Source organism: Inhella sp., assembly GCF_027532025.1.
GTDB lineage: Bacteria > Pseudomonadota > Gammaproteobacteria > Burkholderiales > Burkholderiaceae_C > Inhella.
This window is the reverse complement of the sequence record NZ_JAPZSY010000126.1, coordinates 1-43,667: the sequence shown is the minus strand read 5'-3', so window position 1 is coordinate 43,667 and position 43,667 is coordinate 1. Positions and strand designations below refer to the sequence as shown.

Below are 43,667 nucleotides of genomic sequence, written 5' to 3'. Positions count from 1 at the left end.
GTGTGGTTCCAGATCTGCGCGGCGTTGTTGTAGATGCCGCCCGAGCTCTTCTGGACGATCTCTTCGAGCGTCATCGATTCGAACTCGGTGCCCTTTTGCAGGTTGTTCAGGTTGACCACGTAGGCGTTGTGGTGCTTGCCGTGGTGGAACTCCAGCGTTTCAACGCTGTAAAACGGGGCCAGGGCGTCTTTGGCGTAGGGCAGCGGGGGCAAAACGTGTTCCATGGAGGGCTCCAGTTGAGATTTCTTCATTTTAGGGAGCCCGCCTGCGCCCCCAACAGCGGCAGGGTCACCGCCTCGACCCGCAGGGCAGCTGCACCATCGGCCAAAGTGGCATGAACACGCTGGCTCACCTGCAATTGCTCGGCCCGTGTCAGCGCCTGGCCGTGTTCATCGCTCAGGTAAGCAAAGCCGCGACTCAGGGTGCGCTGAGGCGCCAAAGCCTCCAGGCGGTGCTGGGCCTGGGCCAAGCGCTGGCTCTGGCGCTCCGTTTGACGATGCAGGGCTTGGCGGGCTCGCTGCTCGAGCGCCTCCAAGGCCCGCGGCGCGCGGTCCAAGCGTTGCTCCATGGCCCGGTTGAGGCGCTGCGCCAGGGCCAACAAGCGCATGCGCTCGCGGGACAAGGCCTGCGTTGGCCTGGCCAGCCGCAACGCGGCACGGTCCAGCCGTTGCGCCTGCAAGTCCAGGCGCCGGTGCAGGCGGTCTTGCAGCAGTTGTTGCCAGCCGTCCAGGGCGCGTTGCAGCGTCTCGCGCTGCGGAGCTGCCAGTTCGGCCGCCGCCGTGGGGGTGGGCGCCCGCAAATCAGCCGCCAAGTCGCACAGGGTCAGATCGGTCTCGTGGCCCACCCCACACACCACGGGAAGGCGGGACGCCGCCACGGCCCGCACCAGCTCGGGGTCGTTGAAGGCCCACAGGTCCTCCATGGAGCCGCCCCCACGCACCAAGAGCAAGGCATCCACCTCGGCGCGCGCGTTGGCCACGGCCAAGGCCTGTCGCAACCGCGCCGGTGCCTCGGCCCCCTGCACCGGGCTGGGGTACAGCACCACCTCCACATGCGGCGCCCGGCGGGCCAAGGCCGTCAAGACGTCGTGCAGTGCCGCCCCAGCACGGGAAGTCACCACCCCCAGCCTTCGAGGGTGCGCGGGCAGCGCTCGCTGACGCGAGGGGTCAAAGCAGCCTTCGCGCTCCAACTGGGCCTTCAGTCGCAAGAACTGCTCGTACAGCGCTCCGGCGCCCGCCGGCGCCAGGGTCTCGGCAACGAACTGCAACTCACCACGCGGCTCGTACACGGCCAAGCGCCCGATGGCGCGAACACGCTGTCCGTCCTGGGGCGCAAAGCGCAACTCAGCGGCCGAACGCCGAAACAGCGCCGCGCGGATCAAGGCGGGCGCCCCGTCGGCGTCCTTCAAACTGAAATAGCAGTGCCCCGAGGCTGCACGGGTGAACCCACTGAGTTCTCCTTCCACGGTGACGCCCGCAAACTGCCGCGCCAAAGTGCCGCTCAAGGCGGCCAGCAAGTCGGCCACGCGCCAGGTGGGGGATGCGGTGTCGGTCATGGAAAGTGGGTGGATGAGCGCACATCGCCGGGGCATCGCCATAATGCCGCGCCGACGTGCCGCTGCTGGCGGCACCCCGTTCCCCGTTCACTGAGGAGCCAGAGTTGCTCTCCATCGTACAAGCCGCGGGCTGGCCCATTTGGCCGCTGTTGTTGTGTTCCGTGTTGGCCTTGGCCCTCATCTTCGAGCGGGCTTGGAGCCTTCGCAGCGCTCAGGTGGTGCCGGAGGCCTTGCTGAACGACCTCGATCGCTTCGACGCCAAGCAGTTGCCCGGCATCGACGTGGCCGACCGGCTGGCCCAAACGTCCCTGTTGGGGCAGTTGCTGTCGGCCGGTTTGCGCGCGGTCATCGAAGACCCCACCATCCCTGACGCACGTTTGCGCCAGGTGATGGAGATGACTGGCCGCCGCGTGGTGCACGCCCTGGAGCGATTCCTCACCGCGCTGGGCACCATCGCCACGGCCGCGCCGCTGCTGGGCCTGCTCGGCACGGTGGTGGGCATGATCGAAATCTTCGGCAGCCAAGCCCCCGGCACCGGCAACCCGGCCCAGTTGGCCCACGGCATCTCCATCGCGCTCTACAACACCGCCTTCGGCCTGATCGTCGCTATCCCTGCTCTGGTGGCGCACCGTCATTTCCGCGCCAAGGTGGAAGCCTATGAGCTGGAGCTCGAAGCCGCTGCCGAACGCCTCTACGGCCAATTGACGCATCACACCCACGCGGCCATGCGGCAGGCCCGCCAGCCCGGCGCGACTGGCCCAGCATGAAGTTCCGCCATCGCCACCGCGACGAGCCGGAGGTGAACCTCATCGCCTTCATCGACGTGCTTTTGGTCGTGCTCATCTTCCTGATGCTGAGCACCAGCTTCAGCCGCTACACCGCGCTGGAGCTCACGCTGCCCTCCGCGGGCTCGGCACCGCCGAAAACGCAGCCGCTGGAAATCATCGTCAGCGTCAGCGCCGACGGGCGCTACGCCGTGAACGGCAACGCCCTGGGGCCGGTGGAAGTGCCCGTCCTGGCGGCTGCCCTGCGCGAGGCGGCCCAGCAACGGACCGACGCCCAGATCGTCGTTGCCGCCGATGCCCTGGCCCCGCACCAGCGTGTGCTCAACGTGCTCGACGCGGCGCGCAGCGTGGGCCTGGCCCGCATCGCCTACGCCGCCCAGCACACGCCCACGCCGTGAGCCTGCCGGCCGCCTGGCTGCGCCGCGGCTGGGTGGCCCACCTGCTGTGGCCACTCAGCCAAATTCTGCGTGGCCTCACGGCCTTGCAACGCGTTTTTTACCGGCTGTCTCCACCCTACAGACCCAGCGTCCCCGTGGTGGTCGTGGGCAACTGGATCGTCGGCGGCGCTGGCAAGACGCCGACCTTGCTGCTGATCATCGGGCTGCTGCAGTCCTGGGGCGTGCGGGTGGGCGTGGTGTCACGGGGCTACGGTCGACGCAGCCGGGGGGTGCACCTGGCCCGCAGCGACAGCGACGCCGCCACCCTCGGCGACGAACCCCTGCTCATCCGGCGCCGCACGGGCGTGCCGCTGGCCGTCGGCGAACGCCGGGCCGACGCCACCGCCGCCCTGCTGACGGCTCACCCCGAGTTGCAAATCGTGCTGAGCGATGACGGCTTGCAGCACCACGCCCTGGCCCGCGACTTCACCGTGCTGGTCTTCGACCGACGCGGCTTGGGCAACGGCTGGCTGCTGCCGGCCGGGCCGCTGCGCCAAGACCGCCCCCACCGTCCATTGCCCGGCTGTCGTGCCGACGGCCTGGTGCTGTACGCCGACGGCATCGCCTCGACGCCCCTGCCGGGCTTCGTCGCCGAGCGGCAACTCGGGGCCGCGTGGCCGCTGGCCGACTGGTGGGCTGGCACCCCCTCGCGGCGGCAAGCGCTGACGCAATTCCAAGGTCGCAGGCTGTGGGCCGCCGCCGGCCTGGCGCAGCCGGAGCGCTTCTTCGAGATGCTGCGCGCTCAGGGCCTGAGCGTGAGTCCCCTGCCCTTGCCCGACCATGCCGATTGGCAGGTCCTGCCCTGGCCGCCTGAGGCCGAGGACGTGCTGGTGACGGAAAAAGACGCCATCAAGCTCGACCCGCATCGCCTGCCAAAACGTCCGCGCGTCTGGGTCGTGCCCCTAGACTTGAGCGCGCCGCCCGAATTCGAGCGCGCCTTGCGCGAGGCCTTGCGCCCCTGGCTTGACACACCACCCTCCAACGGCTCGCCCCATGGACCCACGACTGCTTGACCTCCTCGTTTGCCCGCTGTGCAAAGGCCCCTTGCAGTGGGTCTCGCCCACCGAGCGTCACGAGCTCGTTTGCCCCGCCGACCGCCTGGCCTTCCCGGTGCGCGATGGCATTCCCGTGATGCTGGAGAGCGAAGCCCGCAGCTTGGACCCAGCCCCATCGGCCCCAGCCGCCCCAGCCGCCCCAGCGCCGTGAGCTTCCACGTCATCGTTCCGGCCCGCATGGGCTCGAGCCGCCTGCCGGACAAGCCCCTGGCTGACTTGCACGGCAAGCCCATGGTGGTGCGCGTGGCCGAGCGCGCCGCGTTGAGCGGCGCCGAGCAAGTGGTCGTGGCCTGCGACGACCCACGCATTCAAGCCGCCTGCCAAGCCCATGGCGTGCACGCCCTGCTGACCCGGGTCGACCACCCCAGCGGCTCAGACCGTCTCGCCGAGGCCGCCACACGGCTCGGCCTGGCCGACGACGCGGTGGTGGTGAACGTGCAAGGCGACGAGCCCCTCATCGAACCCGACATGATCTCGGCCTGCGCCGCCACTTTGGTCGCCCACCCCGACTGCCCCATGGCCACGGTGGCCCATGCCATCGACGACGCCGACGAGTTCCGCAATCCCAACGTCGTCAAGCTGGTCACCGACGCCGCGGGGCGCGCCCTCTACTTCAGCCGAGCCCCCATCCCCTGGTGGCGCGATGGCCCCGAGGCCGCGGCACCAGCGCGGGGCGCGGTGTGGCGGCACGTTGGCCTGTATGCCTACCGCGCTGGCTTCCTGCGCGGCTTCCCCCAACTGCCCCCCAGCCCGCTGGAGCGGATCGAGTCCCTCGAACAGCTTCGCGTGCTTTGGCATGGGCACCGAATCGCGGTGCACACCAGCGCCCTGCGACCCGGCCCCGGCGTCGACACCCTCGAAGATTTGGCTCGCGTGCGCGCCCTGCTGGCTACGGGCTAGCCGCAAGCCAACCGCCAGGACCTGCGTGCTATCCTGCCCCGCCCCAAAACGGGGCCCGACTTCTCACAGGACACCATGCGACTGATCCTCTTGGGCGCCCCGGGCGCTGGCAAAGGCACCCAAGCCGCCTTCCTCTGCAAGCATTTCGGCATCCCGCAAATCTCCACCGGCGACATGCTGCGCGCGGCGGTCAAGGCCGGCACCCCGCTCGGCCTGGCGGCCAAGGCCGTGATGGACAGCGGCGGCTTGGTCAGCGACGACATCATCATCGGCCTCGTCAAGGAACGCATCGCCCAGCCCGACTGCGCGCAAGGCTTCCTGTTCGACGGCTTCCCCCGCACCATCCCTCAAGCCGACGCGATGAAGGCCGCCGGCGTCAAGCTCGACTTCGTGCTGGAGATCGACGTGCCCGACAGCGCCATCATCGACCGCATGAGCGGCCGCCGCGTGCACCCCGGCTCGGGTCGCACCTACCACGTCACCTTCAATCCACCCAAAGTGGCAGGCAAGGACGACGAGACCGGCGAAGACCTGATCCAACGCGACGACGACAAGGAAGAAACCGTGCGCAAGCGCTTGGACGTGTACCAGGCCCAAACCCGCCCCTTGGTCGACTACTACGCCCAATGGGCTGCAACCGGCGACGCCCAAGCCCCCCAGTACCGCCGCATTGCCGGCGTGGGCAGCGTGGACGACATCACCCAGGCTGCCTTGAAGGCCCTTCAAGCCTGACCGGCTGTCAGGCCCCCACCCCCGACTGGGTCGCCAAAAGCGACCCAGTTTTGTTTCCATCCCATCAGGAGTGAACCATGGACATCGCAGGCAAGGTTTTCGTCGTGACCGGCGGCGCCAGCGGACTGGGCGAAGGCACCGCCCGCATGCTGGCGCGTGAAGGCGCGCAAGTCGTCATCGCCGATCTTCAAACCGAACGCGGTGAAGCCGTGGCGCAATCCATCGGCGGTCGCTTCGTGCGTTGTGACGTGACCCAGGCCGACGACGCCCAGCGGGCCATCGACACTGCCGTGAGCCTCGGCAAGTTCGCCGGCTTGGTGAACTGTGCCGGCATCGCGCCAGCCGCACGCACCGTGGGGAAAGACGGACCGCATGCCCTGGACCTGTTCAGCAAGGTGATCAACATCAACCTGGTGGGCAGCTTCAACATGATCCGCGTCGCGGCCACCGCCATGGCCCGCAACGAACCGGAGCCCACCGGCGAGCGCGGGGTGCTCATCAGCACCGCCTCCATCGCCGCTTACGACGGCCAAATCGGACAGGCGGCCTACGCCGCCAGCAAAGGCGGCGTGGTGGGCATGACCTTGCCGATCGCCCGCGATCTGGCCCGACACGGCATCCGCAACATGACGATCGCCCCAGGCATCTTCGGCACCCCGATGCTGTTCGGCATGCCGCAAGAAGTGCAGGACGCCCTGGCCGCCAATGTGCCCTTCCCATCGCGCTTGGGTGCGCCAGACGACTACGCCAAACTCGTCCACGCCATCGTCACCAACGAGATGTTGAATGGCGAAGTGATCCGTTTGGATGGTGCCATTCGCTTGGCACCCAAATGACCTTCGGAAGCGCACCGGCGGCTTGCAAACAAAAAAGCCAACGGCCCCTCGAGGGGGCCGTTGGCTGAGGGGCTGAAGCGCCCGAAGCGGACTTACTTCTTCGATTGCCGCGCGTAAACGGACCACAGCCGAGCGATGTCGCCTGATCCATCGCTGCCTCTGACACCTCGCCACGTGGCCTGGGCCTTGGCCGTTTCGCCTGCCAAGAACTGCGCCATGCCCAGGTAGAGCTTGGCGTCGTCCTCCCGCTTGAGGTTGCCCTTGGCAATGCCGGCCTCGATCATCGCCACGCCTTTGGCGGCCTCGCCGCGCTGCGCCAACTGCAAGCCCAGCGGAATCAAACCGTTGCCGTCGCGCGTGTCGCGGGCGGCAGCCTCTGCCGCCGGGAAGGCCGACTTGGCGTCAGCCACCTTTTGGGCCATGAACTTCTTCAGGCGCTCGTGGCGGGCCGCATCGCCGCCCTGGCCCAGCACGCCCGCTGCAAAGCCGGCCTCGACAGCCTTCATGCCCTCGTCCGGGAAGCCATTGCCACCCGCCAGTTGGGCCAACTCCATGTAGTCGGCTTCACCGCGCATGTTGCCCGTGGCCAGCCGCAGTCGCAGCATGTCCAGTTGGAAACGCGAGGAAAAATTCTTGTTGCTCTGCACCCGCGAAATGACGTCTGCCCAACGCTCTTTGCTGGGGTAGTAGGTGAGCAGCTTTTCTGCGGCCTGGGTTTCCGTGGCGGAGTCCTTGGCGCGAGAAGCCGCCGACATCAAGAGTTCCAGCTTGTCACGGGCGGGCACACCGCCAGCCTTCTCGGTGGCAGCGATTTCGGCCGACGTGGCCTTGATGATGGCGCCCATGTCGCCGCTGTAGTACTGCGCGGCCGTTTGCACCTGCTTCATCGTCGCGCTGTTGCCGCCTTCGGCAAAGTAGCGGTTCGACCATTGCAGGGCTTTGGGATGCTGGTTGAGGCGGGAGTACGTGCCAGCAATGGCTTCCAGGTACTGCAAGTTTTGCGGACCGGACAGGCGACCTGCGCCCTTCAAGGCTTCAAAGGCGCGCACCATCGTGTCCGGCTCACCGGCACCCTGGGCGCCGGCGAAACGCATTTGCTCGATGACGGCGTTTTCGCCAGCGTTGCGGTTAGGCACCGCTTCAGCGTCTTTCAGCTTGGCCAAAGCCTCGCGGAATTTGCCGCCCTTGAGCAAGCCTTGCACAGCTTGCAGGTGCTTGCCCACCTCGGCGCTCACCTTTTCCTGGGCCGCCACCGCCGCCCAGCCCAGGCTGCCGTCCGGGGTCTGGCCCAACGTCAGGGCCAAAGCCCCAGCCATCACGGCCACCAAGGTCTTGAGTTTCATGTCCATCCTTCCGAAAAGAAAAACGCTGCCTCGGTTGGAGCCAACCACAGGCAGCGGTGTGTGCGGGGTCAGGCGCGCAAGCAGCTCAAAGGAACTGCTCGTTGCCCACCATGCCCAGTTTCTTCAAGCCCAAGCGCTGCGCCGTGGCCATGACGTGAGCGACGTGGCCGTAGTCCACCAGCTTGTGCGGCTTGATGTGGACTTCGGGCTGGTCTGCCTCGGTCGTGGCCACCTGCATGCGCTGTTCGAGCGTGGCTCGGTCGATGGGCTCGGCGTTCCAGGACAGTTGGCCGTCGAAGTCGATGAAGATCTCGACCACCTTCGGCTCGGTCTGCGGCTGGTTGGGGTTGGGCACCGGCATGTCCAGATTCACGGCATGCAGTTGGATCGGGATGGTGATGATCAGCATCACCAACAGCACCAACATCACGTCGATCAGCGGCGTCGTGTTGACGTCAAGGATCACTTCCGGCTCACTCGATCCCGAGCCTACGTTCATTCCCATGCTTTACTCCTTCACACCCGGCGTCAGCCGCCACGAGCCGGCGGCTCGGTGACGAAACTGACCTTCAGGATGCCGACCTGCTGTGCAGCCAGAATGACGCGGCCAACCGACTCGTAGCGCGTCTTCTCGTCGCCTCGGATGTGCACTTCGGGCTGGGGATTCATCGTGGCGATGCCACGAAGACGGTCCTTCAAGGCCTCGACGTTGGGCACGTTGGCCGTGTTCCAGTAGATCTCGCCGTCCTTGGTCACCGCCAGCTCGATGTTCTCGGGCTTGGTCTTGCGAGCCTGGTTCGTTTCCTTCGGCAGCGAGAGGTTGACCGACTGGGTCACCACCGGGATGGTGATCAAGAAGATGATCAACAGCACCAGCATCACGTCCACCAAAGGCGTGGTGTTGATGGCGGAGTTGAGCGACTCTTCGCCGTCGTCGGGACTTCCGACATTCATGCCCATGGCGGGACTCCTGACCTGTGACCGAGACTCAGCGCTTGACTTGACGGCTGCCCATCAGCACGCCGTGCAGGTCGCCCGCGAAGGCACGCACTTGGGCCAGCACGGCCTTGTTGCGGTTCAGCAGCCAGTTGTAGCCGATCACCGCCGGCACCGCGACGGCCAGACCGATGGCGGTCATGATCAGCGCAGCACCCACAGGGCCGGCCACCTTGTCGATCGACGCTTGGCCGGCCACACCGATGGCGGTCAGGGCGTTCAAGATGCCCCACACCGTGCCGAACAGGCCGATGAAGGGGCTGGTCGAACCCACGGTGGCCAGGAAGCCGAGACCCGAACCCATCTTGCTGCTGACGTCGCCCACCGCGCGGTCGATGTTCATCGTCACCCAGGTGTTGCGGTCGATGTTCTCGGTCAGGTTGCCTTCGTGATGCTCACCGGCTTCCACCGCGGTTTGCGCGATGTAGCGCGCGGCAGTGCCCTCGCGCAGCGCCTTCACGCCATCGGCAAGCGTCGGCTTCTTGAAGAAGGCGGCGCGGGCGTCAGAGATGTCTTTGCCAACCTTGTACTGGTCGTACAACTTGGTGAAGGTGATGAACCACGAACCGGCCGACATGATCAGCAGCAGCACCAGAACCGCCTGGTCCACCGCGTGACCGTTCTTGATGAGGTTCATCAAGCCGTAGGGGTTGTCGTTGGCTGCGGGGGCGGCAGCGGTCTGCTCGGCGACCGGGGCCGAAGCGGCGTCCTGGGCGTGAGCCGGGGCAACCACCAGCGAGGCAGCGACAACCAGGGTCGCGATCAGAGCAGAAAGACGAGAAAACATAGAAAAGCTCCTGAGAGGGAAGCAGGCCCGGGTGGGCTCATCAACGAAAACGGGTTCGGGGGCGGACCCCCGCGCTGGAAACTCGGCTTATTCGGCCTTGAACAAGAAGTCTTGCGTGGCCTGCCCTTCGAAGGTGCCGCACTTGTACTGTGCGGTGGCCGCTTCGATCGAGGCAATCAGCGAACGCTGCGCGCGACGGTCGCTCAAACCGCGCCTGACGGTCACTTGGCGAGCCACCACTTTGCCGTTGGCGATCGTCATCAGCACCGAGAACTCGGCATCACCCTCCAATTGGACGGAAATCTCGGGCTTCGGACGCTCGGTACACACGATACCGACTTGCACGGGACCGGCAGGACGCGGCGCTGCCACGGGCGCGGGCGCCGGGGCGGGAGCCTGGGCCTGCACCGTCCGCACGGGCGGCGGATCGTTGGACGTGGGCGACTGGATCGCGGCCGGGGGCGGAGGCGCCTGAACTTGAATCTCAGGCACCGGCACGAACGGCGGCGGTGGCGTCTTGAGATCGGGGGGGGGCGGAACGATCTTTTCCGGCGGCGGCGGCGGCGGCTTGACCTCTTCGATGACCTCCGTTTCGATCGGATCGGTCACGGCCTTGACGATCTTCTTCGCCAGACCCGAGGCCAAGGCCCAGATCAGCAAAACGTGCAACGCCACCACGACCACGAAGGCCATCGTGCGCGTGCTGGCTTTGTTCTCTTGCGCAAACTCCATGCGCACTCCTTCTCAACCGAAGTCCCGTCGTGAGCCGGCGTGCCAGCGCGCACCGACCCTCATGTTCACCGAGCCCAATGTGCCACGGCTTTTTCTTGCCGCCACCCTGAGAAGTCCTAGTCTGCAGCGCGCAAACCCATGTAACTCAGTTACGGCAAAGCTCAGCATCATACGAAGTCGACCACCCCATCTGGACTAGGGTTAGTCTCTAGGTCGACCGATCGGTCAGGAACGAAGTCATAAGGGCATGGCGGCGGCGGCGCCGGTGAATGCGTCGGTGGCCCTCGCCAGCGCACTGATCATGCGCCGCTCGGCCTCGTTCAGGTCCGGGTGCCACACGTCGAAGATCAACACAGCCCGCAGCTCGTCGCTGCGGTTCCAGGCCTCGTGCTCGATGGTGTCGTCGAACACGCAGACCTCGCCGGGTCGCCAGGCGTGGGTGGTACTCCCCACGCGGAGGGCGCAGTCGCGCGGCACCACCAAGGGCAGGTGCGCCACTAGGCGCGCGTTGCTGATGCCCACGTGGGGTGGGATGTGGGTGCGCGGCTTCAACAAGGAGTACATGGCCACTGGCGTGCGCCCCTGCTGCACCGGTTGGTCCACAGCCGCCAGGGCCGCCAAAGTGCGCGGACAGCGTGATGCGTTGGGCTGCAAGGGCAGCCCATCCTTGAGCAGGTGGTAGGCGCTCCAGCGCGGGTTGCGGTTCAGCTCCGCCCACTGCTGCAGGGGTTGGTCGGGGTCGTAATCCAGGTAGGGCGTGATGTGCGCCTCGTCGCCCAAGGCCGCCAAGCACTCCGCCCGGATGTCCGCGGTTTGGGCCTCCAAGCCCTCGATCCATGGGAAGCGACTGCGCTCGAAGAATTCGGTCGGGGCCAAGCGGGCGTAGAACAGGCCCATGGGCTGCGGGTCAAAGCGCTGCCGCCGGCCGAGGTGGATGTCCAGGGTCTGCCAAAAGCGAGCCAGCTCCTCGGGCGCCAGGCCCTCGGCCGCGGCGGCCATCTGTTGGTCAAGAAAGGCGCTGTAGTCGGCCTGGTACGTGGCCGCGAAACGCCGAGCCCGGTCCAGCAGGGGCTGCAGATCGGGCGACACCGCGGCCGGCGATTGCTCGGCCACGGTCAGGGCCCCGCGGTACACCTTCACCGCCGCGTGCGGCTGGCCGCCGCGCTCCAACCAGTTGCCCTTGAGCAACAAGGCCATCAGGTCGAACGGATGGGTCTCCAGCGCCTTGGTGAGCGCCAGGCCTTCTTCGTCGCGGCGCCCGAGGCCGCGCTCGGCCATGGCCAGGTGCAGCCACACCGGGGTGACGGAGGGGTCCAGTTGCAAGCTCTCGCGGAAGCACTCGGCCGCCGCGGCGAACTGCCGTTGGCGCAGCCATTGCACACCGTCAAGTGCTCGGCCTTGGGCTTCGTTGGAGGATTCGCTCATGGGCAGTAGAAGGTGATCGATGCCCTCGGGCGAGCATCCATGAAAAAGGGCCGCACGAGGCGGCCCTTGAGGGTCCCTGCCGCCCCCAGGGGCGACAGGTGCGTTCGGCAAGCTTAGAACTTGGCCGTGACGTTCAGCGAGATCTGGCGACCGTTGGCCTCGTACACCTGCGGGTAGGTGTTGCCGTTGGTGAAGCCAGCGCCGTTCGTGCGGATCGGGGGATCCTTGTCCAGCAGGTTGTTCACCGCGGCACGGATGGTCACGTTCTTCGTCAGCTTGTACGACGCGGCCAGGTCCAGGTAGTCACGCGCGGCCAGCGAAGCGACCTGAGCGGTCGACGCGGGGTTGTCGTGCTTAACCGAGTCGATGTGACGCAGCGTGGCAGCCAGGTTCATGCCCCAAGGCGTGCTCCAGCTGAAACGCAGCTTGTGGCGCCACTTCGGCAGCGGCGTGCCGCAGTTGCCGTCGCCGAACTTGCCAGCGCAATCGTCACCACCAGCGCCTTCAACGTACTTGTTGAGGTACGTGCCAACGATGCTGGTGTTCAGGCTGCCCCACTCGCCCAGCTTGAAGGTGCTGTCAGCGGCGATGTCAACGCCTTCCGTCTCGACTTGACCAATGTTGAAGTTGGTGTTGACGATGTAGGCGTTCGGCGTCAGCCAGAGCGACCCCACCGAGTCGCGCTTGATCAAGCTGCACGAACTCGAAGCGCCGGTGTCCAAGCACTCCTCCAGGATGTTCACGGCGCCGCGGGTGCCGATCGTGTCCTTCACCTTGATGTTGAAGTAATCCAACGACACGCTGGTGTTGCGCATCGGCTGGAGGATCACACCAAAGGTGGTGGACTTGGCAGTTTCAGGCGTCAGGTTGGGGTTGCCGCCACCGATCTGGTTGTACTGGCCGGCCGGGCTAATCGGGATCGTGCCGTACTGGGCCGCAGAAACCCCAGTGCGCGCGCACTCTGCCGCGGACCGCGTGGGCGCGGGCGTATCAGTGGCTGCATTGAAGTCGCCAGCACAAGGGTCCTGATCGTTATCGTACAGACCCAGACCTTGTGCCTCGAACAACTCGACCACGTTGGCAGCACGAGAGGCTTGCTGGAACGAACCGCGGAACTTGACTTCCTTGATCGGCGCGTACTCCAGACCCAGACCGTAGGTGTCGGTCTTCTTCTTGGTGCTGTAGTTCGATTTGCGGTACGAGGCCGTCAGGCTCAACTGCTCGACGAAGGGCAGCTTCTCGATCAGGGGCATGCGCAGTTCGGTGAACACGTCGTTCACGGCGTACTGGCCACCCACGCCGATGGTCGGGCCACCTTGGCCAGCCAGATCACCCGTGGTGAAGGCGGCGTCGGTGCTCAGTTCCATCTTCTCAACGCGACGCTCCAAGCCCACGGCAAAGCCCAGGCCGCTGCTGGCCATCGGGCTCTTGATGCCGTAGTCGGTCAGGTCACCGCTGATGGTGCCGCCGGTCACTGCCGTCGAGGTGTAGCCCTTCTGGAAGCCAGGGGTCTGCACGTAGGCCAGGGCCGCCGGCGTCACGCCGCCCAACTTCCAGATGTTCCAAGGCACGCAATTCGGGTCCGTGCCGTCCAGTGCCGAGCGGCAAACGGCGTTGCCGTTGGCGTCAGACACCACGTCCAGCGCGCGGGCCGTGCGGGCGATCGAGAAGTCGTTCTTGTAGGTCTCTTGGTAGACCACGCGACCGACCAAGGCATACGCGTCGTAGCTAAGGGCGGGATTGATCTCGCCCTTCACGCCGACCACACCGCGGTACGAGGTGTGACGGATGTCGTCTTGACGGCCACCGCCTTCGACGTTGCGACGACCGATGAAGGTCGTGTGGGTATCGCCAGGAGCCAAGAAATTGGTAGGCGCCGGGTTCCCGTTTGCATCCAGAGCCGCCTGGTTGGCGGCGTGGAAGGCGTTCTTGAAACCTTGCGACAGCAGCGGGTTCTCGTACGAGACCGTGACTTGGTTGAAGAACGAGCCCGAAGGCGCGATCTGGGCCACGGTGCTGTCGTCGTGGAAGTTCAGTTCGGCGTAAACGCGGGCGGCGTCCGAGATGTCGTAGTGGGCAAAAGCAGCCGCGGTGTAGCGGGTGCTCGGGCGCTGGAAGTAGTTCAGCGGGCCGAAGTTGTAGGCATCGGTGGCGCCCGAGTAGTTGCGGGGGGTCCCGTTGGCATCGGCCACGGTCAACGCGTAGTTCGCGAAGTCCGAGATCTGACCAGGGAAGCTGGTGCCCGAGCCGCCGCAGGTGAAGCCACCGAAGGCGTTGGCGGCGTTATTGCGGTTGTAGTTCAGCGCGCAAGCCGTGAAGTCACGCTCCGACTGCAGCAGGGCGTCGGTGGTCTTGCGGCCCACGAACAAGGTGGCGTTGCCCTTGTTGTCCGCAAAGTTGGAGCCCATGGTCAGGCTGAAGTCCTTGACCTTGCCGTCGGCGCTGATGTCGCCGGGCACCTTGTACTGGCTGGGGTTGGTCGCGGCACGCGAAGCCACCAGAGCCTGGATCTTGTTGTTTTGCTGGTTGTGGTTGAAGAACGAGTAGTTGGCTTCGACTTCGACGCCTTCGAACTTGTCGTTCATGACGAAGTTCACCACGCCGGCCACGGCGTCAGAGCCGTACACGGCCGAGGCGCCACCGGTCAGCACTTCCACGCGCTTGATCAGCGACACGGGGATCTGGTTCAAGTCGGTGGGCAGCGAGCGCGGGCTGCCGGCAGGCATGCGGCGGCCGTTGATCAGCACCAGGGTGCGGTCAGCGCCCAGGTTGCGCAGGTTGACGGTGGCGGTACCGTCCGAACCGTTGGAGACTTGGCCACCTTGGTCGGCGAAGACCTGGGGCAGGTTGTTCAGCAGGCTCTCAACGTCACGCTTGCCTTCGACCTTGATGGCTTCTGCGCCCAAGGTGATGATGGGCGAAGCGGTTTCGGTGTTCAGCGTCTTGATGCGCGAACCGGTGACTTCGACACGTTCCAGTTGCTGGGCCGGGGCCGGCGCAGCTTGCTGGGCGAACACGGGCGCGGCAACGCCGAGCGCGATGAGAGCGGCGACGTTGACGCTCTTGCGTTTGAACATGGAGAACTCCTTCATGGGGGAAATGACGCGCGCCCGGGTTGGGGCGCCTGGCGGGGCCGGTAGGCCCCACTGCAGCCGGAACGAGCCCGGCTGAAGGTGCGCGGAGTTTCAATGCGCCATGACGGGCGGCACCCCTGGGAAAGACCCCGGGACAGCAGGAACTACACGCTAATGCCTTGATTCAAAAGGCATCAATGCGCGTTTCTGGTGTGTAAACGCCGCCGCCTTGTTGCCGAACTGCAACATTTCAGGCCTTGCCTGGGCGAGGAGGCTGACTTTGCGGCGGCGGCAGGGCGGCGCCCTGTGCCACAAACCTCAGACGTGACCCCAAGCCAGCAGCACGTCGCGCCCCTGAACCACCATCTGCGCCTTGGCACCCACAGGCAGACACACCTTGGTGGCCTCGTGGCCGTGGGGCAAGCCCATCAGCAAGGGGGTGGCGGTGCGCGCCTGCACGGCGGCAACGGCGGTCTTCAAGGTGTAGCCGCGGTCATGGGGCGCGGGCTTGAAGCGGCTGACGTCGCCGATCAAGACGGCGCGCTGGGCGTCGAGAACGCCGGCCTGCTGGAGCTGCAACAACATGCGCTCGACGCGGTACGGGTGCTCGCCGACCTCCTCCAAAAAGAGGATGCCGCCCTTGATGCGGGGCCAGTGCGGGGTGCCAAGCAAGGAGCAAACCATGCTGAGGTTGCCGCCCCACAGTAAGCCTTCCGCCTCGAAGCCGTCGAGCGGCGAGGTGCCCCGTGGGGCGCCCGATTCCCTGAAGCCGATGGCTTCCAGTTCCTCGTGCATGGCTTCGACAAAGCAGGCCTCGGTGATGTCATCGACCCCGCCCTGCTCCGCCGTGCGGCCGAAGTCGTCGGCCGCCAACGGGCCCGCCCAAGTGGGGCCGCAGCCTTTGGCATGGGCCAGCAGGCCCAACTGAAGGGCCGTCAGGTCGCTTTGGCCCACCCACTGGGTGCCGTTGGCGATCGATTGCGCGATCAGGGCCCAGTCGAGGCGATCGAGCAGGCGGGTCATGCCATAGCCACCGCGGGCGGCCAAAGCCACGTCGACGCCGCTGGCGGCCACGCGGTGCAAGGTGGCAAGGCGGGTGTCGTCGTCGCCGGCAAAGCGTTGGTGCTTGGCCAGGGCCGAGGCGTCCAAGCTGGCGTCGAAGCCCAAGCGGGCCAGGTGCTTTTGGGCGCGCCGCAAGGCAGCGGCTTCGCGCACCACACCAGCCGGGCTAAAGATCGTGAGGGTTTGCGTCATGGGGGCTCAGTTCGGTGGCTTCGCCCACGGGGATGAGTCCGCGGCGCGCATCGCGCCGCTCGCGCGCCTGGGCGCGACGCTCGGCAAAAAAGTCGCGCAGCAGGCGGCTGGCGGGTTCGGCCAACACACCGCCTTGCAAGCGAGTGTGGTGGTTCAGCAGGGGTTGGGCAAACAGGTCCACCACGGAGCCAGCCGCGCCGGTTTTGGGGTCGGGCGCCGCAAACACGATGCGCGAAAAGCGCGCATGCAGCAGCGCCATCGCGCACATGGCGCAAGGCTCGAGTGTCACGAACAGCTCACACTCGGGCAGGCGGTAGTTGCCCGCCAGCGTAGCGGCGTGGCGCAGGGCCACGATCTCGGCGTGCGCCGTGGGGTCGTGCGTGGTGATGGGGCGGTTGTAGCCGGTGGCCAGCACCTGCCCATGGCGCACGATGACGGCGCCCACCGGCACCTCCCCAGCCAGCCAGGCGTTGTGCGCCTGGTCCAGCGCCAGGCGCATGAAGCCCTGGTCTCGAAGGACCTGATCGGGGTCGAGGCTCACGGTTGCGCGTCGCTGGCGCGCTGTGCCGCCGCATTGACCGCGTCTTGCACCTGCTGCCCCACGGCCTCAGGCCGGGTCGTGCGGGTGCCGCCGTCAACGCCAGAGGCGGAGACCGACGGCGGTGCGAGTTGGGCCGTGGACTGCTTTTTGGCCAGGGTCAGGACGATGCCCAGCACCACGACCAAGCTCAACAAACCGAAAGCGGCGCGCATGGGTCACTCCCATTCGATGGTGGCGGGGGGCTTGCTGCTCACGTCGTAGGTGACACGGTTGATGCCGCGCACCTCGTTGATGATGCGGCCGCTGACGCGCTTGAGCAAGGCGTAGGGCAACTCGGCCCAGTCGGCGGTCATGAAGTCGCTGGTTTGCACGGCACGCAGGGCCACGACGTAGTCGTAGGTGCGGCCGTCGCCCATCACGCCCACGCTCTTCACCGGCAGGAACACGGTGAAGGCTTGGCTGGTCAGGTCGTACCAGCTCTTGCCCGTGGCGGCGTCTTTGGTGGCGCGCAGTTCTTCGATGAAGATCGCGTCGGCGCGGCGCAGCAGGTCGGCGTACTCTTTCTTGACCTCGCCCAAGATGCGCACGCCCAGACCCGGCCCCGGGAAGGGGTGGCGGTAGACCATGTCGTGCGGCAAGCCCAGGGCCACGCCCAGTTCGCGCACCTCGTCTTTGAACAGCTCGCGCAGCGGCTCGAGCAGCTTCAGGCCCAGCTGCTCGGGCAGGCCACCCACGTTGTGGTGGCTCTTGATGGTGGTGGCCTTCTTGGTCTTGGTGCCGCCGCTTTCGACCACGTCGGGGTAGATGGTGCCCTGGGCCAAGAAGGTGGCACCCCGGTGGCCTTGGCCGCTGGCCTTGAGCTTGGCGGCTTCGGCCTTGAAGACGTCGACGAAGAGGCCGCCGATGATCTTGCGCTTCTTCTCGGGATCGGTCACGCCGGCCAATTGGCCCAGGAACAGCTCGCTCGCATCGACCCGGATGACCTTGGCGTGGAGCTTGCCCGCGAACATGTCCATCACCATGTCGCCTTCGTTCAGGCGCAGCAATCCGTGGTCGACGAACACGCAGGTGAGTTGGTCGCCGATGGCGCGGTGAATGAGCGCAGCGGCCACGCTGGAGTCCACGCCGCCCGACAGGCCGAGGATGACTTCCTCGTCGCCCACCTGCTCGCGGATCTTGGCCACGGCCTCGTCGATGTAGGAGCCCATTTGCCAGTCGCCCTTGCAGCCGGCGATGTCGCGCACGAAGCGACGCAGCATGGCCGCGCCTTGCACGGTGTGCGTCACCTCCGGGTGAAACTGCAGCGCATAGAAGCGACGCGCCTCGTCGGCCATGCCGGCGATGGGGCAACTGGGCGTGCTGGCCATGAGCTTGAAACCTGGAGGCAGTGCGGTGACTTTGTCGCCGTGACTCATCCAGACCTTGAGCATGCCGTGGCCCTCGGGCGTGGCGAAGTCCTCGATGCCGCTGAGCAGTTGCGTGTGTCCATGGGCACGCACCTCGGCATAGCCAAACTCGCGGGTGTCGCTCCAGCTCACCGTGCCGCCCAACTGCACGGCCATGGTTTGCATCCCGTAGCAGATGCCGAGCACCGGCACACCCTGTGCCCACACCTGGGCTGGTGCGCGCAGCTCGTGGTCTTCGTAGGTGCTGGCATGGCTGCCGCTGAGGACGATGGCCCGAGGGTTGAAGGCGCGGATGAAATCGTCGCTGACGTCGTTGGGGTGAATCTCGCAATACACCTGCGACTCGCGCACGCGGCGCGCGATGAGCTGGGTGACTTGGGAGCCGAAGTCGAGGATCAAGACCTTGTCATGCATGGGCATTCACCGGTTGGACGGGATGGGTGCGCTGGAAACGCAGGGCAAACACAAGCGCCAGCGCTTGCAGCGCCGCGCAAAACAAAAACGGAGCGCCAAGGCGCCAATCGTCGCGGGGCAGCTCGGCCACCAGGGTGAGCAGGCCAGGTCCGATGACCGGGCCCAACACGGCCATGAGGCTGTTGAGCGAAGCCACGGCCCCCATCGTGGCACCCTGGCGCGTGGCGTCCACGCTGTTGGACACGATGCTCTGGATGGCTGCTGAAGCGGCATAGCCGAACACATTGAGCCCGATGATGACGAACATCATCCAGGGCTGCGGCGCCATGGCCCAGCCCAAATAGGCCACGCTGCTGGACCCCAAAGCCAGCACGACCAGCCGCGGCGGGCTGAAGTGGCTGAGCATGCGGGACAGCAAAAAGCCCTGCACGACGACGGAGGTCAAGCCCACAGCGAACAGCGACCACCCGTTCTCCTGCGGGCCCCAGCCGAACTTGAAGGTGGTGAACAGCACCCAGCTGCTGTGCAAGATGAATTGCGACAGGGCGGACAAACCGATGACCACCACCAGCACGCCCACACCCTTCAGGTGCGCCAGCTTGTGGAGGCTGCTGATGGGGTTGGCGCTGCGCCAGTCCACCGCGCGACGGCGATCGCTGGGCAGGGACTCCGGCAACACGAAGTAGCCATAGGCCAGGTTCACCAAGGCCAAGCAGCCGGCGACGATGAAGGGCAAATGCACGTCGATGCTGCCCAACAGACCGCCCGTGGCAGGCCCGAGGATGAAACCCAGGCCGAACGCCGCGCCCAACTGGCCGAAGCGCTTGGCACGCTCCTGCGGCGGCGTGATGTCGGCCACGTAGGCGTTGGCCACCGAGATGTTGGCTTGCATGGCGCCGCTGACCAAGCGAATGGCCACCAGCACCCACAAGGCCGTGGCCGCCGCCGTCACGAAAAACGACAGCGCCAGGCCGCAGAAACCCAGCAACAGGACGGGCCGGCGGCCGTACTGGTCCGACAAGGCGCCCAGCACCGGCGCGCCGAAAAAGTTGGCCACACCAAAGGCGCCAGCCACCAACAGGTAGGCCAGCGCGTGGTCGGCCTGGGTGTGGCTGAAGCTGCCGGCGATGACGGGCAGCACTGGGATGATGAGCCCGATGCTGACCATGTCGATCAGCACCGTGGCGAAGATGAACCCCATCGAGGCTTTGGCGTCGCGCATCGCTCAAACAGCAAGCGGGGCCTTCGCCCCGCCTTCCTGTCCCTTTGGGTGGTTACTCGGCCCGGTAGTTGGGCGCTTCTTTGGTGATCTGCACGTCGTGGACATGGCTTTCGCGCATGCCGGCCGAGGTGATCTCGACGAATTCCGCCTGCTCCTGCATTTGGCGGATGCTGGCGCAGCCGCAGTAGTGCATGGAGGCACGCAGGCCGCCGGCCATCTGGAAGAGCACCTGCACCACCGAGCCCTTGTAGGGCACCTGCCCTTCGATGCCCTCGGGAACGAGCTTGCTGGTGTTGGGGTTGTTGCCGCCCTCTTGGAAGTAGCGGTCGGCGCTGCCCTTGGCCATGGCGCCCAAGCTGCCCATGCCGCGGTAGCTCTTGTAGCTGCGGCCTTGGTACAGGATGAGGTCGCCCGGCGCCTCTTCGGTGCCGGCGAAGGCGCCGCCCATCATCACGGCGTCGGCGCCGGCGGCGATGGCCTTGGCCAAATCGCCCGAAAAACGCACGCCACCGTCGGCGATGACGGGCACGCCCGAGCCACGCAGGGCGCTGGCGACGTTGTCGATGGCGGTGATCTGCGGCACGCCCACGCCAGCCACGATGCGGGTGGTGCAGATCGAGCCCGGGCCGATGCCGACCTTCACGCCGTCGGCGCCCGCGTCGGCCAGGGCCTTGGCCGCCGCACCGGTGGCGATGTTGCCGCCGATGACGTCGATGTGGGGGTAGGCCTGCTTGACCCAACGCACCTTGTCCACCACGCCGGCGCTGTGGCCGTGCGCGGTGTCGACGATCAGCACGTCCACGCCGGCCTTGACCAAGCGCTCCACGCGCTCTTCGGTGTCGTCCCCAAAACCCACCGCGGCGCCCACGCGCAACTTGCCCTGGGCGTCGCGGGCGGCGTTGGGGAAGCTGGTTTGCTTGGTGATGTCTTTGACGGTGACCAAGCCCTTGAGTTCGAAGGCGTCGTTGATGACGACCACGCGCTCCAGACGGTGCTTTTGCAGCAGGGCCTTGGCCTCGTCGAGGGTGCCGCCCTCGCGGATGGTGATCAGGCGCTCGGCCGGGGTCATGATCTCGCGCACCGGCAAGTCCATGCGCGTCTCGAAGCGCAGGTCGCGCCCCGTGACGATGCCCACCACCTTCTTGCCTTCCAGCACCGGGAAACCCGAGACCCCGTGCTGTCGGCTGAGCTCCAGCACCTCGCGGACCTTGAGGTCCGGGCCGATGGTGATGGGGTCGCGCAGCACGCCGCTTTCGTAGCGCTTCACGCGCGCCACCTCGGCGGCTTGCGCCGCGGCCGGCAGGTTCTTGTGCACGATGCCGATGCCGCCCTCTTGAGCGATGGCGATGGCCAAGCGGGCTTCGGTGACGGTGTCCATCGCTGCCGACACCAGCGGCAGGTTGATGCGGATGTTCCGCGTCAGTTGGGTGGACAGATCGGTGTCGCGGGGCAACACCGTGGAGAACGCAGGGACCAACAACACATCGTCGAAGGTCAACGCTTTGCCGAGTAGGCGCATGGGGAAAGCTCCAGACGCAAAGCGAGATTATGGCAAACCCCAGGCCGAGGCCTTCCCTCCTACACTCGGCACTCCTGTTGCAGCCCATCGGTTCACACCATGCGCATTCACGCTCTCACCGTGTTCACGAGCGCCTGCCTGCTGGGCTTGTCCCTGTCGGCATCGGCGGCCTCCGCCACTTGGCAGTGGAGAGACGCCCAGGGCAACATCCAATTCAGCGACCGCGCCCCGCCACCCAGCGTGCCCGATAAGGACATCTTGAAGCGCCCGCCGGGCGCCAAGCTGCCCATGCGCATCGTGTCCAACGACGCACCGCCCCCGGCGTCGGCGCCGACAGCGCCAGCCACACGGGCCTCGTCGCCCGAAGAACGCAAGTTCCATGAGGCCGAAACCAAACGCCTGAAGCAAGAGGAAGCTCAGCGCAAGGCCGTGGAAGCCAGCAACGCCAAGATCCGCGCCGAAAACTGCCGCGTCTCACAGGCCCAAGTGCGCGACCTGGAAGCAGGTACCCGCTTGGTTCGCTCCAACGAAAAGGGCGAGCGCGAGTTCTTGGACGACCAACAGCGCGCGGCCGAGCTGAACCGCGCGAGAGCCGTCGTCGCCAGCGACTGCCGCTGACCGCCGGTCAGCCCGGGCGGTGGCGCGACACGATGCGCCGCCCACCTTGCAGCGCGTGGCGGCGGTGTCGGGCCTGCATCGGGTCCACGGTGAGCGGTCGGTAGAGCTCGACCCGGTCGCCGTCCTGCAAGGGCTCGGCTTCGCTCACCTTGCGCCCCCACACGCCCAGCATCTCACCATCAACCGGGACCCAGCCCGCGCACCGCAGCGCGTCGGCCACGGTGGCGGGCGCGCGCAGGCGCAGCGTTTGGCGTTCGGTTTGGGCCGCAGACGGCGACCGCACCAAGGTCACCGTGAGCTCAGCGGGGGCCATAAACAGCCTCGGCTCTCTCGACGAAGCGATCGACGAAGGTTTGGGCCACCTTGTCGAACACGGGGCTCAGCACGGCCTCCAGCGCGCTGCTCGAGAAGGCATAGCGCATCTCGAACAGCACCTTGCAGGCATTGCTCTGGTCGGAGCCCGGCCGCATCAAAGGCTTGAAGTGCCAATCCCCGTCGAGGTGAGAAAACGGCCCATCCACCAGTTGCACCTGAACGCGCCGCCCAGGCTCGTGCAGGTTGCGGGTGGTGAAGTGGGTGCGAACGCCGGCGAAGGCGAGGTCGAGGCGGGCAGTGAGGCCATCGTCGCGCCGCTCCAGCACCTGCGCCCCTTCGCACCAGGGTAGGAACTGCGGGTAGGACTCCACGCCGGTGACCAGCTCGTACATCTCTTGCGCGCTGTACCAGAGCAGAACGGACTTGGTGACGGGCTTCATAGAATGGTGCTCATTCTAGGAACGCCCCCGGGGCGTTTTTTTGTTCGCCATGAGCATCGTTGAGAACCGCCGCGCCCGCTTTGAATACCACCTCGAGGAAGAGTACGAGGCGGGCATGGTGCTGGAGGGTTGGGAGGTCAAGGCCATCCGTGCCGGACAGGTTCAACTGACCGGCGCCTACGTGGTGGTGAAGGATGGCGAGTTGTTCTTGATCGGCTGTCAGATCAACCCGTTGCGCGCCGCCAGCACCCACGTGCGACCGGAGGCACAGCGCACCAAGAAGCTGCTGCTGGCCAAGCAGGAAATCCGTCGCCTGATCGGCAAGACCGAGCAAAAGGGCTACACCTTGGTGCCGCTCAACCTGCACTACAAGGGCGGCCGCGTGAAGTGCCAGTTCGCGCTGGGCAAGGGCAAGGCCCTGCACGACAAGCGCGAAGCCGAGAAGAAGCGGGATTGGGAGAGAGAGAAGGGACAGCTGATGCGACACAAGGTCTCATCGGCCGGCAAAGACTGAGGCCGCCGAGCGGGTCAGGTCGTCGATCAGGTCGTCGGCCGATTCCAGGCCGATCGCCAAGCGCACCATCCAACCCTTGGGGCTGCTGGGCAGGCTGCGCAGGGCGTCCAGGTGGTAGGGCACCGCCAAGCTGATGGGGCCGCCCCAGCTCCAGCCGATGCGAAACAGGCGCAGGCCATCCACCCACGCTTCCACCGTCTCGCGGGTCGTGTCCTCGGGCAGCCGAATGCCCACCAGGCCCGCGGCCTGGGTGCACAGCGCCGACCACGCCTTGTGGCTGGGCGATGTGGGCAGTGCCGGGTGCAACACCTCGACGGCCCAAGGCTGGGCTTGCGCCCATTGCGCGATGCGGCGGGCCGCCTGGTCCTGCGCGGCGTAGCGCAGGGGCAAGCTGGGCAGGTTGCGCAGCACCAACTCGCAGTCGTTCATGCCCACGCCAAGCCCCAAGCGGCTGTGGCACAGGGCCAGGCGCTCGTACAGCTTCGCGTCGCGGCAGGCCACCGAGCCCATCAGCACATCACCGCCCCCGCTGGGGTACTTGGTCAGGGCATGGATGGTGACGTCCACGCCGAGCGCGAAGGCGTCAAACGCCAGCCCCGCACCCCAGGTGTTGTCCAGGGCGATGAGGGCCTGCGGGGCTTGCGCGCGGATGCGCTGGATGAGCGCCGGTAGGTCGGGGAACTCGAGCGTGACGGAACCCGCCGCCTCCAACCACACCAGGGTCACGTCCGGCGTGAGCGCCAGTTGCTCGGGCGCCATGGGGTCGTAGAACGCATACCCGATGCCCCAGGCCTGCAACTCGTGCCGCGCCATCGCGCGGCTTGGGCCGTACACGTTGTCGGGCAGCAGCACCCGGTCGCCCTGGCGCAGCAAGGCCTGGTTGACCAAGGCGATGGCGGCCAAGCCGCTGGGCAGCAGCAAGGCGTGATTCGCGCCCTCCAGCGCGGCGATGCGCGCCTCCAGCTCGAAGCTGGTGGGCGTGCCGTGCAGGCCGTAGGTGTAGGCCTGCTTGTCGAGCCAGTCGCGCTCGCGCAGCTCGCGGCAGTTGCTGAAGAAGACCGTCGAGGCCTTGTGCACCGCGGGTGCGGGGGCGGCGAATCCAGCCGGGGCTTGGTAGCCGTGGTGGATGAGCTGGGTGCTTTTGTCTTTCACCGGGTCTCCATCACGGCCGCCGCGCTCACAGCGGTTGGGCGATGAGGTCGTGGCCTTCGGCCGCCACGACCCTGGCGCGTTTGAACTCGCCCACCTTCAAGGTGACGCTGGCCTTCTCCGGCGGCAGCAGGCGCACGGTGCCGTCGATCTCGGGCGCGTCGGCATAGCTGCGGCCCACGCCGCCTTTGCGGCCCAGGGCCGGGGCGCTGTCCACCAGCACCTGCAGGGTTTGGCCGACGCGGCGGGCCAGCTTACGGGCCGACACCTCTTCGGCCACGGCCATGAAGCGGGCGCGGCGCTCTTCGCGCACTTCATCGGGCAGCGCGCCCGGCAGTGCGTTGGCGCTGGCCCCCTCCACGGGCGAGTAGGCGAAGCAGCCGGCGCGGTCGATCTCGGCCTCGCGCAGGAAGTCGAGCAGGTACTCGAACTCGGCCTCGGTCTCGCCGGGAAAGCCGGCGATGAAGGTGGAGCGCACGACGATGTCCGGGCACACCGCGCGCCAAGCCTGCAAGCGCTCGAGGTTGCGTTCGCCGCTGGCGGGGCGCTTCATGCGCTTAAGCACGTCGGGGTGGGCGTGCTGCAGCGGCACGTCCAGGTAGGGCAGCACCAGGCCTTCGGCCATCAGGGGCAACAACTCGTCGACGTGCGGGTAGGGGTAGACGTAGTGCAGGCGCACCCAGGCGCCAAAGGGCTTGGCCAGTTCGCCCAGTTGCTGCACCAGGTCGAACATGCGGGTCTTGACCGGCTTGCCGTCGAAGAAGCCCGTGCGGTACTTGACGTCCACGCCATAGGCGCTGGTGTCTTGGCTGATGACGAGCAGTTCTTTGACGCCGCCTTCGAACAGCGCGCGGGCTTCCTTCAGCACGTCGCCGATGGGCCGCGACACCAAGTCGCCGCGCATGCTGGGGATGATGCAGAAAGAGCAACGGTGGTTGCAGCCCTCGCTGATCTTCAGGTAGGCGTAGTGCTTGGGCGTGAGCTTGATGCCCGCGACCGGCACCAGGTCGATGAAGGGGTCGTGCGGCTTGGGCAGGTGCGCGTGCACCGCGTCCATCACCTCTTGCGTCGCGTGGGGGCCGGTCACGGCCAGCACGCTGGGGTGCATCTGCTTGACGAGGTTGCCCCCGCCCTCCCCCGCCTTGGCCCCCAGGCAGCCGGTCACGATGACCTTGCCGTTCTCGGCCAGGGCCTCGCCGATGGTGTCCAGGCTTTCCTTCACCGCGTCGTCGATGAACCCGCAGGTGTTGACGATCACCAGGTCCGCCCCGGCAAAGGTCTTGCTGGTGGCATAGCCCTCGGCGCTGAGTTGCGTCAGGATCAATTCGCTGTCCGTCAGGGCCTTGGGGCAGCCCAGGGACACGAAGCCCACCTTCGGGGTGGGGGTCGTGGCAGTGGCGGTCTCGCTCATCACTTGGTCTTTCCAAAACCCGGCATGCCGGGGAACAGGGCGCCACTGGCCATCTGTTCTTGCATCTTGACGAACAGGCTCTTGCTCTGCTCCAGGTACGAGCCCATCAGGCCTTGCATGGCGGGCGCCTGGCCCTGCATGAACTGCTGCCACAACTCGGGCGAGAAGGCCATGCCGGGCGTTTGCTCGGCAAAGCGGGCTTGCATTTCGGTGAAGGTTTGCAGGTTTTGCGCCAGGTAGTCCTTCAGCACGCCCTGCATGGCCTGGCCGTAAAAGCGAATGATTTGCTCCAGCATGTTGGTGGAGAACAGCGGCACGCCGGCGGTTTCTTCTTCCAAGATGATCTGCAGCAGGATGGCGCGGGTGAGGTCTTCGCCGGTCTTGGTGTCGTGCACCTCGAACGACTCGCCGGCCAGGACCATGGCCTTGACATCGGACAACGTGACGTAGGTGCTGGTGCGCGTGTCGTAGAGACGGCGGTTGGGGTACTTCTTGAGGATGCGCACCCCGGGGCTTGCGGCTCCAGCGTCGGCAGATGAGGCATCGGAAGGCGGGGCGCGGCGCCGGGTGACCATGGCGGGTTCCTTGAAGGACAGCGGCGCCAGGGGCGCGGGGCCGCGATTTTAGGGACTCACCCGGGGGTGCCAAGTGCGCCAAACCGGCGTAGAACCCACAACTTCACCGACGCCCGGAGCCACTCCATGTCCAGCCTGTCCCTCAACGGCCGCCCCGTGGCCGTGGACGCCGACCCCAGCACCCCCTTGCTGTGGGTGCTGCGCGACCACCTGCAACTCACCGGCACCAAGTTTGGCTGTGGCGCGGCCCAGTGCGGCGCCTGCACGGTGCACGTCAACGGGCAACCCACCCGCAGTTGCGTGACGCCGCTGTCCGCCGTGGGCGACGCCCCGGTTCGGACCATCGAGGGCATCGGGGCCGACCGTGTCGGCGCTGCCGTGCAGGCGGCTTGGGTGGCGCACGACGTGGCGCAATGCGGCTACTGCCAAAGCGGCCAGGTGATGGCGGCCACAGCCCTGTTGCAAAGCACCCCGCGGCCGACCGACGCGCAGATCGACGCGGCCATGGCGGGCCAGCTGTGCCGCTGTGGCACCTACGTGCGCATCCGCGCCGCCATCCACGCCGCCGCGGCCAGCCTGTGAGGAGCACGCCATGCTGATCGACCGACTGGCCCAGCGCCACCCCGAACTCGCCCAGGCTGCTGGCCTGAACCGACGCCACTTCGTCTCCGCCACCGTGGGTGGCGCCCTGGGCTTGGCCTTGGTGCCCGCAGCCTGGGCCCAAGGCAGCGCCGCGGCGCCCGGCAGCAGCCCCACCGAACAGCCGCTGGCCTTCGTGAGCATCGCCAAAGACGGCACCACCACCGTCTTGTGCAACCGCATGGACATGGGCCAGGGCATCGAAACCGCCCTGGCGCAGATCTGCGCGGAAGAACTGGACGCCGATTGGTCGCGCGTGCGAACCGCCTTCGGCGACCAAAAACCGGCCTATGTGGACCCGCGCATGGGCATGCACCTGACGGGCGGTTCCAACTCGGTGAAGAACAGCTACCAGCAGTACCGCGAGTTGGGCGCGCGCACGCGGGCCATGCTGCTGGATGCAGCGGCCACGGCCTGGGGCGTGCCGATGGCGCAGTTGCGCACCGAGCCGGGTCGCGTGCTGGGGCCGAACGGCCAAGCCGCCGGCTACGGCGAACTGTTCGATGCGGCCATGGCGCGCCCGGTGCCCGCGAAGGTGCCATTGAAGGACCCGAAGGACTTCCGGCTCATCGGCCAGCCCACCGGCTTGACGGTGTCCAAGGCGAAGGCCACCGGAGCGCAGGGGTATGGCATGGACGTGCAGCTGCCTGGCCTGTTGACGGCCGTGGTGCAACGCCCCCCGGTGTTCCGGGGGCGCGTGCGCGGGCACGACGCCAGCGCGGCGCTGAAGGTGCCGGGCGTGCGCGCCGTGCTGCCCGTGCCGTTGGATCGCGGCGGGCAGGGCGTGGCCGTGGTGGGCACCGGCTACTGGCCGGCGCAGCAAGGCCGCTCGGCCCTGAAGGTGGACTGGGACCTGAGCGGGGTGGACGCGGTGGACACCGAGCGCCTGACCGCCGACTACCGGCAACGGGCGCGGCGCGCCGGCACGCCCGTCAAGGCCTTGCAGGCCGACCTGACACCCTTGGCCACGGCACCGCGCAAGCTGGTGGCCGAGTTCGTGTTCCCCTACCTGAACCACGCCCAGATGGAGCCCCTGGCGGTCACGGTGGACCTGCGCCCGGACGGCTGCGATTTGCACTACGCGTCGCAAATGCCCGGCGTCGACGCCGCGGCGGTGGCGGCGGTCACGGGGCTCCCACCCGGGCAGGTCCAAATCCACGTTCAGATGGCGGGTGGCGGCTTCGGTCGGCGGGCCGTGCCGAGCAGCGAGTACGTGATCGAGGCCGTGCAAGTGGCCAAGGCCTTGGCGCAGGCCGGGCAACGCGCCCCGGTGAAGGTGGTGTGGAGCCGCGAGGACGACATCGCCGCCGGGTACTACCGCCCGCTCACGGTGCACCGGGCCGAAATCGGCTTCGGGCCAGACGGGCGCGTGCTGGCCTGGGACCACCGCATCGTCAGCCAAAGCATTGCCAAGGGCACTCCGTTCGAGGGCTTCATGCTGCGCGATGGCGTGGATGGCACCGCCACCGAGGGCATGCGCGAGCCCTATGAGCTGCCGATGGCGCTCAGCGTGCACCACCCGGATGTGAACGTGCCCGTGCTGTGGTGGCGCTCGGTGGGCGCCACGCACACGGCCTACGTGATGGAAACGCTGGTGGATGAGATCGCCCAGGCCACGCGCCAAGACCCGGTGGCCTACCGGATGAAGCTGATGGGCCCCAAGGCCCAACGCCATCGCGCCGCACTGCAGTTGGCGGTGGACCGATCCGGCTACGGCAAACGCCGCCTGAAACCCGGCCAAGCCTGGGGCGTGGCCGTGCACGAAAGCTTCGAATCCGTGGTCGCCTACGTCGTGCTGGCCCGCCTGCAAGGCAAGGGCCAGGACCGCCGCCCGGTGCTGGACGAGGTGCACGCCGGCGTGCACTGCAACCGCTGCGTGAACCCGCGATCGGTCGAGGCGCAGGTGCAGGGCGCCGTCATCATGGCGCTGGGCACCACGATGCCCACGCACCGCATCACCCTCAAAGACGGCGTGGTGCAGCAGCGCAACTTCTACGACATGGCCATGCCGCGCATCGGCGACGCACCCAAGCGGGTGGCGGTGCACATCGTCCCCTCCGACGACCCGCCCACCGGGATGGGCGAGCCGGGCCTGCCCCCATTGGCCCCGGCGCTGGCCAACGCGGTGGCGCGGCTGACCGGACAGCGGCAGCGGGAGTTGCCGTTCCGCTTCGCCTGATGCGTCTGTCCTGGTCCATGGCCAGGTCCCAGGGAGCTGTCGCTTGACACCTGATGCTTGATGCCGCCCAGTTGAAAATGCCAAGCAGATGGCAGCCTGCCGCGCACCGCTGCCAAAGGCGCGACAGGAGATCTGTCAAGCTTGCCGGCCAGGCTCACTCGGCAGTTGGAGCGTCCAAGTGCATCTGCGGGGCGCGGGCGATCAGAAGCCGGCGCAGCAACCTCCGGACGGCAACCCATGCTGCCCATCACCTCGCCCCAACGATCCAACCCTCCAGCGGGTCCAAGTCTGGGGGCAGCCCCCAAGCCGGCTGCTGGGCCGCCCAGGCCGCTTGCAGCAGGCACAGCGCCGCATCCAGCGGGTCGCCGCTGGGGTCGTCCAGCATCAGCGCGTGCAGGTCGTCGGGCCAGTCCATCGCCAGCCCCAGGCCCGCGCCGTCGTGGCGCAGGGCGGCCAGCAAGTCGGCGCGGGCGCTGCGGCGCTCGGCGTCGTCGGTGTTCTTGTAGGAGCGCCGGCCCAGCGCTTGCAGCGCCAGCCAACCGGGGTAAGCCTCCACCGCCAACCGTCTGGGGTCGGCCTGGTGCTGGCCCACCAAGGTCCAGCCCGCAGCCAGCAAACGCGGCAGGCCCTCGTACAACATGTAACCCACCGGCACGTAGCGGGTTTGCAAGGGGCTGGTGGACCGGGCACCACCGGGCAAGGCGGTGTCGCAGCGGCGATGGATCAGGCGCTGCCCCACGGGTCGGGCGTTGCCCCAAGCGTCGATCAGGGCCTGCCACTCGCGGCGGCTGCGATGGCGCAGGGCGGTGGCCACATCGGGCAGCGTGGGCCCCCAACCTTGGGCATCCACGAACGCGCGCGGCAAGCCCAGCGGCAAGTCGAAGCCAGCCACGGCCGGCGCAGTACGCGCCAGCCAGGCCTCGAACACCGGCCAGTCGTGCAAGGGTTTCAACGCGTGCAAGCGCACACCGGAGAATGTGACTTCGCCTTCGGCCAGCCAAATGGGTTTTCGCCGGCTGGGCGAGCTGCTGAAATCAACCCCGAAGCAAGGGAAAGGTGGCATGGATGGATGCTAAAGACTCAACCCCCGAATCCACGTCGGCTCGCTCCATGCCGGTGTTTGAACGGGAACACAGCATCACCCTGAACGGTCAGCCGCTGCGCTACCGCGCCCGCGCCGGCTGGCACGAGATCCGCGAGCCCAAGCAAGGCAAGGATGGCGAGCACGAGGGCGAGCAAGTGCGCGCCAAGCTGTTCGCCATGAGCTACACGCGGCTGGACGTGGACGGCGCCCCACGTCCCTTGCTGTTCGTGGTCAATGGCGGTCCGGGCTCCAGCAGCGTGTGGCTGCACTTGGGCCTGGCGGGCCCGCAGCGCGTGGCCGTGGACGACTTCGGCCGCACCGGCGGCCCGCCCTACGGGCTTGAAGCCAATGACGCTTGCTTGCTGGCCGAGGCCGATCTGGTCTTCATCGACCCCATCGGCACGGGCTTGTCCACCATGCACGAGGGGCAAAAGACCACGGAGTTCCACAGCTACCAGCGCGACCTGGATTCGCTGGCCGAGTTCATCCGCGCCTACTTGACGCGCGAGGACCGCTGGGGCAGCCCCAAGTACTTGATGGGCGAAAGCTACGGCAGCACGCGCGGCGCCGCGCTGGCCCGGCAACTGCAGGAGCAGCACCAGATCTTCCTCAACGGCGTGGTGCTCATCTCGCTGGCGCTGGACTTCCAACTCTTCAGCTTCGACCCGGTCAACGACCTGCCCTACACGCTGTACTTGCCCACCTACGCGGCCACGGCCTGGTTCCACCAGCGTTTGAGCCCCGCCTTGCAGGCCCTGCCGCTGCGCACGCTGTTGGACGAGGTGGAGGCCTTTGCCTTGGGGACGTACGCCAGCGCCTTGCTGCAGGGCGATCGGCTGCCGGCGGGTCAGTTTGACGGCATCGCTCAGCAAGTGGCCGCCTACACGGGCTTGGGCGTGGACGACGTGAAGCGCAGCCGCCTGCGCATCAAGGACGAGCGCTTCTTCAAGGCGCTGCTGCGCGATCAGGGCCTGACCACCGCCCGGCTCGACAGCCGCTTCGTGGGCTGGGACGCCGACGATGCCGGCGAAACCACCGAGGACGACGCCAGCTACACCGCGATGGCGGGCGCCTTCAAGGCCGGCATCCAACAGGTGCTGGCGCAGCAGTTCGGCTGGTCGGGGGAGGCGCCCTACCACCTGCTGGCGCCGCTTTACAAGACCTGGCGTTTCAACGACCACGAGAACAAGTACCTGTCCACCGGCCCGCTGCTGCGCGACGCCCTGCACCGCGACCCCCACCTGCGCGTGTACGTGGCCAGCGGCTACTACGACCTGGCCACGCCCCACGCCGCGGGCGACCACAGCTTGGCGCACTTGGGCCTGAGACCTGGCGTGCGCGAGCGGCTTCAGGTGCGCTATTTCGAGGCTGGACACATGATGTACCTGCATGCACCGTCCCGCCAACAAATGATCGAGGACCTGCGCCGCTTCCTGGCGCCGGTGGAGGCCTCGCTTTGAGCGCCTTGGCGCGGGCGCTGGCCCACCAATCGCGCGGCGAGCACCGGCAGGCGGTGGACGCGCTGCAGGCGCAACTGCCCAGCCTGACGGACGAACAAGACCGCATCGAAGCCCTGCTGGCCCTGACGCGCAGCCTGCCGCGCTTGGGTCGCCTGCCCGAAGCCATGCGGACGGGCACCGAAGCGCTCCACTTGGCCGAGCTGATGGACGACCTGCCTCGGCTGTGCGATGTGCGCGCCGCGATGGCGGCGGTGTACGCCCACATGGAGATCGGCCGCGAGGCCATGGAGCAAGCCCTGGGCGCGCTGGAGTTGGCTCGCAGCTTGTCCGACCTCCCGCGCGAAGGCTGGGCGCTGGCTCGCGTGGGCACCGCCTACCTCGCCCTGGGCGACCCGGTGCAAGCCCGTGAAACCACCCAGCAAGCCCGGGAAATCGCCCAGGCGCAAGGCCTGGTCGAACTCGAGTTCAGTTGCCTGAACAACCAGGCCTATTTCACGGTGGAAGAGGGCGAGCAGCTCACCCGCGAGGGCGACTTCGACCGCCTGCCCATGGTGCAGGCCATGGCGCAAACCTTGGCCCAGGACGCGGTGTCCCTGGCGCAGCGCGAGAACCAACCGTATTGGCAAGCCCTGGCCCTGAGCAACCTCGTCGACGCGCTGCTGCAAAGCGGCGATTGCGCCCGCGCCGAGCCCCTGCTCCTGGCCGAGATGGAGATGGCCGAGCGCGGGGGCTTCGCCACCATCGCGCTGGAAGCGCGGCTTCAAAACGCCCAACTGGCCGCCGCGCGGGGGCAAACGGACGAGGCCTTGTCGCTGGCCGAAGACCTGCTGCACGACAACCACCCCGGCAAGGCGCGGCGGCTGGAGCGACGCACCCTGCAACTGCTCTACCAAGCCTGCAAACAGCGGGGTCGCTCCGACGCCGCCTTGCACCACCTGGAACGTTTGCTCGATGCCGAGCGTCGCGCCATGCGCCAAGGGCAAGCCCTGCAAACGCAGGTGTTGCTCATCCGCCAAGAGATTCAATCGGCCATGACCCGCGCCGCGCACGCGCAAGCCGATGCCCAGGCCGCACGGCAGCGCGCCCAGTGGCTGGAGATGGAGCAACAGCGCCTGCAGGAACGCCTGCTGCGCACCGAGCGCGCCGCCCTGGAAGACTGGCTGACTCGGCTGGCCAACCGCCGACACGCCGAAGACGCCCTGCCCTGGCTGCTGCAGCGCACCCACACCGAGCCTTTGGCCCTGGCCCTGCTCGACATCGACCACTTCAAGCAAGTGAACGACCGCTTTGGTCACGCCGTGGGCGACCGCGTGCTGCGCGAGTTTGCCGACTTGCTGCGCCAGCAACTGCGCGGCGCCGACCTGCTGGCTCGGTGGGGGGGCGAGGAATTCGTCTTGGCCTTGGCGGGCCAGGGCGCTCGGCAGGCCATGAACATCCTGGAGCGCTTGCGCCGCACCGTCCAAAGCCACCCTTGGCACCACCTGGCCGAGGGCCTGGCGGTGACAACGTCCATCGGCTTCACCTTGCAACCGGTGGGCCCGCAGCCGCCGGTGTGGCCGGTGGTGATGCAGCGGGCCGACCAGGCGCTCTACCGCGCCAAAGCCGGTGGCCGCAACCAGGTGGCCAGCGCCTGAGGCCCGCTCAAAGCCACCCGCTCAAAGCCGTTGGCGCCCCGCCACCCATACCGCCGACCACAGCGGCCCCGCGCTGGCAAACACCAGGGCGTCCCACCAGTGCGCCATGGGCACGCTGTCGAGGTCGGCGGTGGCCAAGTCCACCATCAAGGCATCGGCCCGCGCGCCGCTGCGCAAGCCCCAGGTGGCGTAGCCGGCAGCCGGCCCCGAGCCCGCGCGCATCGCCTCCAGCAATCGCGCGCCCGTGCTGGGCTGCACGCCCGGCGCCGCGCACACGTTGCGGCGCCGGTGGCGCAGGCGTTGGCCGTACTCGAGCCACCGCAACTCCTCGCGCCATTCCCGGCTGACCTGGCTGTCGCTGCCCACGCTCAGGGGCACACCGGCGTCCAGCCAGCCGGGCACGTCGGTGAAGCCATCGCCCAGGTTGGCTTCGGTGCTGGGGCACAGCACCACCCCGGCGCAGCAAGCCGCCACGGCATCGATCTCGTGCGGCAGGGCGTGGGTGGCATGCACCAGCTGCCAGCGGGCGTCCAGCATGCCATGGGCGCAGAGCCACTCCAAAGGCCGCTGGCCGTGGGTGCGCAAGCAATCGTCCACCTCGCGCAGTTGCTCGGCCACGTGGATGTGGATGGGGCACTCGGCGTGATCGGCCAGGCTCAACACGGCCCGCAAGTCTTCCGGGTGCGCTGCGCGCAGCGAATGCAAGGCCACCCCGGCGCGCAGCAGCGGCCGGCCGCTGGCCTGCAGGCGCTGCTGGGCGCGCCACACCCAATCGGCCCCAGCCGCAAAGCGCCGCTGCTCGGGCCGCAGCCCGGGTTGATCGAAGCCTTGGTGGGCGTACAGCGTGGGCAGCACGGTCAGGCCGATGCCCACCGCCTCGGCGGCATCGGCCAGGGCCCAGGCCATGGCCAGTTCGTCCTCGTAGGGTTGGCCATCGGGCGCATGGTGCAGGTAGTGGAACTCGACCACCTGCGTGTAGCCCCCGCGCAGCAGCTCGCCGTAGAGCTGCGTGGCCACGCGGCGCAGGCTGTCGGGCGAGAGCGCCAGGGCCGTGCCGTACATGGCCTCGCGCCAGCTCCAAAAATCGTCCTCGCCGGCGTGTTCACGCACCTCGGTCAGGCCGGCCATGGCGCGCTGAAACGCATGGCTGTGGGCGTTCACCAAGCTGGGCACCAGCGCGCCGTGCAGCACCCGGGTGCCCTCGGGCGGCTGCACCACGCCGCTGGCGATGGCGCCCCAACGCCCATCGGGCTGGATGGGCAGCAGCACTTGCTGGCGCCAGCGGCCGTCCACCCAGGCCCAGGGGGCCCACAGGGCCGTGTCCGTCAAGGGGTCAGCGGCGCTCATCGGGCGGCAGTCTCCAAGTAGGTGCGCAGCAGCGCGGTCAACAGCGGTTGCAGCTCGGCCACGCGCTCGGGGCGCAGCGGGCGGGGCGTGGGGTGGGCCTTGTCTTCCAGCATGTAGATGGCCTGAACCATTTCCATCTGGATGGCCTGCACGCCCTCCATCGGGCGACCGTAGTGGCGGGTGATGTGACCGCCCTTGAAGCGGCCGTCCACCACCTGCGTGTAGCGGGTTTGCGCGGCCAGCACGGCACCCAGGGCCTCGCGCACGGCCGGCTTGCAGCTGGCGCCGCTCGCGGTGCCCAGGTTGAGGTCGGGCAGGCGGCCCTCGAACAGCCAGGGCAGCTCGCTCTCGATGCTGTGGCCGTCCCACAGCAGCGCGTGGCCGTGCCGCGCCTTCAGGCGCGCCAACTCGCCCGCCAGGGCCTGGTGGTAGGGGCGCCAGTGGCTGTCCACACGGCGGGCCTGCTCGGCCGCGTCGGGGGCGCGGCCGTCTTGGTAGATCGGCGTGCCGTCGAAGAATCGCGTGGGGCACAGCTCGGTGTTGTTCGCCCCGGGGTACATGGGCGCGTTGTCGGCCGGGCGGTTCAGGTCGATCCAGTAGCGGGAGGCCTCGGGCACCAGCAGGCTGGCGCCCAGGGCCTGCGCGATGGGGGCGTACACGGCCTCGAGGTGCCAGTCGGTGTCCTCGCTGGCCAGGGCGCGCGGGCGGTAGGCGCTGCGGCCCTCCGCAGGGATGACCGTGCCCACGTGGGGCAGGCTGATGAGCAGCGGGGCGCTGCCCGGGATCAGGCGGTAGACACTCATGCGGCGAGCCTCCCGTCGGCCCGGCCGGCGTGCACGCGCTCCAGCAGCGGGCGGTGGCCCAGCCAGTAGCTCAGCTCCCGCGGGTGCTCCACGTCCCACACGGAGAAGTCGGCGCGCAGGCCGGCCTGCAGGCGGCCGCGGTCGTGCAGGCCCAGGGCTTTCGCGGCCACATGGGTGCAGCCGCGCAGCGCCTCTTCGGGCGTCAGACCGAACAGGGTGCAGGCCAAATTCATCATCAGCGTGAGCGACAGCGCGGGCGAGCTGCCGGGGTTGTGGTCGGTGGCCACGGCCATGGGCACGCCGGCGGCGCGCAGGGCGGCCACGGGGGGCAGGTGGGTGTCTTTGAGCGTGAGGTAGGCGCCAGGCAGCAGCACGGCCACGGTGCCGGCCTGGGCCATGGCCTGGATGCCGGCCTCGCTCAGCCACTCCAGGTGGTCGGCGCTCAGCGCGCCGAACTCGGCGGCCAGCGCGGCGCCGCCTTGGTCGCTGAGTTGCTCGGCGTGCAGCTTCACGGGCAGGCCCAGGCCTTCGGCGTGCTGGAACAGGCGCGTGACCTGCCCCGGCGTGAAGCCGATGCGCTCGCAGAACGCGTCGACCGCGTCCACCAGGCCTTCGGCGTGCAGGGTGTCGAGCCACTGGCAGGCGGCTTCGGTGTAGCCATCGCGAGCGTCACCCGGTCGGCCATCGAACTCCGGCGGCACCGCGTGCAGGGCCAGGTAGGTGCTGCGCACGTCCATGCCCTCCCTCCCCAGCCGACGGGCGACACGCAGCATGCGGCGCTCGTCGTCCAGGCTCAGGCCGTAGCCACTCTTCACCTCAACCGTGGTCACGCCGTCGGCCTGGAGCTGGCGCAGGCGCCGCGCGGCAGCTTGGCACAGTGCCTCCTCGTCCAGCGAGCGCGTGGCCGCCACGGTGCTGCGGATGCCGCCGCCCGCGCGGGCGATCTGCTCGTAGCTCACCCCTTGCAGGCGCAGTTCGTGCTCGTGGGCGCGGGTACCGCCGTACACCAGGTGCGTGTGGCAGTCCACCAGGCCCGGCGTGACCCAGGCGTTGTCCACGTGCACCTCGTCGTTCACGCGGGACGCCCATTCGGGCGGCAGTTCGGGCAGCGGGCCCACCCAGGCCAGGCGGTCGCCCTGGACGACGAGGCAGGCGTTGTCGATGGCGCCCCAAGCCGCATCGCCGGCGAGCGTGGCGGCGCGCAGGTCGCGCCACAGGGTGATGGGCAGGTCGGGGCTCGAACTCACGTTGTGACTTTTCCTTGCAGCACGTAGCGGTCGCCCGGGTGCACCAGCCGCACCCAACTGACTGGACCTTCGTGGCTGTGGGTCAGGCGCTGCACCACCAGGCAGGGCTGGGCGTCGCCACGTTTCAAACTCAGGCCCAGCAACCGGGCCTCATGGGGCTGCGCCAGCGCGGCCTCGATTTGAACCTCGGCCCCCACCAGGGGCGCCACCGCCAGCAGATAGGCGGTGGGCGTGACCCGACCGAAGTCCTGCTTCAGGTACTGCGGCGCCCGCGCCGGGTGCACCCAGCGCGACTCGACCTGCAGCGGCACGCCGTTGTCCAGGTGCAGCAGCTGACTGTAGAAGGCCGTGCCGCCCTTGCGCAGCTGCAGCGCCGCGGCCACCGCCGGGGGCGGCGTTTGGCGGTCCAGCGCCAGCACCTGGGCCTGGTGAACGTGCCCGCGCTCGGCGATTTGCTCGTGCACGTCGCGCACCTGCAGGGTGGCGGCCAGGCGCTCCAACGGCGCCACGAAGCTGCCCGAGCCCTTGACCCGCCGCACCAGGCCTTGCGCGTGCAGCTCCGTCAGCGCGCGGTTCACGGTCATGCGGCTCAGGCCGAAATGGGCCACCAGCTCGGCCTCGCTGGGCAGGCGATCGCCCACGCGCCAGCGGCCCTGGGTGATGCCCTCGCGCAGCCAGCGCTGCACGGTCAGGTAGGCGGGGTCGGGTGGCGCAGTGGGGCTCGGCATGGCCACCATCGTATGCCGGCTTGACGTCACTTGTCTATACAACTTACCATGCCCGCCAGCTTACTGACCGGAGCCTTCCCATGAGCGGACCTCGGACCGTGCGCGCCCCCCGCGGCAGCACCCTCACCTGCAAGAACTGGCTGACCGAAGCCGCTTACCGGATGATCCAGAACAACCTCGACCCCGAGGTGGCCGAGCGCCCCGAGGACCTGGTGGTCTATGGCGGCATCGGCAAGGCCGCGCGCAACTGGGAGGCCTTCGACCGCATCCTGGCCACGCTGAAAGACCTGAACGCCGACGAGACCCTGCTCGTTCAAAGCGGCAAGCCTGTGGGCGTGTTCCCCACGCACGCAGGAGCCCCGCGCGTGCTGCTGGCCAACAGCAACCTGGTGCCGCACTGGGCCACCTGGGAGCACTTCAACGAGCTCGACCGCCAGGGGCTGATGATGTACGGCCAGATGACCGCCGGCAGCTGGATCTACATCGGCACGCAGGGCATCGTGCAGGGCACCTACGAAACCTTCGCCGAGGCGGCGCGCCAGCACTACGGCGGCGTGGCCCAGGGCAAGTGGGTGCTGACCGCCGGCTTGGGCGGCATGGGCGGCGCGCAGCCGCTGGCCGCCACCTTCGCCGGCTTCAGCTCGCTCAACATCGAGTGCCAGCAAAGCCGCATCGACTTCCGCCTCAAGACCCGCTACGTGGACGAGCAGGCGCGCGACCTGGACGACGCCATCGAACGCCTGCGCCGCTACGGCGCCGAAGGCAAGGCCATCTCGATCGCGCTGCTGGGCAACGCCGCCGAGGTGCTGCCCGAGCTGGTGAAGCGCGTGCGCGCCGGCAGCGCCCCGCAGCCGCACATCGTGACCGACCAAACCTCGGCCCACGACCTGCTCAACGGCTACCTGCCGGCAGGCTGGACCGTCGAGCAGTGGCGCGCCGCCGCGGCCGACCCGGCCCAGCACGCCACGCTCAAGGCCGCCGCCGCGCAAGGCTGCGGCGTCCATGTGCAGGCCATGCTGGACTTCCAAGCCATGGGCGTGCCCACGGTGGATTACGGCAACAACATCCGCCAGGTGGCGCTGGACCAAGGCGTGAAGAACGCCTTCGACTTCCCCGGCTTCGTGCCCGCCTACGTGCGCCCGCAGTTCTGCGAGGGCCGCGGCCCCTTCCGCTGGGTGGCGCTCTCGGGCGACCCGGAAGACATCGCCAAGACCGACGCCAAGATCAAAGAGCTGTTCCCCAACGAAGCCCGCGTGCACCGTTGGCTGGACATGGCCGCCGAACGCATCGCCTTCCAGGGCCTGCCCGCGCGCATCTGCTGGCTGGGCCTGGGCCAGCGCCACCTAGCCGGCTTGGCCTTCAACGAGATGGTGGCCAAGGGCGAGCTGAAGGCCCCCATCGTCATCGGCCGCGACCACCTGGACTGCGGCAGCGTGGCCAGCCCCAACCGCGAGACCGAGGCCATGCAAGACGGCAGCGACGCCGTGAGCGACTGGCCTCTGCTGAACGCCATGCTCAACACCGCCGGCGGCGCCACCTGGGTGAGTCTGCACCACGGCGGCGGCGTGGGCATGGGCTTCAGCCAGCACAGCGGCGTGGTCATCGTGGCCGACGGCACGCCCGAGGCCGCCGAGCGCCTGAAGCGCGTGCTGTGGAACGACCCCGGCACGGGCGTGATGCGCCATGCCGACGCCGGCTACGACCTCGCCAAGGCCTGCGCCCGCACGCAAGGCCTCAACCTCCCTTCCCTGTGAACGCCATGCAGCTCCAACCCGGACACCTCACCCTCGCGCAACTGCGCGTCATCGCCGACGGCACCGAGCCGCTGGCGCTCACCGACTGGTCCGCCCTGGACGCCAGCGCCGCCCTCGTGGCCGCCGCGGCCGCGGGCGACGCGCCGGTCTACGGTGTCAACACCGGCTTCGGCAAGCTGGCCAGCACACGCATCGCCAAAGACCAACTGGCCGCGCTGCAGCTCAACCTCATCCGCAGCCACAGCGTGGGCGTGGGCGCCCCGATGTCGCCGCCCGTCGTGCGCCTGATGCTGGCCACCAAGGCCGCCAGCCTGGCCCGCGGCTACAGCGGCGTGCGCCGCGAGGTGGTGCAGTCCCTGCTGGACGCCTTCAACGCCGGCTTCGTCCCCTACATCCCGGCCCAAGGCTCGGTGGGCGCCAGTGGCGACCTGGCCCCCTTGTCGCACATGACCCTGGCCCTGATGGGCGAGGGCGAGGCCCTGGTGGACGGCCAACGCCGCCCCGCCCTGGCCGAGCTGCAACGCCTGGGCCTGAGGCCCCTGACCCTGGCCGCCAAGGAAGGCCTGGCGCTCATCAACGGCACGCAGGCCAGCACCGCCTTGGCCCTGCACGCCCTGCTGCGCTTCGACACCCTGTTCGCCACGGCGCTGGCCGCCGGTGCCATGACCCTGGACGCCGCACGCGGCAGCGACGGGCCCTTCGACCCCCGCATCCACGCCGTGCGCGGCCAGCCGGGCCAGATCGAGACCGCGGCCGTGTACCGCGAGCTGCTGGCCGGCAGCGAGATCCGCCAAAGTCACAAAGAAGGCGACGAGCGCGTGCAAGACCCCTACTGCCTGCGCTGCCAGCCCCAGGTGATGGGCGCCTGCCTGGACCAAGCCCGCCACACCGCCGAGGTGCTGGTGCGCGAGGCCAACGCCGTGACCGACAACCCTCTCGTCTTCGACGACTGCATGGACGCCGACGCCGGGCCGCCCCAAGGCGGCGAGCCCCCTCGGGGGGCAGCCCCGCAGGGGCGTGGGGGCCTTGTTTCAGGCGGCAACTTCCACGCCGAGCCCGTGGCCCTGGCCGCCGACGGCCTGGCCCTGGCCATTGCCGAGGTAGGCGCCATCGCCGAGCGCCGCATCGCCATGCTGATCGACCCCGGCATCAGCCGCCTGCCGCCCTTCCTGACGGCCGACGCCGGCCTGCACAGCGGCTTCATGATTGCCCACGTCACCGCCGCCGCCCTGGCCAGCGAGAACAAGAGCCTGGCCCACCCCGCCAGCGTGGACAGCCTGCCCACCAGCGCCAACCAGGAAGACCACGTCAGCATGGCCACCTTCGCGGCCCGCCGCCTGCACGCCATGATCGACAACACCGCGCACATCGTGGCCATCGAGCTGCTGGCCGCCGCGCAGGGCATCGACTTCCTGCGCCCGCTGCGCAGCTCCGCCCCCGTGGAGGCCTTGTACGAGCGCCTGCGCCAAGACTGCGCCAGCTATCCCGTCGACCACTATCTGGCGCCCGACATCGAGCGCGCCGCGGCCCTGGTGCAAGGCGGGGCGCTGCAGGCGCCGGGGGCGCCACGCCTCGCGTGATGAGCGAGGCCCGGCGCGAGGGCGTCGAACCTTCCGCCCGAACGGCTGCTGAGGCATGAGCACGCACCCCAAGCTCCGTTCGCCCTGAGGTATCGAAGGGCTCGCACGGGCTCTCGACCCCTCAGGCCAAGCGGGAACGGAGTGCGGTCGATCGGGGGGCCACACCGCCCACTCGCCGTTCAAGAAGACAATCGCGCCCTTCTCCGTTCAAGACGCTCTGCCATGCCTTCCATCGCCATCGGCCCCGCCATTTCCGTCGACAACCGCAAGCCCTTCGTCTTGTTCGGCGGCATGAACGTGCTCGAGTCGCTGGACCTGGCGCTTCGCACCTGCGAGGCCTACGTGCAGGTCACGCAAAAGCTCGGCATCCCTTACGTCTTCAAGGCCAGCTTCGACAAGGCCAACCGCAGCAGCATCCACAGCTACCGCGGCCCCGGCCTGGAAGAAGGCCTGAAGATTTTTGAGGCGGTTAAGAGTCGCTTCGGCGTGCCCTGCATCACCGACGTGCACGAGCCCCACCAGTGCCAGCCCGTGGCCGAGGTGGTGGACGTGCTGCAACTGCCCGCCTTCCTGGCCCGCCAGACCGACCTCGTCGTGGCCCTGGCCAAGACCGGCCGCGTCATCAACATCAAGAAGCCGCAGTTCCTGAGCCCCTCGCAGATGAAGAACATCTGCGAGAAGTTCCAGGAAGCCGGCAACGACCAGCTCATCCTGTGCGACCGCGGTACTTGCTTCGGCTACGACAACCTCGTGGTCGACATGCTGGGCTTCGGGGTGATGAAGAAGCACTGCGGCGACCTGCCCGTCATCTTCGACGTGACCCACGCGCTGCAGCAGCGCGAGTCGGGTGCCGCCGCCAGCGGCGGCCGCCGCGAGCAGGTGGCCGACCTGGCCCGCGCCGGCATGGCCGTGGGTCTGGCCGGCCTGTTCCTGGAAGCCCACCCCAACCCGGCCGAAGCCAAGTGCGACGGCCCCAGCGCCCTGCCCTTGGCCCAGCTAGAGCCCTTCTTGGCGCAGGTCAAGGCGGTGGACGATTTGGTGAAGTCGTTCGCGCCATTGGCCATCGGCTGAGACCGTCGAGCCGGGCGCAACGCGGCGCCCGCCCGCACGGAACGGATCACGCCGCGGCTGAACCCACAGCGCGCGCCACGTCACTCACCTGCCCGTCGCGCACCTGCACCACACGCTGCGCCCCGGCAATCGTCTCGGGTCGGTGGGCAATGATCAGCCGGGTCAGGTTCATCTGCGCCAGTTGCGCCGTCACCGCGCGCTCGTTGTGCAGGTCCAAGTGGCTGGTGGCCTCGTCCAGCGCCAGCACCTTGGGGTTCTTGTAGAGGGCACGGGCCAGAAGCAGGCGCTGCTTCTGGCCACCGCTCAGGCCGGTGCCCAAGTCGCCCACCAGGGTTTGGTAGCCCATGGGCATCTTGGCGATGTCGTCGTGCAGCTGCGCCAGCTGCGCACACGCCTGCACGCGCTCGTGGTCGGTGGTGACATCGAAGAAGGCGATGTTGTCGGTCAGCGAACCGGTCAACAGCACGTCTTCTTGCATCACGGTGCCAATCTGGCGGCGGAAGTTCTGCAGGCCAATGTGCTGGATGCGCTGACCGCCGTACAGCACCTCGCCCTCGGTGGGCTGTAGCAGCCCCAAGGCGATCTTGAGCAGCGTGGTTTTGCCCGCGCCACTGGGGCCGGTGACAGCCACGCTCTCCCCCGCCTCGATCTTGAAGTTCGCCTCCTTCAGCACCCAGGGCTCACCCTCGGCGTAGCGGAAGCCCACGTTGCGCAGCTCGATGCTGGCCGGCAGGTGCGCCAAGTCGCTCTCCGGCAGCGCGTCGCGCTCGGGCGGCTCCAAGGCGATGTCGGCCAAGCGCTCGCTGTGCAGGCTCAGCATCTTCAGCTCCACCGCGTAGTTGATGAGGGCCGATACCCGCCCGGTGAACTGCCCCTTGTAGGCAATGAAGGCGAACAACATGCCCACGGTGAAGCTGGGCGTGCCGCCGAGCTGGCCGTCCAGGATGAGTTTGCCGCCCACCCAGAACACCAACAGGTTCTCCAACCCAAAAATGGCCGTGTTGGCGGTGCTGAAACCAATGCCCAGCTTGGCCGTGCGCACGTCGCGGTTCTGCACGTCCACCACCAGGTTTTGCCAGCGGGCGCGGCGCTCCTCTTCGCGGCCAAACAGCTTCAGCGGCGTGATGGCGCGCAGCGTTTCCAAAAAATGGGTGTTCTCTTTGGCCGCCATCACCAAGCGCTCGGCGGCGGCGTCGCGCAGCGGCGCGTACATCGCCCAGCGCAGCAAGCCGTAGGCCACCACGGCCCCCACCACGATGCCCGCCAACTGCGGCGCATAGATCAACATCATCACCAACGCCGCCACGGCCATCAGGCCGTCCAGCACGGCCTCAATGGCGGCAGTCGTAAGCGTTCTCTGGATGGCATTCACGGCGCCAAAACGCGAGGTGATGTCGCCCAGGTGGCGCTTCTCGAAGAAGCTCGTGGGCAGGCGCACCAAGTGCGCGAACACATTGCCCATCCATTGCAGCGACAGCGTTTGCCCCAGCACCATCACCATCCAGGAGCGAGCCAGGGCCAACAGGGTTTGGATGATGAGCAAGAGCCCGAAACCCAGCACGATGACGGTGAGCAGGGGCCGGTCGCCCGAGGTCAGCACATCGTCCACGATGAGCTGGTTCATCAGCGGCGCCACGATGGCGAACAGCTCCAGCACCACAGCCACCGCAAAGATCTGGAACAGCGAGCGCTTCAGGCCCACCACCTTGCCGGTGAGCTGCTTCAGGCTCACGCGGGGGGCCGCTTCTTGCTTCTTGAAATCGGCGTTGGGCGTCAGCTCCAACGCCACGCCGGTGAAGTGGCGGGAGATTTCCGCCGTGGTCAGGTGCCGCTCGCCCACAGCGGGGTCGAGGATCACCGCGCCTTTGCGCGTCACCCTCTTGAGCACCACGAAGTGGTTCAGGTCCCAGTGCAGCACGCATGGGGTTTGGAGCTGGTTCAGTTCCTCCAAATCCAGGCGAAGTGGTCGGACCTGCAAATGACCCAACCCGTTGTTTTTGAATGACTTTCGGGTGATTTCGGATGGTCGAAACTCCCGGAATTCAATTCAATGGGCGGCATTTCCTGGGAGATCGAGGACAGCATCCGATGGCCACCGACGACTTC

41 protein-coding genes and 1 pseudogene are annotated in these 43,667 nt (G+C 67.9%); 16 read left to right on the top strand and 26 right to left on the bottom strand.

All coding sequences use genetic code 11. From position 1 onward, the window contains the following. A pseudogene (locus O9335_RS15285) lies at positions 1-224 on the bottom strand (superoxide dismutase [Fe]); the annotation flags it as partial. 23 nt (positions 225-247) lie between these two features. Continuing rightward, positions 248-1,555, bottom strand: coding sequence for an exodeoxyribonuclease VII large subunit (gene xseA, locus O9335_RS15280; protein WP_298389647.1), 1,308 nt, complete (start codon positions 1,553-1,555; stop codon positions 248-250). 104 nt (positions 1,556-1,659) lie between these two features. Here xseA and O9335_RS15275 point away from each other — a divergent pair, with 104 nt between their 5' ends. From O9335_RS15275 to O9335_RS15245, 7 genes are all read left to right on the top strand, one after another. After that, positions 1,660-2,322, top strand: coding sequence for a MotA/TolQ/ExbB proton channel family protein (locus O9335_RS15275; protein ID WP_298389645.1), 663 nt, complete (start codon positions 1,660-1,662; stop codon positions 2,320-2,322). Beyond that, the gene (locus O9335_RS15270; RefSeq protein ID WP_298389643.1) at positions 2,319-2,738 is read left to right on the top strand and encodes a biopolymer transporter ExbD; all 420 of its coding nucleotides are present in this window, start codon (positions 2,319-2,321) and stop codon (positions 2,736-2,738) included. Before O9335_RS15275 ends, O9335_RS15270 begins: the two co-directional genes overlap by 4 nt. After that, the gene (gene lpxK, locus O9335_RS15265; RefSeq protein ID WP_298389641.1) at positions 2,735-3,790 is read left to right on the top strand and encodes a tetraacyldisaccharide 4'-kinase; all 1,056 of its coding nucleotides are present in this window, start codon (positions 2,735-2,737) and stop codon (positions 3,788-3,790) included. The genes O9335_RS15270 and lpxK overlap by 4 nt, the downstream gene beginning before the upstream one ends. Beyond that, positions 3,771-3,983 carry a Trm112 family protein gene (locus O9335_RS15260; RefSeq protein WP_298389639.1) on the top strand — a complete coding sequence of 71 codons (213 nt, stop codon included), beginning with the start codon at positions 3,771-3,773 and terminating at the stop codon, positions 3,981-3,983. The genes lpxK and O9335_RS15260 overlap by 20 nt, the downstream gene beginning before the upstream one ends. Then, positions 3,980-4,732 carry a 3-deoxy-manno-octulosonate cytidylyltransferase gene (gene kdsB / locus O9335_RS15255; RefSeq protein ID WP_298389637.1) on the top strand — a complete coding sequence of 251 codons (753 nt, stop codon included), beginning with the start codon at positions 3,980-3,982 and terminating at the stop codon, positions 4,730-4,732. The genes O9335_RS15260 and kdsB overlap by 4 nt, the downstream gene beginning before the upstream one ends. Before the next feature lie 75 nt (positions 4,733-4,807). Then, positions 4,808-5,464, top strand: a complete 657-nt coding sequence (adk, locus tag O9335_RS15250; RefSeq protein WP_298389636.1) for an adenylate kinase — start codon at positions 4,808-4,810, stop codon at positions 5,462-5,464. 77 nt (positions 5,465-5,541) lie between these two features. Further along, positions 5,542-6,300: a 3-hydroxyacyl-CoA dehydrogenase gene (locus O9335_RS15245; protein WP_298389634.1), complete on the top strand. Its 759-nt coding sequence runs from the start codon at positions 5,542-5,544 to the stop codon at positions 6,298-6,300. 92 nt (positions 6,301-6,392) lie between these two features. Here the strand turns inward: O9335_RS15245 and O9335_RS15240 are convergent, their stop codons facing one another. The 13 genes from O9335_RS15240 to guaB form a co-directional block, all read right to left on the bottom strand. Then, positions 6,393-7,643: a hypothetical protein gene (locus tag O9335_RS15240; protein ID WP_298389631.1), complete on the bottom strand. Its 1,251-nt coding sequence runs from the start codon at positions 7,641-7,643 to the stop codon at positions 6,393-6,395. An 85-nt stretch (positions 7,644-7,728) separates the two neighbouring features. Further along, a complete protein-coding gene (locus O9335_RS15235) occupies positions 7,729-8,148 on the bottom strand; it encodes a biopolymer transporter ExbD (RefSeq protein ID WP_298389629.1) in 420 nt (139 codons plus the stop codon). A 23-nt stretch (positions 8,149-8,171) separates the two neighbouring features. Then, on the bottom strand, positions 8,172-8,603 hold the full coding sequence (locus O9335_RS15230; RefSeq protein WP_298389627.1) for a biopolymer transporter ExbD: 432 nt from the start codon (positions 8,601-8,603) through the stop codon (positions 8,172-8,174). 28 nt (positions 8,604-8,631) lie between these two features. Next, on the bottom strand, positions 8,632-9,426 hold the full coding sequence (locus O9335_RS15225; protein ID WP_298389625.1) for a MotA/TolQ/ExbB proton channel family protein: 795 nt from the start codon (positions 9,424-9,426) through the stop codon (positions 8,632-8,634). 87 nt (positions 9,427-9,513) lie between these two features. Further along, the gene (locus O9335_RS15220; RefSeq protein WP_298389623.1) at positions 9,514-10,158 is read right to left on the bottom strand and encodes an ABC transporter substrate-binding protein; all 645 of its coding nucleotides are present in this window, start codon (positions 10,156-10,158) and stop codon (positions 9,514-9,516) included. A gap of 237 nt (positions 10,159-10,395) precedes the next feature. Next, positions 10,396-11,583 carry an aspartyl/asparaginyl beta-hydroxylase domain-containing protein gene (locus O9335_RS15215; protein WP_298389621.1) on the bottom strand — a complete coding sequence of 396 codons (1,188 nt, stop codon included), beginning with the start codon at positions 11,581-11,583 and terminating at the stop codon, positions 10,396-10,398. Positions 11,584-11,696: 113 nt separating this feature from the next. Further along, positions 11,697-14,660, bottom strand: a complete 2,964-nt coding sequence (locus tag O9335_RS15210; RefSeq protein ID WP_298389619.1) for a TonB-dependent siderophore receptor — start codon at positions 14,658-14,660, stop codon at positions 11,697-11,699. A 315-nt stretch (positions 14,661-14,975) separates the two neighbouring features. Continuing rightward, a complete protein-coding gene (locus tag O9335_RS15205) occupies positions 14,976-15,911 on the bottom strand; it encodes an LD-carboxypeptidase (RefSeq protein ID WP_298389617.1) in 936 nt (311 codons plus the stop codon). After that, positions 15,886-16,452: a tRNA adenosine(34) deaminase TadA gene (gene tadA / locus O9335_RS15200; RefSeq protein WP_298389615.1), complete on the bottom strand. Its 567-nt coding sequence runs from the start codon at positions 16,450-16,452 to the stop codon at positions 15,886-15,888. The genes O9335_RS15205 and tadA overlap by 26 nt, the downstream gene beginning before the upstream one ends. Continuing rightward, complete coding sequence (locus tag O9335_RS15195) at positions 16,449-16,664, bottom strand: hypothetical protein (protein WP_298389613.1); 216 nt, start codon at positions 16,662-16,664, stop codon at positions 16,449-16,451. The genes tadA and O9335_RS15195 overlap by 4 nt, the downstream gene beginning before the upstream one ends. A 3-nt stretch (positions 16,665-16,667) precedes the next feature. Continuing rightward, positions 16,668-18,272 carry a glutamine-hydrolyzing GMP synthase gene (gene guaA, locus O9335_RS15190; protein ID WP_298389649.1) on the bottom strand — a complete coding sequence of 535 codons (1,605 nt, stop codon included), beginning with the start codon at positions 18,270-18,272 and terminating at the stop codon, positions 16,668-16,670. Then, the gene (locus tag O9335_RS15185) at positions 18,265-19,494 is read right to left on the bottom strand and encodes an MFS transporter (protein WP_298389612.1); all 1,230 of its coding nucleotides are present in this window, start codon (positions 19,492-19,494) and stop codon (positions 18,265-18,267) included. Before O9335_RS15185 ends, guaA begins: the two co-directional genes overlap by 8 nt. 52 nt (positions 19,495-19,546) lie before the next feature. Next, on the bottom strand, positions 19,547-21,013 hold the full coding sequence (guaB, locus tag O9335_RS15180; RefSeq protein WP_298389610.1) for an IMP dehydrogenase: 1,467 nt from the start codon (positions 21,011-21,013) through the stop codon (positions 19,547-19,549). Positions 21,014-21,112: 99 nt separating this feature from the next. Here guaB and O9335_RS15175 point away from each other — a divergent pair, with 99 nt between their 5' ends. Next, the gene (locus tag O9335_RS15175; protein ID WP_298389608.1) at positions 21,113-21,631 is read left to right on the top strand and encodes a DUF4124 domain-containing protein; all 519 of its coding nucleotides are present in this window, start codon (positions 21,113-21,115) and stop codon (positions 21,629-21,631) included. 7 nt (positions 21,632-21,638) lie between these two features. Here O9335_RS15175 and O9335_RS15170 read toward each other — a convergent pair whose 3' ends face one another. Both O9335_RS15170 and O9335_RS15165 read right to left on the bottom strand, forming a co-directional pair. Next, positions 21,639-21,944 (bottom strand): RnfH family protein, encoded by a 306-nt coding sequence (locus O9335_RS15170; RefSeq protein ID WP_298389607.1) that lies wholly within the window; start codon positions 21,942-21,944, stop codon positions 21,639-21,641. Next, positions 21,931-22,386, bottom strand: coding sequence for a type II toxin-antitoxin system RatA family toxin (locus O9335_RS15165; protein ID WP_298389605.1), 456 nt, complete (start codon positions 22,384-22,386; stop codon positions 21,931-21,933). The genes O9335_RS15170 and O9335_RS15165 overlap by 14 nt, the downstream gene beginning before the upstream one ends. 49 nt (positions 22,387-22,435) lie before the next feature. Here O9335_RS15165 and smpB point away from each other — a divergent pair, with 49 nt between their 5' ends. After that, positions 22,436-22,900 carry an SsrA-binding protein SmpB gene (gene smpB, locus O9335_RS15160; protein WP_298389603.1) on the top strand — a complete coding sequence of 155 codons (465 nt, stop codon included), beginning with the start codon at positions 22,436-22,438 and terminating at the stop codon, positions 22,898-22,900. On the opposite strand, the gene O9335_RS15155 is transcribed toward smpB, so the two are convergent. Genes O9335_RS15155 through phaR form a run of 3 tightly spaced genes read right to left on the bottom strand, consistent with a single transcriptional unit; the run spans position 22,880 to position 26,035 of the window. Further along, positions 22,880-24,052 carry a PLP-dependent transferase gene (locus O9335_RS15155; protein WP_298389601.1) on the bottom strand — a complete coding sequence of 391 codons (1,173 nt, stop codon included), beginning with the start codon at positions 24,050-24,052 and terminating at the stop codon, positions 22,880-22,882. The two genes, smpB and O9335_RS15155, sit on opposite strands and share 21 nt — an antisense overlap. 25 nt (positions 24,053-24,077) lie before the next feature. After that, the gene (gene rimO / locus O9335_RS15150) at positions 24,078-25,460 is read right to left on the bottom strand and encodes a 30S ribosomal protein S12 methylthiotransferase RimO (RefSeq protein ID WP_298389599.1); all 1,383 of its coding nucleotides are present in this window, start codon (positions 25,458-25,460) and stop codon (positions 24,078-24,080) included. Beyond that, entirely contained in the window at positions 25,460-26,035 is a 576-nt protein-coding gene (gene phaR, locus O9335_RS15145) for a polyhydroxyalkanoate synthesis repressor PhaR (protein ID WP_298389597.1), read from the bottom strand. Before phaR ends, rimO begins: the two co-directional genes overlap by 1 nt. Positions 26,036-26,161: 126 nt before the next feature. Between phaR and O9335_RS15140 the strand changes: the two genes are divergently transcribed. Together O9335_RS15140 and O9335_RS15135 are read left to right on the top strand one after the other, a co-directional pair. After that, complete coding sequence (locus O9335_RS15140; RefSeq protein WP_298389595.1) at positions 26,162-26,617, top strand: (2Fe-2S)-binding protein; 456 nt, start codon at positions 26,162-26,164, stop codon at positions 26,615-26,617. A 10-nt stretch (positions 26,618-26,627) separates the two neighbouring features. After that, positions 26,628-28,853, top strand: coding sequence for a molybdopterin cofactor-binding domain-containing protein (locus tag O9335_RS15135; RefSeq protein WP_298389594.1), 2,226 nt, complete (start codon positions 26,628-26,630; stop codon positions 28,851-28,853). Positions 28,854-29,100: 247 nt separating this feature from the next. Here O9335_RS15135 and O9335_RS15130 read toward each other — a convergent pair whose 3' ends face one another. Continuing rightward, positions 29,101-29,820: a DUF429 domain-containing protein gene (locus tag O9335_RS15130; protein ID WP_298389593.1), complete on the bottom strand. Its 720-nt coding sequence runs from the start codon at positions 29,818-29,820 to the stop codon at positions 29,101-29,103. A gap of 143 nt (positions 29,821-29,963) precedes the next feature. Between O9335_RS15130 and O9335_RS15125 the strand changes: the two genes are divergently transcribed. Both O9335_RS15125 and O9335_RS15120 read left to right on the top strand, forming a co-directional pair. Then, positions 29,964-31,397 (top strand): peptidase S10, encoded by a 1,434-nt coding sequence (locus tag O9335_RS15125; RefSeq protein WP_298389591.1) that lies wholly within the window; start codon positions 29,964-29,966, stop codon positions 31,395-31,397. Next, positions 31,394-33,031, top strand: a complete 1,638-nt coding sequence (locus tag O9335_RS15120; RefSeq protein ID WP_298389589.1) for a diguanylate cyclase — start codon at positions 31,394-31,396, stop codon at positions 33,029-33,031. The genes O9335_RS15125 and O9335_RS15120 overlap by 4 nt, the downstream gene beginning before the upstream one ends. 21 nt (positions 33,032-33,052) lie before the next feature. Here the strand turns inward: O9335_RS15120 and hutF are convergent, their stop codons facing one another. The 4 genes from hutF to O9335_RS15100 are packed head-to-tail and all read right to left on the bottom strand — an operon-like array spanning position 33,053 to position 37,156. Beyond that, complete coding sequence (gene hutF, locus O9335_RS15115) at positions 33,053-34,378, bottom strand: formimidoylglutamate deiminase (RefSeq protein WP_298389586.1); 1,326 nt, start codon at positions 34,376-34,378, stop codon at positions 33,053-33,055. Beyond that, a complete protein-coding gene (gene hutG / locus O9335_RS15110) occupies positions 34,375-35,181 on the bottom strand; it encodes an N-formylglutamate deformylase (RefSeq protein ID WP_298389584.1) in 807 nt (268 codons plus the stop codon). The genes hutF and hutG overlap by 4 nt, the downstream gene beginning before the upstream one ends. Continuing rightward, positions 35,178-36,428 (bottom strand): imidazolonepropionase, encoded by a 1,251-nt coding sequence (gene hutI / locus O9335_RS15105; protein ID WP_298389582.1) that lies wholly within the window; start codon positions 36,426-36,428, stop codon positions 35,178-35,180. The genes hutG and hutI overlap by 4 nt, the downstream gene beginning before the upstream one ends. Beyond that, positions 36,425-37,156 carry a UTRA domain-containing protein gene (locus tag O9335_RS15100; RefSeq protein ID WP_298389580.1) on the bottom strand — a complete coding sequence of 244 codons (732 nt, stop codon included), beginning with the start codon at positions 37,154-37,156 and terminating at the stop codon, positions 36,425-36,427. The genes hutI and O9335_RS15100 overlap by 4 nt, the downstream gene beginning before the upstream one ends. A gap of 80 nt (positions 37,157-37,236) precedes the next feature. Between O9335_RS15100 and hutU the strand changes: the two genes are divergently transcribed. The 3 genes from hutU to kdsA all read left to right on the top strand — a co-directional run bounded on the left by hutU (position 37,237) and on the right by kdsA (position 41,561). Continuing rightward, a complete protein-coding gene (hutU, locus tag O9335_RS15095) occupies positions 37,237-38,910 on the top strand; it encodes a urocanate hydratase (RefSeq protein WP_298389578.1) in 1,674 nt (557 codons plus the stop codon). A 5-nt stretch (positions 38,911-38,915) separates the two neighbouring features. Beyond that, a complete protein-coding gene (gene hutH, locus O9335_RS15090; protein ID WP_298389576.1) occupies positions 38,916-40,490 on the top strand; it encodes a histidine ammonia-lyase in 1,575 nt (524 codons plus the stop codon). Positions 40,491-40,712: 222 nt separating this feature from the next. Further along, a complete protein-coding gene (gene kdsA, locus O9335_RS15085) occupies positions 40,713-41,561 on the top strand; it encodes a 3-deoxy-8-phosphooctulonate synthase (RefSeq protein WP_298389574.1) in 849 nt (282 codons plus the stop codon). Between the two features lie 46 nt (positions 41,562-41,607). Here the strand turns inward: kdsA and O9335_RS15080 are convergent, their stop codons facing one another. Beyond that, the gene (locus tag O9335_RS15080) at positions 41,608-43,539 is read right to left on the bottom strand and encodes a peptidase domain-containing ABC transporter (RefSeq protein WP_298389572.1); all 1,932 of its coding nucleotides are present in this window, start codon (positions 43,537-43,539) and stop codon (positions 41,608-41,610) included. Positions 43,540-43,667: the final 128 nt, after the last annotated feature.

Bases quoted from the DNA above. Each gene is read 5' to 3' on its own strand.
- xseA (WP_298389647.1), bottom strand. From the start codon at position 1,555: ATGACCGACACCGCATCCCCCACCTGGCGCGTGGCCGACTTGCTGGCC.
- O9335_RS15270 (WP_298389643.1), top strand. From the start codon at position 2,319: ATGAAGTTCCGCCATCGCCACCGCGACGAGCCGGAGGTGAACCTCATC.
- O9335_RS15260 (WP_298389639.1), top strand. From the start codon at position 3,771: ATGGACCCACGACTGCTTGACCTCCTCGTTTGCCCGCTGTGCAAAGGC.
- adk (WP_298389636.1), top strand. From the start codon at position 4,808: ATGCGACTGATCCTCTTGGGCGCCCCGGGCGCTGGCAAAGGCACCCAA.
- O9335_RS15245 (WP_298389634.1), top strand. From the start codon at position 5,542: ATGGACATCGCAGGCAAGGTTTTCGTCGTGACCGGCGGCGCCAGCGGA.
- O9335_RS15240 (WP_298389631.1), bottom strand. From the start codon at position 7,643: ATGAAACTCAAGACCTTGGTGGCCGTGATGGCTGGGGCTTTGGCCCTG.
- O9335_RS15235 (WP_298389629.1), bottom strand. From the start codon at position 8,148: ATGGGAATGAACGTAGGCTCGGGATCGAGTGAGCCGGAAGTGATCCTT.
- O9335_RS15230 (WP_298389627.1), bottom strand. From the start codon at position 8,603: ATGGGCATGAATGTCGGAAGTCCCGACGACGGCGAAGAGTCGCTCAAC.
- O9335_RS15225 (WP_298389625.1), bottom strand. From the start codon at position 9,426: ATGTTTTCTCGTCTTTCTGCTCTGATCGCGACCCTGGTTGTCGCTGCC.
- O9335_RS15220 (WP_298389623.1), bottom strand. From the start codon at position 10,158: ATGGAGTTTGCGCAAGAGAACAAAGCCAGCACGCGCACGATGGCCTTC.
- O9335_RS15215 (WP_298389621.1), bottom strand. From the start codon at position 11,583: ATGAGCGAATCCTCCAACGAAGCCCAAGGCCGAGCACTTGACGGTGTG.
- O9335_RS15210 (WP_298389619.1), bottom strand. From the start codon at position 14,660: ATGTTCAAACGCAAGAGCGTCAACGTCGCCGCTCTCATCGCGCTCGGC.
- O9335_RS15205 (WP_298389617.1), bottom strand. From the start codon at position 15,911: ATGACGCAAACCCTCACGATCTTTAGCCCGGCTGGTGTGGTGCGCGAA.
- O9335_RS15195 (WP_298389613.1), bottom strand. From the start codon at position 16,664: ATGCGCGCCGCTTTCGGTTTGTTGAGCTTGGTCGTGGTGCTGGGCATC.
- guaA (WP_298389649.1), bottom strand. From the start codon at position 18,272: ATGCATGACAAGGTCTTGATCCTCGACTTCGGCTCCCAAGTCACCCAG.
- O9335_RS15185 (WP_298389612.1), bottom strand. From the start codon at position 19,494: ATGCGCGACGCCAAAGCCTCGATGGGGTTCATCTTCGCCACGGTGCTG.
- guaB (WP_298389610.1), bottom strand. From the start codon at position 21,013: ATGCGCCTACTCGGCAAAGCGTTGACCTTCGACGATGTGTTGTTGGTC.
- O9335_RS15175 (WP_298389608.1), top strand. From the start codon at position 21,113: ATGCGCATTCACGCTCTCACCGTGTTCACGAGCGCCTGCCTGCTGGGC.
- O9335_RS15170 (WP_298389607.1), bottom strand. From the start codon at position 21,944: ATGGCCCCCGCTGAGCTCACGGTGACCTTGGTGCGGTCGCCGTCTGCG.
- O9335_RS15165 (WP_298389605.1), bottom strand. From the start codon at position 22,386: ATGAAGCCCGTCACCAAGTCCGTTCTGCTCTGGTACAGCGCGCAAGAG.
- smpB (WP_298389603.1), top strand. From the start codon at position 22,436: ATGAGCATCGTTGAGAACCGCCGCGCCCGCTTTGAATACCACCTCGAG.
- rimO (WP_298389599.1), bottom strand. From the start codon at position 25,460: ATGAGCGAGACCGCCACTGCCACGACCCCCACCCCGAAGGTGGGCTTC.
- phaR (WP_298389597.1), bottom strand. From the start codon at position 26,035: ATGGTCACCCGGCGCCGCGCCCCGCCTTCCGATGCCTCATCTGCCGAC.
- O9335_RS15140 (WP_298389595.1), top strand. From the start codon at position 26,162: ATGTCCAGCCTGTCCCTCAACGGCCGCCCCGTGGCCGTGGACGCCGAC.
- O9335_RS15135 (WP_298389594.1), top strand. From the start codon at position 26,628: ATGCTGATCGACCGACTGGCCCAGCGCCACCCCGAACTCGCCCAGGCT.
- O9335_RS15125 (WP_298389591.1), top strand. From the start codon at position 29,964: ATGCCGGTGTTTGAACGGGAACACAGCATCACCCTGAACGGTCAGCCG.
- hutF (WP_298389586.1), bottom strand. From the start codon at position 34,378: ATGAGCGCCGCTGACCCCTTGACGGACACGGCCCTGTGGGCCCCCTGG.
- hutG (WP_298389584.1), bottom strand. From the start codon at position 35,181: ATGAGTGTCTACCGCCTGATCCCGGGCAGCGCCCCGCTGCTCATCAGC.
- O9335_RS15100 (WP_298389580.1), bottom strand. From the start codon at position 37,156: ATGCCGAGCCCCACTGCGCCACCCGACCCCGCCTACCTGACCGTGCAG.
- hutU (WP_298389578.1), top strand. From the start codon at position 37,237: ATGAGCGGACCTCGGACCGTGCGCGCCCCCCGCGGCAGCACCCTCACC.
- hutH (WP_298389576.1), top strand. From the start codon at position 38,916: ATGCAGCTCCAACCCGGACACCTCACCCTCGCGCAACTGCGCGTCATC.
- kdsA (WP_298389574.1), top strand. From the start codon at position 40,713: ATGCCTTCCATCGCCATCGGCCCCGCCATTTCCGTCGACAACCGCAAG.